At 71.1% G+C, this 55,657-nt stretch carries 51 protein-coding genes; 24 read left to right on the top strand and 27 right to left on the bottom strand.

The annotated features are described in order from the left end of the window. The first annotated feature begins 131 nt into the window (after positions 1-131). Together EYQ95_RS19065 and EYQ95_RS19060 are read left to right on the top strand one after the other, a co-directional pair. Complete coding sequence (locus EYQ95_RS19065; RefSeq protein WP_132329310.1) at positions 132-1,169, top strand: class 1 fructose-bisphosphatase; 1,038 nt, start codon at positions 132-134, stop codon at positions 1,167-1,169. 165 nt (positions 1,170-1,334) lie between these two features. Continuing rightward, positions 1,335-2,777: a sigma-54 dependent transcriptional regulator gene (locus EYQ95_RS19060; RefSeq protein WP_132329307.1), complete on the top strand. Its 1,443-nt coding sequence runs from the start codon at positions 1,335-1,337 to the stop codon at positions 2,775-2,777. A gap of 22 nt (positions 2,778-2,799) precedes the next feature. On the opposite strand, the gene EYQ95_RS19055 is transcribed toward EYQ95_RS19060, so the two are convergent. The 6 genes from EYQ95_RS19055 to EYQ95_RS19030 all read right to left on the bottom strand — a co-directional run bounded on the left by EYQ95_RS19055 (position 2,800) and on the right by EYQ95_RS19030 (position 7,640). Further along, complete coding sequence (locus EYQ95_RS19055) at positions 2,800-4,107, bottom strand: transporter (RefSeq protein WP_207916537.1); 1,308 nt, start codon at positions 4,105-4,107, stop codon at positions 2,800-2,802. A gap of 54 nt (positions 4,108-4,161) precedes the next feature. Next, positions 4,162-4,899: a hypothetical protein gene (locus EYQ95_RS19050; RefSeq protein WP_132329304.1), complete on the bottom strand. Its 738-nt coding sequence runs from the start codon at positions 4,897-4,899 to the stop codon at positions 4,162-4,164. 58 nt (positions 4,900-4,957) lie between these two features. Further along, positions 4,958-5,650, bottom strand: a complete 693-nt coding sequence (locus EYQ95_RS19045; protein WP_132329301.1) for a C39 family peptidase — start codon at positions 5,648-5,650, stop codon at positions 4,958-4,960. A 61-nt stretch (positions 5,651-5,711) separates the two neighbouring features. Further along, positions 5,712-6,533: a hypothetical protein gene (locus EYQ95_RS19040; protein ID WP_132329299.1), complete on the bottom strand. Its 822-nt coding sequence runs from the start codon at positions 6,531-6,533 to the stop codon at positions 5,712-5,714. A gap of 34 nt (positions 6,534-6,567) precedes the next feature. After that, positions 6,568-7,185, bottom strand: a complete 618-nt coding sequence (locus EYQ95_RS19035; protein WP_132329296.1) for a hypothetical protein — start codon at positions 7,183-7,185, stop codon at positions 6,568-6,570. Further along, positions 7,182-7,640, bottom strand: coding sequence for a hypothetical protein (locus EYQ95_RS19030; RefSeq protein ID WP_132329293.1), 459 nt, complete (start codon positions 7,638-7,640; stop codon positions 7,182-7,184). Before EYQ95_RS19030 ends, EYQ95_RS19035 begins: the two co-directional genes overlap by 4 nt. Before the next feature lie 299 nt (positions 7,641-7,939). Here EYQ95_RS19030 and EYQ95_RS19025 point away from each other — a divergent pair, with 299 nt between their 5' ends. Next, a complete protein-coding gene (locus EYQ95_RS19025) occupies positions 7,940-8,662 on the top strand; it encodes a 2OG-Fe(II) oxygenase (protein ID WP_132329290.1) in 723 nt (240 codons plus the stop codon). 48 nt (positions 8,663-8,710) lie between these two features. Here the strand turns inward: EYQ95_RS19025 and EYQ95_RS19020 are convergent, their stop codons facing one another. Then, a complete protein-coding gene (locus tag EYQ95_RS19020; RefSeq protein ID WP_132329287.1) occupies positions 8,711-9,142 on the bottom strand; it encodes a response regulator in 432 nt (143 codons plus the stop codon). Then, on the bottom strand, positions 9,142-10,212 hold the full coding sequence (locus tag EYQ95_RS19015) for an ATP-binding protein (RefSeq protein WP_165924790.1): 1,071 nt from the start codon (positions 10,210-10,212) through the stop codon (positions 9,142-9,144). The genes EYQ95_RS19020 and EYQ95_RS19015 overlap by 1 nt, the downstream gene beginning before the upstream one ends. Here EYQ95_RS19015 and EYQ95_RS19010 point away from each other — a divergent pair. Then, the gene (locus EYQ95_RS19010) at positions 10,211-12,010 is read left to right on the top strand and encodes an SLC13 family permease (protein WP_132329281.1); all 1,800 of its coding nucleotides are present in this window, start codon (positions 10,211-10,213) and stop codon (positions 12,008-12,010) included. The genes EYQ95_RS19015 and EYQ95_RS19010 overlap by 2 nt on opposite strands. 66 nt (positions 12,011-12,076) lie before the next feature. Here the strand turns inward: EYQ95_RS19010 and EYQ95_RS19005 are convergent, their stop codons facing one another. Further along, positions 12,077-13,165, bottom strand: a complete 1,089-nt coding sequence (locus EYQ95_RS19005; RefSeq protein ID WP_132329278.1) for a PA0069 family radical SAM protein — start codon at positions 13,163-13,165, stop codon at positions 12,077-12,079. Between the two features lie 107 nt (positions 13,166-13,272). On the opposite strand from EYQ95_RS19005, the gene cls reads away from it, so the two are divergent. From cls to EYQ95_RS18990, 3 genes are all read left to right on the top strand, one after another. Then, entirely contained in the window at positions 13,273-14,700 is a 1,428-nt protein-coding gene (cls, locus tag EYQ95_RS19000; protein WP_132329275.1) for a cardiolipin synthase, read from the top strand. Between the two features lie 78 nt (positions 14,701-14,778). Next, complete coding sequence (locus EYQ95_RS18995) at positions 14,779-15,066, top strand: hypothetical protein (RefSeq protein ID WP_132329272.1); 288 nt, start codon at positions 14,779-14,781, stop codon at positions 15,064-15,066. Positions 15,067-15,106: 40 nt separating this feature from the next. Further along, complete coding sequence (locus tag EYQ95_RS18990) at positions 15,107-15,892, top strand: pyridoxine 5'-phosphate synthase (protein WP_132329269.1); 786 nt, start codon at positions 15,107-15,109, stop codon at positions 15,890-15,892. Positions 15,893-16,519: 627 nt separating this feature from the next. Here EYQ95_RS18990 and EYQ95_RS18985 read toward each other — a convergent pair. The 10 genes from EYQ95_RS18985 to dnaA all read right to left on the bottom strand — a co-directional run bounded on the left by EYQ95_RS18985 (position 16,520) and on the right by dnaA (position 27,952). After that, positions 16,520-16,942 carry a biopolymer transporter ExbD gene (locus EYQ95_RS18985; RefSeq protein ID WP_132329266.1) on the bottom strand — a complete coding sequence of 141 codons (423 nt, stop codon included), beginning with the start codon at positions 16,940-16,942 and terminating at the stop codon, positions 16,520-16,522. A gap of 13 nt (positions 16,943-16,955) precedes the next feature. Further along, positions 16,956-17,372: a biopolymer transporter ExbD gene (locus EYQ95_RS18980; protein WP_132329263.1), complete on the bottom strand. Its 417-nt coding sequence runs from the start codon at positions 17,370-17,372 to the stop codon at positions 16,956-16,958. A gap of 30 nt (positions 17,373-17,402) precedes the next feature. Further along, positions 17,403-18,179: a MotA/TolQ/ExbB proton channel family protein gene (locus tag EYQ95_RS18975; protein ID WP_132329260.1), complete on the bottom strand. Its 777-nt coding sequence runs from the start codon at positions 18,177-18,179 to the stop codon at positions 17,403-17,405. Between the two features lie 62 nt (positions 18,180-18,241). After that, entirely contained in the window at positions 18,242-18,895 is a 654-nt protein-coding gene (locus EYQ95_RS18970; RefSeq protein WP_132329258.1) for an energy transducer TonB, read from the bottom strand. A 155-nt stretch (positions 18,896-19,050) separates the two neighbouring features. After that, on the bottom strand, positions 19,051-20,310 hold the full coding sequence (locus EYQ95_RS18965; protein WP_132329255.1) for a tetratricopeptide repeat protein: 1,260 nt from the start codon (positions 20,308-20,310) through the stop codon (positions 19,051-19,053). Positions 20,311-20,446: 136 nt separating this feature from the next. Next, positions 20,447-21,250, bottom strand: coding sequence for a M48 family metallopeptidase (locus tag EYQ95_RS18960; protein ID WP_132329252.1), 804 nt, complete (start codon positions 21,248-21,250; stop codon positions 20,447-20,449). A 249-nt stretch (positions 21,251-21,499) separates the two neighbouring features. Then, positions 21,500-23,950, bottom strand: a complete 2,451-nt coding sequence (gene gyrB, locus EYQ95_RS18955) for a DNA topoisomerase (ATP-hydrolyzing) subunit B (RefSeq protein ID WP_132329249.1) — start codon at positions 23,948-23,950, stop codon at positions 21,500-21,502. A 112-nt stretch (positions 23,951-24,062) separates the two neighbouring features. After that, complete coding sequence (gene recF / locus EYQ95_RS18950) at positions 24,063-25,154, bottom strand: DNA replication/repair protein RecF (protein WP_256432844.1); 1,092 nt, start codon at positions 25,152-25,154, stop codon at positions 24,063-24,065. A gap of 104 nt (positions 25,155-25,258) precedes the next feature. Further along, positions 25,259-26,362, bottom strand: a complete 1,104-nt coding sequence (dnaN, locus tag EYQ95_RS18945; protein ID WP_132329243.1) for a DNA polymerase III subunit beta — start codon at positions 26,360-26,362, stop codon at positions 25,259-25,261. Positions 26,363-26,608: 246 nt separating this feature from the next. Next, positions 26,609-27,952, bottom strand: coding sequence for a chromosomal replication initiator protein DnaA (gene dnaA / locus EYQ95_RS18940; RefSeq protein ID WP_370451300.1), 1,344 nt, complete (start codon positions 27,950-27,952; stop codon positions 26,609-26,611). 253 nt (positions 27,953-28,205) lie between these two features. Between dnaA and rpmH the strand changes: the two genes are divergently transcribed. From rpmH to EYQ95_RS18915, 5 genes are all read left to right on the top strand, one after another. Next, positions 28,206-28,346: a 50S ribosomal protein L34 gene (gene rpmH, locus EYQ95_RS18935; RefSeq protein WP_132329237.1), complete on the top strand. Its 141-nt coding sequence runs from the start codon at positions 28,206-28,208 to the stop codon at positions 28,344-28,346. Positions 28,347-28,432: 86 nt separating this feature from the next. Further along, entirely contained in the window at positions 28,433-28,876 is a 444-nt protein-coding gene (rnpA, locus tag EYQ95_RS18930) for a ribonuclease P protein component (protein ID WP_132329234.1), read from the top strand. After that, positions 28,873-30,546, top strand: coding sequence for a membrane protein insertase YidC (gene yidC / locus EYQ95_RS18925; protein WP_132329231.1), 1,674 nt, complete (start codon positions 28,873-28,875; stop codon positions 30,544-30,546). The genes rnpA and yidC overlap by 4 nt, the downstream gene beginning before the upstream one ends. 51 nt (positions 30,547-30,597) lie before the next feature. After that, positions 30,598-31,926: a tRNA uridine-5-carboxymethylaminomethyl(34) synthesis GTPase MnmE gene (mnmE, locus tag EYQ95_RS18920; RefSeq protein WP_132329229.1), complete on the top strand. Its 1,329-nt coding sequence runs from the start codon at positions 30,598-30,600 to the stop codon at positions 31,924-31,926. A 260-nt stretch (positions 31,927-32,186) separates the two neighbouring features. Further along, the gene (locus EYQ95_RS18915; protein WP_132329226.1) at positions 32,187-33,212 is read left to right on the top strand and encodes an energy transducer TonB; all 1,026 of its coding nucleotides are present in this window, start codon (positions 32,187-32,189) and stop codon (positions 33,210-33,212) included. 58 nt (positions 33,213-33,270) lie between these two features. On the opposite strand, the gene EYQ95_RS18910 is transcribed toward EYQ95_RS18915, so the two are convergent. The 5 genes from EYQ95_RS18910 to EYQ95_RS18890 form a co-directional block, all read right to left on the bottom strand. Next, entirely contained in the window at positions 33,271-33,795 is a 525-nt protein-coding gene (locus EYQ95_RS18910) for a hemerythrin domain-containing protein (RefSeq protein WP_132329223.1), read from the bottom strand. A 116-nt stretch (positions 33,796-33,911) separates the two neighbouring features. Next, the gene (locus tag EYQ95_RS18905) at positions 33,912-35,096 is read right to left on the bottom strand and encodes an ABC transporter permease (protein ID WP_132329220.1); all 1,185 of its coding nucleotides are present in this window, start codon (positions 35,094-35,096) and stop codon (positions 33,912-33,914) included. Beyond that, entirely contained in the window at positions 35,093-35,839 is a 747-nt protein-coding gene (locus EYQ95_RS18900) for an ATP-binding cassette domain-containing protein (protein ID WP_132329217.1), read from the bottom strand. Before EYQ95_RS18900 ends, EYQ95_RS18905 begins: the two co-directional genes overlap by 4 nt. 3 nt (positions 35,840-35,842) lie before the next feature. After that, the gene (locus tag EYQ95_RS18895) at positions 35,843-37,339 is read right to left on the bottom strand and encodes an alpha/beta hydrolase (RefSeq protein WP_132329214.1); all 1,497 of its coding nucleotides are present in this window, start codon (positions 37,337-37,339) and stop codon (positions 35,843-35,845) included. Positions 37,340-37,498: 159 nt separating this feature from the next. Next, complete coding sequence (locus EYQ95_RS18890) at positions 37,499-38,266, bottom strand: ferredoxin--NADP reductase (RefSeq protein WP_256432843.1); 768 nt, start codon at positions 38,264-38,266, stop codon at positions 37,499-37,501. A gap of 125 nt (positions 38,267-38,391) precedes the next feature. Between EYQ95_RS18890 and EYQ95_RS18885 the strand changes: the two genes are divergently transcribed. From EYQ95_RS18885 to EYQ95_RS18845, 11 genes are all read left to right on the top strand, one after another. Then, complete coding sequence (locus EYQ95_RS18885) at positions 38,392-39,354, top strand: ABC transporter ATP-binding protein (RefSeq protein ID WP_132329212.1); 963 nt, start codon at positions 38,392-38,394, stop codon at positions 39,352-39,354. Between the two features lie 203 nt (positions 39,355-39,557). Further along, positions 39,558-40,358, top strand: coding sequence for an ABC transporter permease (locus EYQ95_RS18880; protein ID WP_132329210.1), 801 nt, complete (start codon positions 39,558-39,560; stop codon positions 40,356-40,358). Between the two features lie 106 nt (positions 40,359-40,464). After that, positions 40,465-41,331 carry a HEAT repeat domain-containing protein gene (locus EYQ95_RS18875; RefSeq protein WP_165924789.1) on the top strand — a complete coding sequence of 289 codons (867 nt, stop codon included), beginning with the start codon at positions 40,465-40,467 and terminating at the stop codon, positions 41,329-41,331. Continuing rightward, positions 41,328-42,227: a HEAT repeat domain-containing protein gene (locus EYQ95_RS18870; protein ID WP_132329206.1), complete on the top strand. Its 900-nt coding sequence runs from the start codon at positions 41,328-41,330 to the stop codon at positions 42,225-42,227. The genes EYQ95_RS18875 and EYQ95_RS18870 overlap by 4 nt, the downstream gene beginning before the upstream one ends. 62 nt (positions 42,228-42,289) lie before the next feature. Next, positions 42,290-42,412: a hypothetical protein gene (locus tag EYQ95_RS27000; RefSeq protein WP_256432842.1), complete on the top strand. Its 123-nt coding sequence runs from the start codon at positions 42,290-42,292 to the stop codon at positions 42,410-42,412. Positions 42,413-42,468: 56 nt separating this feature from the next. Beyond that, on the top strand, positions 42,469-43,566 hold the full coding sequence (locus tag EYQ95_RS26410; RefSeq protein ID WP_165924788.1) for a hypothetical protein: 1,098 nt from the start codon (positions 42,469-42,471) through the stop codon (positions 43,564-43,566). Beyond that, positions 43,563-44,333 carry an ATP-binding cassette domain-containing protein gene (locus tag EYQ95_RS18865; protein WP_165924787.1) on the top strand — a complete coding sequence of 257 codons (771 nt, stop codon included), beginning with the start codon at positions 43,563-43,565 and terminating at the stop codon, positions 44,331-44,333. The genes EYQ95_RS26410 and EYQ95_RS18865 overlap by 4 nt, the downstream gene beginning before the upstream one ends. Before the next feature lie 78 nt (positions 44,334-44,411). Beyond that, on the top strand, positions 44,412-45,086 hold the full coding sequence (locus EYQ95_RS18860) for a YIP1 family protein (RefSeq protein WP_132329202.1): 675 nt from the start codon (positions 44,412-44,414) through the stop codon (positions 45,084-45,086). Positions 45,087-45,096: 10 nt separating this feature from the next. Next, the gene (locus EYQ95_RS18855) at positions 45,097-46,314 is read left to right on the top strand and encodes an efflux RND transporter periplasmic adaptor subunit (protein WP_132329200.1); all 1,218 of its coding nucleotides are present in this window, start codon (positions 45,097-45,099) and stop codon (positions 46,312-46,314) included. Further along, entirely contained in the window at positions 46,311-47,006 is a 696-nt protein-coding gene (locus EYQ95_RS18850) for an ABC transporter ATP-binding protein (RefSeq protein WP_207916535.1), read from the top strand. The genes EYQ95_RS18855 and EYQ95_RS18850 overlap by 4 nt, the downstream gene beginning before the upstream one ends. Beyond that, complete coding sequence (locus EYQ95_RS18845; protein ID WP_132329198.1) at positions 47,006-48,226, top strand: ABC transporter permease; 1,221 nt, start codon at positions 47,006-47,008, stop codon at positions 48,224-48,226. Before EYQ95_RS18850 ends, EYQ95_RS18845 begins: the two co-directional genes overlap by 1 nt. A gap of 429 nt (positions 48,227-48,655) precedes the next feature. Here EYQ95_RS18845 and EYQ95_RS18840 read toward each other — a convergent pair whose 3' ends face one another. The 3 genes from EYQ95_RS18840 to EYQ95_RS18830 all read right to left on the bottom strand — a co-directional run bounded on the left by EYQ95_RS18840 (position 48,656) and on the right by EYQ95_RS18830 (position 54,062). After that, positions 48,656-51,742 carry an efflux RND transporter permease subunit gene (locus EYQ95_RS18840; RefSeq protein WP_243699986.1) on the bottom strand — a complete coding sequence of 1,029 codons (3,087 nt, stop codon included), beginning with the start codon at positions 51,740-51,742 and terminating at the stop codon, positions 48,656-48,658. Further along, positions 51,739-52,842 carry an efflux RND transporter periplasmic adaptor subunit gene (locus tag EYQ95_RS18835; protein ID WP_132329196.1) on the bottom strand — a complete coding sequence of 368 codons (1,104 nt, stop codon included), beginning with the start codon at positions 52,840-52,842 and terminating at the stop codon, positions 51,739-51,741. Before EYQ95_RS18835 ends, EYQ95_RS18840 begins: the two co-directional genes overlap by 4 nt. 431 nt (positions 52,843-53,273) lie before the next feature. Further along, positions 53,274-54,062: a TatD family hydrolase gene (locus EYQ95_RS18830; protein ID WP_132329194.1), complete on the bottom strand. Its 789-nt coding sequence runs from the start codon at positions 54,060-54,062 to the stop codon at positions 53,274-53,276. Between the two features lie 131 nt (positions 54,063-54,193). Between EYQ95_RS18830 and hrpB the strand changes: the two genes are divergently transcribed. After that, positions 54,194-55,657: ATP-dependent helicase HrpB (hrpB, locus tag EYQ95_RS18825; protein ID WP_243699985.1), on the top strand; the 1,464-nt coding region annotated here is incomplete at its 3' end.

Raw genomic sequence — 55,657 nt, 5'->3', positions numbered from 1 at the left:
CGCGGCGGTCGAGCACGATGTGGTCGATGAAGTCGCGATAGCGCGGGTTGCACTGCGCGGTGCGGTCGCAGGCGGCCTGAGGCCGGCGCATCGGCGACAATGGCGGCCCCTTCGCCGCCCACGCCGACCGCATGAGCCCCACCTCGCCCGTTTCGCTCACCCGTTACCTGATCGAAGAACAGCGCGAGGGCCGCATCGGCCCGAACCTGCGCCTGCTCATCGAGGTCGTCGCACGCGCCTGCAAGTCGATCTCGATCCAGGTCGGCAAGGGTGCGCTCGGCGGCGTGCTGGGCGATGCCGGCACCGGTGGCGAGGCCAGCATCAACGTGCAGGGCGAGGCGCAGAAGAAGCTCGACGTGCTCTCCAACGAGATCCTGCTCGAAGCCAACGCCTGGGGCGGGCACCTGGCGGCGCTTGCCTCGGAGGAAATGGACCACTGCGTGGCCATTCCCGACGAGTACCCGCGCGGCAAGTACCTGCTGCTGTTCGACCCGCTGGACGGCTCGTCCAACATCGACGTCAACATCTCGGTGGGCACGATCTTCTCGGTGCTGCGCTGCCCCGACGACGTGGAAACCGTGGGCGACGAGCATTTCCTGCAGCCCGGCACCGCGCAGGTGGCGGCCGGCTACTGCACCTACGGTCCGAGCACCATGCTGGTGCTGACCATCGGCAACGGCACGCATGCGTTCACGCTGGACCGCGAGATCGGCTCGTTCGTGATGACCACGCGCGGCATGCGCATTCCCGAGGAGACGAAGGAATTCGCGGTGAACATGTCGAACCAGCGCTTCTGGGAGCCGCCGATGCAGGCCTATGTCGGCGATCTGCTCAAGGGCAGGGAAGGCCCGCGCGGCAAGGACTTCAACATGCGCTGGGTGGCCTCGATGGTGGCCGACGTACACCGCATCCTGACCCGTGGCGGCATCTTCAGCTACCCGCTCGATGCCAAGTGCGCGGCCAAGGGCGGCAAGCTGCGCCTGATGTACGAGGCCAACCCGATGGCCTTCCTGGTCGAGCAGGCCGGCGGCGCCGCCAGCACCGGGCGCCAGCGCATGCTCGAGGTGCAGCCCACCGGCCTGCACCAGCGCGTGCCGGTGTTCCTCGGCTCCAAGGCCGAGGTCGAGGCCGCGGTGCGCTACCACGCCAGCCACGACGCCGGCGGCTGAGCCCCCGCCGGCCGCGTCCGGCGGCCGGTGTCACGCCCTCTTCACCTCGCCTCGACCGCCCGTCTGTTGCATTTGTGAAACAGGTCACGAAACGCTTGACCTGTCACCGGGCCCGACTACCTTAAGGGCCCGGCAGGGTCGCCGGGCTTGAGGGGAGTCGAGGGAATGGCCGAAGCAACGCGGGCACGCGACGTCGTCTACGTGACGCGCGCCACCACCGGGCGGCTGCCCGCCCTGTCGCGCCTGCAGGACCTGGGCTGGACGGTGCATCGCGCCTCCGACGCCCGCGCCGTGCTCAAGCTCGTGCAGCGCGAGCCCGACCGGCCCTTCGCCGCGCTGCTCGACCTGCGCCAGGGCTTCGACGAGCACGACATCGCCACCTTCGGCGCCGCGCTCTCGGCCGCCAACGTCGGCTGGGTGGCCGGCATCGAGACCGGCCAGCTGGAGCAGCCCGCCGTGCGCCGCCTGGTGCGCGACTACTGCTACGACTACGTCACCCTGCCCTGCCCGGAAGCGGTGCTCGACACCGTGGTCGGGCATGCCCACGGCATGGCGCGGCTGGCCTGCGAGACCGCGCGGCGCATCGGCGACGCGGGGCTGGACGGCATCATCGGCGAGAGCCCGGCCATGCGCACCTTGGCGCGCACGCTGTGCAAGGCCGCGATGACCGAGGCGCCGGTGTTCATCGCCGGCGAGACCGGCACCGGCAAGGAACTGGCCGCGCAGTCCCTGCACCGCCAGTCGCGCCGCGCGAAGATGCCCTTCGTGGCGATCAACTGCGGTGCCATCCCGCATTCGCTGATCCAGTCCGAGCTGTTCGGCTACGAGCGCGGCGCGTTCACCGGCGCGGCCAGCCGCAAGCTCGGCCGCATCGAGATGGCCCACGGCGGCACCCTGTTCCTGGACGAGATCGGCGACCTGCCGATGGAGAGCCAGGCCTCGCTGCTGCGCTTCCTGCAGCAGGGCTCCTTCGAGCGCCTGGGCGGGCACGACGCGGTGCGCGTGGACGTGCGCATCGTCTCGGCCACCCACCACGACCTGGAGGCGGCGATCCGCGAGGGCCGCTTCCGCGCGGACCTCTACCACCGCCTCTGCGTGCTGCGCCTGTCGCAGCCGCCGCTGCGCGAACGCGGGCACGACATCGACCTGCTCGCCGACCATGCGCTCAAGCTGTATTCGGCCGAGGGCCAGCGCGTGCTCAAGGGCTTTTCGCCCTGCGCGCGCAAGGCCCTGCACCGCTACCCGTGGCCGGGCAACGTGCGCGAACTCATCAACCGCGTGCGGCAGGCCGTGGTGATGGCCGAAGGCCGGCTGATCACCGCGGCCGACCTGGGCCTGGACAGCCTGGTCGCGGCGAATCCTCCGACCCTGGAGGACGTCCGCAATGCGGCGACCCGGCAGGCGCTGGCGGCGGCGCTGGAACGCAACCGCGGGCGCATGGTCGATACCGCGCAGGAGCTGGGTATCTCGCGCGTGACGCTGTACCGCCTGCTGCTGCGCTATGGCCTGCGCGCGGACGAGGAGGCGCCGGCCGCCGGGCAGGCGCACGCCATGCCGCTGCCTGCCGTCATGCGCTCGGGCGCGGGGACCATGCAGCTCGACGCCTGAGCACGGCCGGCCGCGCCGTCGCCTAGAACGAACGCGAGCCGCGCAGGGCGAACACGAAGTTGGGCGAGTCGGGCGTGAGCCCGGCGGCCAGCTGCCCGTTGAACGTCCAGCCCGAGGGCAACACGTAGCTCGCGCCGACGTTGAAGGTCGTGCTGTTGCTGGAGCTGCCGGGCACGCGTGCCCAGGACTGCCCGGGCGCGCGCGTGTGCGTGGCCTGCTGCAGCGCGGAGGCGATGCTGAAGCTCACCGCGGCGCGGTCGTTGAGCGCGATGGCCAGGCCGCCGCTGAGCTGCAGGATGTCGCCCAGTGCGACGCGCGCGGGCGCGAGGGTGTCGACCACCGGCGAGATGTCGTCGAAGTCGCGCGGCCGGTGGTAGGTGTAGCCGAGGTTGCCGAACAGGATCACCGGATCGTAGGTGCGCAGCACCGAGACGTTCGCGGTCGCGCTCCACATACCGCTGCCGGTGGGTAGTTCCTCCGGCACGTTGAGGTTGGAATTCTCGCCGTCGGCCTGGATCAGCTTCAGGCCGAAGGGATCGCGCCCGGTGGGCGCGCGCACGCGCAGGCTGGCGACCACGTCGGGCACGCTCGCGGTCTCCTTCACCAGCTGGTAGAAGGCCGCCACGCTCGCATCGCCCAGGCCCTTGGAGCGCACGCGCGCCTCGCTCAGCGTGCTCGCCGCGCCGCCGGCGCCCCCGCTGATGAAGCGCGTGTCGCGGAAGACGTAGGGCACGTTGCCCTCGATGCTGAAGCGGTCGGTGAGGCCGTAGCGGGCGCTGAAATCGAAGGTGGCCAGGCTGGCCTTGACCTGGTCGAGGTTGATCGTGCCCAGGAAGATGGCATCCAGCGCGAGGAAGCCGCTGAGCGTGAGCTGGCGCCGGTCGTAGTAGCTGTAGGCGACGCCGGACTCGAAGGTGAACTTGCGCTCGAACAGCGGCGCATGCTCGCGCACCACCAGCGCCTTGTCCTGCTCGCGTCGCGCCGCGTCCTCCTGCTGCTGGGCCTGGCCCACGCGCACGGGCTCGTCCGGCGCCGGCGCCGGCCCGGCCTGCGCGGGCGCGGGCCCGGCCTGCGCGGGCGCATCCTGCGAAGGCGCGGCTTGGGGCTCGGCCGGTGCCGCCGCCGCCACGCCGCGGCCGCGCTGCTGCGCAAGCTGCAGTTCCTCGACCTGCGCACGCAGCTCGGCGATCTCCGCCTCCTGCGCGTCGAGCTTGGCATTGAGTTGCTGCAGTAGCCGGGCCATCTCGCCGCCCTGGCCGGGATCGTCGGCCTCGGCCGCGCCGGCAGGCAGCGTGGCCATCGCGCAGCCCGCGGCGACGAGCAGGGCCATGGTGCGCGCAGTGCACGTGTCTCGCATGGTGCATTCCCCCCTTGGTTGGCTGACTCAGTACCGCAGGCCTGACAGCGCGCCGAGCACCTGGTGGATGCCGAGGTGGTGCATGGACGAGGTCGGCATCGACGTCGTCATGAGCTGGAGGTTGAGCGTGTTGCTGGCGACCATGCCGTCGCCCGCGATGCGCCCGACCTGCATCACCCCCCCTGCGCCGTCGACCAGCGCGTGCTGGCCGATGGTAACGCCCGGCGCGGTCAGGCCCAGCTGCACGCCGCCACCGACGAAGCTCACCTGCGCGACGAGGTCGCCGGCGGTGGCCTGCGAGCCCATGGTGCCGTTGTAGCCCTCCGGCCGCCCCGGCATGTCGCCGATGCGGATCAGCGCGAGGTTGGACATGCGGTTGCCGTCGCCGGCGATCTGCGTCACCTGGCCGATGCCCTGCACGAACAGGGTGTCGCCTCCGGTGGCCAGCCGTCCGGGCGCGGTCGCGCCCGTGGCGGCGGGATCCGCTTGCGGGGCGTAGGCATCGACGCGGCTGTCGACCAGCACCTCGAATCCGCCGGACGTGCGCCGCACGTAGAGCGCGCCGGCCGCGGTCGCATGGCTTCCCTGCGGCGTGGCGAGGCTGGAGACCAGCTCGATGCGCACGCCCACGAGCATGCTCGCGCCGAGGTAGCGCCCGCTGATGCCGTCGAGTTCGGCGTCGTCGACGTCGCCCGTGCGCACGTCGGAGGCGAAAGGGGGCAGGGCCGCCGCGGGACCCGCGGCGGCCACTGCCACGAGGGCCATGAGCAGAACGGGGGGGAGTCGTTTCCTGGTCATGAGGCCCTCGATACCGGTGGTGCGGTCAGAACAGGTCGGCGCGGACCAGGCCCAGCTCGACCACCGGGGTGGCGAGCGTGGCGCGGTCGAGCGCGTCGACACGACGACGCAGCGCGGGCGAGCCGCGGCCGTCGACGATGGCGGATGCGATCATGGGGCGGTCGCCGGTCACCGCCAGCACGATGCCGTTCCAGCCCGCGGCGAACTCGGCCTCGGACACCACGCGGTGCCCGAGCGCGGGATCGGCGATGTAGATGCGGCCGGAATCGGCGCCCTTGATCACCACGAAATGCTTGTAGCCCTTGAAGTCGTGCAGCGCGATGACCGGGATCTGCAGGCGGTACAGCGCCTTGCTGTCGACCCGGAAGCCCTGCGCGCGCATGCCGGTGGATTCCACGTAGCGCTTCATGTCCAGCATCGAGAAGCCCTGCTGGACCACGCGCTTGGCGTCCGTGCCCGCGATCATCTGCTTGATCAGTTCCTTCTCGTCGGCCTCGATGCCGTACACGCCTCCCAGCAGCGTGGCCAGCGCGGCCGATCCGCAGCTGAAGTCGTACTGCTGGCGGACGATGTCGCGGTAGCGGAGGTCGCGCATGGAGCGTACCGCCTTGCCCACCGGCGCCGCGCCCAGCAGCCCGGCGTCCACCGGCGACTGCGCAAGTGCAGGCCGTGCGGCGAGTGCTAGCAGGAACAGCAGCAAACACAGCGGCCTGGTCATCGTGGGGTCCGGTGTCGTGCGCGACGGAAAGGCGCCCGGCCGGGGCCGGGCGCCCATTGCTTCAGTCACCGCAGGCGGCGCAGCTGGCCGAAGCGATCGACAGGCCGTTGTGCTGCAGGTTGCCCACGCCGGAGGCCACGTTCACGCCGATGTTGCCGGACGCGTTCTGCAGCGCGCCACCGACCGAAGCGACCAGATCGAGATCGCCGCAGCTGCTGTCGAGGTAGTTCAGCAGCGTGACCTGCTCGCTGTCGGCGCCAGCCTTCACCAGACGCGCGTCATCGGCCACCGCCACCGCCAGGGCATTGGACTGGCCGTTGCCGACGCCGGCCGCGATGTTCAGCCCGATGTTGCCGGAGGCATTGCGCAGCGCGTCGTCGCCCAGGGTGGCGCGATAGTTCGTGCCCCACTCGCGGCTGCTGGCGCTGTTGCCGGCGGTGCCCTGGGTCGAGAACACCATGGCGGTGGCCATGGGACCCGAGTTCCTCGAGGGCTGGTCGGGCTTGCCCTTGTCGGATTGGCCCGGGCCGTCGTCGGTCAGCGAGGAGATCGCCGCGTCGTTGGCCTGCGCGTTGCCGACACCGGCCGACACGTTGACGCCGATGTTGCCGCTCGCCCGGTTCATGGCGCCGTCGCCCACGCGCGCCGTGTGGTCGCCGTCGCCGACGGAACGGTGGCCGCCGGTGACTTGGTCCTGGTCCACGGTCGCCGCGGATTCGCCGTCGATGTCGATCTGGCCCTGGACGCGCACGCCGCCGACGACGGCGATGTGGTTGTGCAGCGTGGTGTAGGAGTTGATGTCCGCATCATCCTCGTCGGCCATGGCCGGAGCGGCGAACGCGGCGGCGAGGGCGAGGGTCAGCAGGGAGAGGGAAGCTTTCATGGCATGGACTCCTGGTTGGTGGTGTTGCACTGCTTCAAGGCGCGCCCCCGGGGATTTGGAGCACGATCGCGTTCGCCGACGCATTGCCGGTGCCCGCTGTCTGGTTGATCTGCAGGACGCCCTGCGGACCCTTGAATGCCGCCCCGCCGATGCGCGCTTCGCGCGTGGCGGGGGCCTCGGTCGCGGCCGCGGTGTCGGGCGCGCTGCCGCTGGCGACGCCCGCCAGCTCGACGTCCACCGCCTGCACCAGGTCGATGCCGGCGCCGACGCCGATCGCGACGAGGTTGGCCTGTGCATTGGCGGCGCCCGCGGCCTGGTTGATGCTGGTGAGGCCGCGTCCGCTGGCGAGCGCGCTGCCGTCGATGTCGGCCACCGCCTCGCGCGCATCGACCAGCGCGCTGGCCTGCTGCGAAGCGCGGCTGGTCGAGTCGCCGGGGCCGACCGCGAGCGTGGCGACGTTGGCCTGGGCGTTGCCGGCGCCGGCGGCGATGTTCAGCGCGGTGCGGCCGTCGACGTGCGCGGCGAAGTCCTCGTCGATGCGGGCCACGTCGCGCGCCAGCCGCTCGGCCGGGCCGGGCTCGGTGGCGCCCGCGGCTGCGGCCGCGAGCAGGCCGGCCAGCAGCACCACGGGCAGGGCGCGGCGCGCCGTCACGGGCCGCCTCCGGTGCCCGCCTGCCCGACCGCGCCGCCGATCAGGCCGGCCAGCCCGGAGGTGGCGCCCGAAACCACGCCCCGCACGCTGGCGCCCGGCCCGATCGGGGCGCGCGAGGTGGCCTCGCGCCCGGATCCGAACATCAGCGGCAGCGCCAGGCCCGGCGCGCCCGGCTCGTGCCGTTCGCCCGCGGCGGGATCAGGCTGGCCGAAGGTGTCGCCCAGCAACTGGTCGCCGATCGCGGAAGTCGCGGTTTCCAGGCTCGCCTGGAAGACACGGGCGGGAAAGGTCGATACCGAGGCCGCGACCGGGTTCTGGTCCGGCGGCAGCGCACGGTAGGCGATCCGCGGCTGCACGGTGCGCGTGAGCACCAGCGTGGGGTCGGCATCGCGTTCGGCAGCCACGGCGGGCATGGCGGCAGCGGTCAGGGCGATGGCGAGGAGCAGGCGATTCACGGCGACGGCACTCCAGGGACATCCCCGCTGGAGCGAATCGCGTGCCAACCACGCAAACCCTTGTTTCCACGGAACTTTCAGATCCTTGACCGTGGCCTGAACGTGCAGCCGCGCGGAAAGCGATTCAGGCCTGAAACGCCCAGCGCCGGTTGGCCAGCGCTCAGGTTTCGGGCCCCGCGCTCATTCCGCCGTCACGGCGGCGTCTGCGGCCGACCTGTGCCCCATGCGCCCCGTGTTGCATGCCTGCAACGCGCCGGCGCGGGCATACTCGCCGGCAGCACAGCCGCAGGACGTCCGTGATGAACCAGCCGCCACCCGCGCAGGCCCCGGCCGACTTCATCGAGGTCTACGAGGACGCGCTGGACCGCGGCTGGTGCGCGTCGGTGCTCGAGCGTTTCAGCGGCAGCGATGCACGCCAGCCGGGGCGCGTGGGCGGCGGCGTCTTCCGCGACATGAAGGACAGCGAGGACATCAGCCTGGCCGGCCGCGCCGAATGGGACGACGTCGCCAACACGCTCAACCAGGCGGTAATCCACGGGCTGCTGCGCTACCTGCGCCGCTATCCGCATGCCCTGGTGGCGCCGCTGATGCTGGAGGTGCCTGGCGAGGGCGGGCGCCGGCACCGGCTGACCGCCGAGCGCCTGGCGGCCATGGACGATGCCGCGCTGCTGCCCATCATCACGCAGATCTTCCGGCCGGGCGTGATCAACCTGCAGCGCTACAGCGCCGGGCGCGGCGGCTATCCCTACTGGCACTGCGAGCTGTTCCCGCGCGATGCCAGTGCGGAAACCCTGCACCGACACCTGCTGTGGACCGTCTACCTCAACGACGGCTTCGCCGAGGGCGAAACCGAGTTCCTCTACCAGCAGCGCCGCATCGCGCCCAAGGCCGGCGCGCTGCTGATCGCGCCGGCCGCGTTCACGCATACGCACCGCGGCAACCGCCCGCAGGGCGGCGACAAGTTCATCGCGACCAGCTGGGTGCTGTTTCAGCGCGCGGAGGCGCTGTTCGGCGCCCGCTGACGCCGCGGCGGCATGCGGGGACGACGCACCCGCCGACGACGGCCCCGCTCAGGGGCGCGCGTGGTTGAGCACCAGCCAGTACAGCCCGACCTGCTTGACCGCCCAGACGAACTGCTCGAAGTCCACCGGCTTCTGGATGTAGCTGTTCACGCCCAGCGCGTACGTGGCCTCGACGTCGAAGGGCTCGGTGCTGGTGGTGAGCACGACGACCGGCAGCGAGCGCGTGGCCTCGTGGGCGCGGATGGCCTGCAGCACCTCGCGGCCGTCGACCTTGGGCAGGTTGAGGTCCAGGAGCACCAGGGAAGGCAGCTCGGCCGGGTCGCGGTCGACGAAGCGACCGCGCGCGAACAGGTAGTCCAAGGCCTCGGCGCCGTCGCCGACCACCGCGAGCTGGTTGGCGATCTTGGCCTCGTCGAAGGCGAGCCGGGTGAGCTCGACGTCGTCGGGATTGTCTTCGACCAGCAGGATCTCTCGGTGCATCAGGCGGTGCCTTCGCCGGCGGGGGCCGGCAGGACGAGGGTGAACACCGCGCCGTCGCCATCGGAGGCGGCCCGCACGTCGCCGCCGTGGCGTCGTGCGATGCGCTGCGCGGTGGCCAGGCCGAGCCCGTGGCCCGCGCCCTGCTCCACGCCGTGCAGGCGCTGGAAGGGTTGGAACAGCTTATGACAGTACTGCATGTCGAAACCGGCGCCGTTGTCGCGGATCTCGACCCGCAGGCGGTCGCCCTCGCGCTGGCCGCGCACCTCGATGCGCGCGCCCTCGCGGCCGCGGGTGAACTTCCAGGCGTTCTCCAGCAGCGCGCGCAGGGCCTGGCGCACCAGGCGCTCGTCGCCCACCGCCACCAGGCCCGGCTGCACCTCGACCTCGACCTGGCGGGAGGGCTCCTCGTCGCTGAGCTCGGCCGCCACCCATTCGGCGAGCACGCTGATGTCGAGCGTGACCGGCACCAGCGGCGCACTGGCCGCGCGCGAGAGCTCGCCCAGCGCCGCCAGCAGGCCGGACATGCGCGTGGCCGCGGCGCGGATGCGCGAGAGGTGCATGCGCTCGCTGGCATCGAGCTTGGGCGCGGCGCGGTCCTCGAGCAGCTTGGCGAAGCTGTCGATGGAGCGCAGCGGCGCGCGCAGGTCGTGGGCCACGGTGTCGGCGAACATCTGCAGCTGGCGCTGCTCGGCGCCGCGGTCGGCGGCCGTGGGCAGCCATTGCGCCCACCAGGTCGCGGCATCCAGCGCGCGCAGGTGCAGATCACCTCCGTCCAGCGGCACCGGCCCGTGTCCGGCGAGGGCGGCGACGGGGCCGTCGAGCGCGGTGGCGAGTTCGCCCAGCCGCAGGGGCCGGCCGAAGTGCCGGGCGAAGGCGTCGTTGGCCTGCAGCACGCGGCCGTCGGCATCGACCGAAGCGGTGGGCGCGGCGCAGGCGGCGAGGGCGGCGGCGAGGTCCGGCGCGGGGGAATGCGGGGGCATCGGCGCGGGGCGGACGACGGAAACGGTCTCCAGTGTACCCGCGGCCCGTGACGCGACGGTACACACGGGCTGCAGCGATACTGCGCGCATGTCGCTCGACCAGATCCTGTTCCTGCTCATCCTCGGCGGCGCGCTCTACCTCTTCGTGAGCGAGCGCCTGCGCGTGGACGTCACCGCCATGATCACGCTGCTCGCGCTCGTAGTCACCGGCGTGCTCGACTCGAAACAGGCGCTGTCGGGCTTTGCGAGCGAGCCGGCGATCATCGTCGCCGCGGTGTTCGTGATCTCCGGCGGGCTGGCCGCCACCGGCATCACCGAGCGCATCGGCCAGTGGGTGGGGCATGCGGCCGGGCGCGGCGAGACGCGCTCGATCGGCGTGATCATGCCGGCGGTGGCGGCGCTGGCCGCGTTCACGCACCACGTGATGGTGACGGCGATGATGCTGCCCATCGTCACGCGCTTCGCGCAGGCACGCGGGCTGTCGGCCTCGCGCCTGCTGATGCCGATGTCGCTGGCGGCGAGCCTGGGCACCACGCTCACCCTCGTCAGCGCGCCGGCCTTCCTGCTCGCGGCCGACCTGCTCGAGCGCACCGGCCACGGCGAGCTGGGCATCTTCGCGATCACCCCGATCGGCATCGCGCTGGTCCTGCTGGGCACGGTCTACATGCTGGTGGCGCGCTGGTTGCTGCCGCGGCGTGCCGGCGCGGCGTCCGACGAGGACTACATGCAGCTGGGCTGCTACCGCACCGAGCTGGTCGTCGTGGAGAACGGCGGCTGGGCGACGCACCCGCTGGCGGACCTGCAGCGCAACCTCGGCGAGCGCTTCAAGCTGCACGGCTGGCTGCGCGGCGGCGAGCTGCGCGGCGACCTCGGCGGGTCCAGCCCGCTGCTGGCGGGCGACGTGCTGCTGGTCGAGGCCTCGGCCGACGCGATCGCCTCGCTGCACGACGACCCCGGCCTGGACCTCAACGCGGTCACGCGCTTCGCGCAGTACGTCGATGGCGAGGGCGAGACGCAGCTGGTGCAGGCGGTGGTCGCGCCCGGCTCGGAGTTCATCGGCCACAGCGTGCGCGAGCTCGACTTCGCCCAGCGCTTCCATGCGGTGGTGGCCGGGCTGTGGCGCCGGCAGGGCCCCTTCGCGCTCCGCCTAGCCGACGAGCGCCTGCGCGAGGGCGACCTGCTCGTGCTCTGGGGCCGCGCGACGCGCTTCTCGCAGCTGGCCACCCACCACGGCTTCCTGCTGCTGATGCCCTTTTCCGGCGAGGCGCAGCGCCGGCGCCGTGCGCCGGTCGCGCTCGCGGTGCTGGCCGCCACCGTGCTGGCCGCGGCCACCGAATGGCTGGATGCCCCGCTGGCCTTCCTTCTGGGCGCGGTCGCCATGGTGGCCACGCGCTGCGTCGACATCGAGCGCGCCTACCGCGAGATCGACGTGCGCATCTTCGTGATGATCGCCGGCGTGATCCCGCTGGGCATCGCGATGGAAACCACCGGAACCGCGCAGCTGCTCGCCGGCGGCCTGCTGCACGTGGTCGAGGACTGGCCCGCGCTGGCGGTGCTGCTGGTGATGTTCGGCGTGGCCGGGCTGCTCACCCAGATCCTCTCCGATGGCGCGACCACCGTGCTGCTGGCGCCGATCGCGGTGAACCTGGCCGAATCGCTGGGCATGCCCGCGGTGCCCTTCGTGGTCTGCACCGCGCTGGGTGCGGTGGCCTCGTTCCTCACGCCGATCGGGCACCACGGCAACCTGCTGATCCTCGGCCCCGGCCAGTACCGCTTCGGCGACTTCCTGCGCATCGGGCTGCCGCTGACCGCGCTGATCGGCCTGGTCAGCGCCTGGATGTCGCGCTGGCTCTGGCTGGACGGGCCGCTGTGGCCGACGGGCTGGTGACCGGTGAGCAGGACGCAGCCCACCGCTCTTGCGAATCCCGAATCCCGAATCCCAAACCCCCCGCCGTCAGAACAACTCCCCCTGCGCCGACGCCTTGCGCGGCGCCACGAAGCGGCTCGCGTCCAGTGGCGCGAACCGCCCGTAGCCGATGCGCGCGCGCGCCTTGCGGAAGCGCTGCGCCAGCAGCTGCGCAAACACGCCGGTGCCGGTCATGCGGGTGCCGAACCCGGCCTGGTAGTCCTTGCCGCCGCGCATCTGCTGCACCAGGCTCATCACGTGCGCGGCGCGGTCGGGATAGTGCAGCTGCAGCCATTCGCGGAACACCTCCTTGAGTTCGTGCGGCAGGCGCAGCAGCGTGTAGCCGGCCTCGCGCGCGCCGGCGTCGAACGCGGCCTCGAGGATCCGTTCCAGCTCCATGTCGGTGATCATCGGAATGACGGGGGCGACCATCACGCCCACCGGCACGCCCGCATCCGCCAGCACCCTCATCGCGCGCAGCCGCGCATGCGGCGCCGCGGCGCGCGGCTCGAGCCTGGCCGAGAGCCGGTTGTCGAGGGAGGTCACGGAGAAATGCACGCTGACCAGGTTCTCGCGCGCCATCGCCGCGAGCAGGTCGACGTCGCGCTCGATCAGCGCGCTCTTGGTGACGAAGCTCACCGGGTGCTTCGTCCCGGCGAACAGCTCCAGCACCTCGCGCGTGATGCGGTAGCGGCGTTCGATGGGCTGGTAGGCATCGGTATTGATGCCCAGCGCCGTCACCTGCGGCACGTAGCCGGGCCGCGCCAGTTCCTCGCGAAGGCGTTCGACCGCGTTGGTCTTGGCGAACAGCCGGGTCTCGAAGTCCAGGCCCGGCGACAGGTCGAGATAGGCATGCGTGGGCCGTGCGAAGCAGTACACGCAGCCGTGCTCGCAGCCCCGGTAGGGGTTGAGCGACTGCGAGAAGCCCAGGTCGGGCGACTGGTTGGTGGTGAGGATGCGCCGCGCGCGTTCCTCGGTCACCGTGGTGGCCGGCTTGGGCGCCTCGGCCAGGTCCTCGTAGACCGAGCCCCAGCCGTCGTCCACCCCTTCCACCGTGGTCGCGTCGAAACGCGAGGCCACGCGCGAGGCGGCCCCGCGGCCCTTGATCGGCGACGTCGGCTTGCGGGCATCGGTCATGGGGGCATTGTCGGCAGGGCGCGTCTCAGCCGCGGTGACGGGCCTCACCGGCCGTGCAAGCGGCCGCTGCCTACAATCGGCCCGACCCGGCCGCCCGCAGGAACCCGATGACCGACGCCTTCCTCGCCCTCTGCGACAGCGTGCAGGCGCAGCCGCACCTGTGGACGCTGCTGGTGGCGGGCTGGCTGGCCTACCTCGTGGGCCTGGGGGTGTGGATCGTGCTGCAGAAGCGCGAGCCGGCCGCCACTCTCGCCTGGCTGATCAGCCTGGCCGCGCTGCCCTACCTGGGCTTCGTCATCTACTACGTGTTCGGGCCGCAGCGCATCCGGCGCCAGCGCCTGCGCCGCGGGCGCGCGCGGGCGCGCATGCCGGCGCGGCCGGAGACGGCCGAGGACAGCGAGGCCGCCGAGCTCGCGCGCCTCGCGCAGGCCACCACGCACCTGCCGCCGACCACCGCCACCGACGTGCGGCTGCTGGTCGACGGAGGCGCCACGTACGACGCGCTGCTGGCGGCGGTCCGCGAGGCGCGCGAGAGCATCCACGTCGCCTACTACATCTTCGAGCCCGACCGCACCGGCACCGCGCTGCGCGATGCGCTGGTCGAGCGGGCGCGGGCCGGGGTCAAGGTGCGCCTGCTGCTGGACGCGGTGGGCTCGGCGAAGCTGCGACGGCGCTTCCTCGCGCCGCTGGTGGAGGCCGGCGGCGAATTCGCCTGGTTCCACCCCATGCGCCTGCCCTGGCGCCGGCCCTGGCTCAACCTGAGGCTGCACCGCAAGATCGTGGTGGTCGACGACCGCATCGCGTTCACCGGCGGCATCAACGTCACCGACGAGCAGGACGAGCGCCTGCGCGAGGACGCCTACCACGACCTGCACCTGCGCCTGGAAGGCGACGTGGCCGCACTGTTGCAGGTGGTCTTCGCCGAGGACTGGGTCTATGCCACGGGCCAGCGCCCGCCCCTGCGCGCACCGCGCGCCTCCACCCCCGGATGCGTGGGCACGCAGGTGCTGGTCTCGGGCCCGGATTCGTCCTGGGAGCCCATCCACCGCCTGCACGTGGCGGCGATCTACGCCGCCAGGCGCCGCGTGTGGCTGGCCACGCCCTATTTCGTGCCCGGCGAGGCGGCGATGATGGCCCTCACCTCGGCCGCGCTCGCCGGCCTGGACGTGCGCCTGCTGGTGCCCAAGCAGGCCGACTCGCGGCTGGTCACCTACGCCACGCGCTCGTCGTTCGACGAACTGCTCGAGGCGGGCGTGCAGGTTCACGAGTATGGCCCTCGCCTGCTCCACACCAAGGCCCTGCTGGTCGACGACGAGACCGCGATCATCGGCAGCGCCAATTTCGACCATCGCAGCTTCCGGCTGAACTTCGAGGTATCCCTGCTGTTCCGCGACGCCGGCGTGGCGGCCTCGCTGGAGGCCGTGCTCGACGCCGACCTGGCGCGCGCGCCGCGCGTGCGCCCCGACCGCCGGCGGCCGTTCTGGCGTCAGCGCCTGCCCGAGGCCCTGGCACGGCTCCTTTCGCCCCTGCTTTGACGCCGCCCGTCGCGCCATCGCCCGGGTGCGCCGCGGCGCGGGGCTACACTCGCCGCGTCCTGCATGGGGAGCGCCGACATGCCTTGGCTGTACCTGCTGCTCGCCGTGGCCGCGCTGGCGGTCGCGTTCCGCACCACCTCGCCCTGGGTGCTGGCGGTGTGCCTGCTCGTCGCGCTGGGGCTGGGGGTCGCCTGGCTGCTCTCGGCACTGGCGCGCCGAATCGAGGACCGCTCGGGCTCGACCGCGCTCTTGGTGGATCCGGCCGAACTGCAGCGCCTGCGCGAGCAGGCCGAAGCGCGCCGCGCCGCGGCGGCCGCCATCCAGGCACCGCCCGCCTCCGGAAGCGATTCCTCGGCGCCACTTTGAGTCCTGTGCGGGCCACGCGCGCAGGCCGTAGCATGCGCGGATGACCCGGCTGAGCGTCAACGTCAACAAGATCGCGGTGCTGCGCAATTCGCGCGGAGGCCGCGAGCCCGATGTCGTGCGCGCGGCGCGCACCTGCCTGGACGCGGGGGCGCATGGGATCACCGTGCACCCGCGCCCGGACGCGCGGCACGTCACCGCCGCCGACGTGCACGCCCTGGCGGCGCTCACGCGCGAGTACGGCGTGGAGTTCAACCTCGAAGGCAACCCGTTCGCCCCGCCGCGCCCCGGCTATCCGGGTTTTCTCGCGCTCTGCGAGGCCGCGCGCCCGGCGCAGGCCACGCTGGTGCCGGACGCCGACGGCCAGGTCACGTCCGACCACGGCTTCGATTTCCGCGGCGACCTCGCGCCGCTGCGTGCCCACGTGGAACGGCTGAAGGCGCTGGGCTGTCGCGTGAGCCTGTTCGTCGATGCCGATGCCCAGGCCGCGGCGCTGGGTGCCGACGAGGGCGTCGAGCGGGCCGCGGGCGTGGGCGCCGATCGCGTCGAGCTCTACACCGGCCCCTATGCCGAGGCCTTCGAGGCCGGCGACGCCGCGCGCGCGCTACCGGCCTTCGCCCGCGTCGCCGCGCGCGCCCAGGCGGCCGGCCTCGGCGTCAACGCCGGCCACGACCTCAGCCAGCGCAACCTGCGCCCGTTCCTCGACGCCGTGCCGGGCGTGCTCGAGGTGTCGATCGGCCATGCGCTGATCGGCGAGGCGCTGTACGACGGCCTGGCGGTGACGGTGGCGCGCTACGTCGCGCTGGTGGAAGGACGCCGACCCGGCTGAGCAGGGCCTGCCCGCCCCGTCGCCGGGCGTTTCCCGCCGGGTGAAACATGGGTGGCGGGCGACGACGCATGCCGGGCCGTCCGGCCCCGTCCATCGCGGCGGTGCACGCGCGGCTCGCCGGGCGGCATGTCCGCGGTTCGACTGCGACCTGCGCACACGGCCCGGCCTCGCGGCGCGGCGCCCGGACGCCGTGCATCGCCCGATCTGCCGCGTCGGGCGGATCGATGTTCGTGATCGCGCCGCCATGCCTGCGGCCTCCCGGAGCAGGCACCGCGCTGCCGGTGCGGAAACGGGCGGCGCGGGCTCGTTGCCGGTGCACCCGGTGCCTTTGGCCCGAGGCGATCGGACGCATTTGCGCAGAGCGGATCCGCGTTCGTCGCCGCGCAGCGGGACGAAGCCGGGCCGGAGATGGTGGAGGATCCGTGCGCGCCAACGACGGATGCATCGCGGGGCAATCCCGGATGCCCGGTTGTACAGGTACGCCCGCACCGGATGCCGGCTCGTCCCATGCCCCGGGGCCGCCGCGCCGAGGCCATGCGGCCAAAAAAAACGCCGCCCGAAGGCGGCGTCATCAACGTGGTAAGCGTAATGCGGTAATACCGTAATGCGTGTCTCGCGCTCCGCCGGTTACTCGGCGTCCTGCACGAAGCCGATCTTGTCCATGCCGGCGTTCTTCGCGTAGGCGAGTACCTTGGCGAGCGTTTCGTACTGCGCGTCGTCGTTGACGTCGATCTCCAGCCGCGGCTGGTTGGTCGGGTCACGCTCGACGGTCTGGCGCATCACCTGCTGCAGCTGGTTCAGCGGCGTGGGCGAGTTGTCCCAGTACACCACGCCCGACTGGTCGATCCGCAGCGAGATCGGCGGCGGAGGCTCGACCGTCTGCGGCGGCGGGTTGAGCGTGCGCTGCGGCAGGTTGATGTCGATCGGATACGAGAGGGTCGGCGCCGTCACCATGAAGATGATCAGCAGCACCAGCATGACGTCGACGAGCGGCGTCACGTTGATGTCGGCCATGGGGGCTCCGCCACCGGAGCCAGTACTGAATGCCATTGCTGCGTGCTCCTCAGCGTTCCTTGGTGGCTACGAAGCCCACCTTGCGCATGCCCTGACGCTGGGCGATGCCCACCACTTCCTCCACCAGCCGGTACTTGGCCGTGCGGTCGCCGCGGACGTTGATCTGCGCCTGCGGGGTCCGCTGCGCCTCGATCGCCAGCCGGCTCTCGAGCAGGTCCTTGGTGACGGGCTCATCGTTCCAGTAGATGTTGCCCGCCTCGGTGACCGCCAGGGTGATCGGCGGCACCGGGGGTGCGACGGACTCGCGGTTGTCGAGGTTCGCCTTGGGCAGTTCCACCTTCACCTTGTGGGACATGAGGGGCGCCGTGATCATGAAGATGATCAGCAGCACCAGCATCACGTCCACGAGGGGCGTGACGTTGATTTCGGCCATCGGGCCGCCGCTGTTACCTGAACTGAAGGCCATGTCCCGGACTCCGGTGATGCCTGGTGCGGATTACTGACGTGCCGGTGCTTCGCCGACGCGGGCGCCGGTCGCGAAGAAGTCGTGCAGGTCGTGGGCGAAGGTGTCGAACTTGGCGTTCGTGACGCGGTTCAGGCGCACGAAGTAGTTGTAGGCCAGCACCGCCGGGATCGCGACGAACAGGCCGAGCGCGGTCATGATCAGCGCCTCGCCCACCGGGCCGGCGACCGCGTCGATCGACGCCTGGCCGGTGGCGCCGATGCGGATCAGCGCGCCGTAGATGCCCCACACGGTGCCGAGCAGGCCGACGAAGGGCGCGGTCGAACCGGTGGTGGCGAGCACGGTGAGGCCGGCCTCGAGGCGCTGGCTCTCGCGGCCCACGGCCTGGCGCAGGGCGCGGTCGACGAACTCGGAGCGGTTCAGCGACTCGACCAGGCGCGAGCCTTCATGGCGCTGGTGGTGCGCGGCGGCCTGCGCGGCGTCGAGCGCGATCTTGGAGAACGGCTCGCTGCGCGGCTGCTCTTCCATGTAGCGGATCGCGTCCTGCGCGTTCGGGGTTTCCCAGAACGTGCTGATCACGCGGTCGCTGGTGGCGCGCAGGCGCATGTTCTTGATGAAGTTCATGACGATCCAGTAGATCGACATGCCCGACATCAGCAGCAGGGTCAGCAGCACGGCCCAGGAGACGGCGAACGCGCCCGGATTGGCGGTCATTTCCTGGAGCAGGTGGCCCACACCCATCTGGGTCAGGGCGGACGCGGCATTACCCCCGGCGGGAGCAGCGGCGGCAGAGAGGGTTTCCAGCAGCATGACGCTTACCTTTGTTGAGTAGTTGAAAGGTGGTGCAAAGGGGTATTGCGTGAAACCGACGATCAGTCCAGGCGCCAGTCGACGTTGACCACGGCCGTGCCCGGGTCACCGGGGCAGACCTTCCAGCGACGAACCGTGCTCACCGCCGCGCGATCGAGGTCGCGGTTGCCGGCGCTGCGGCGCACGCTGGCGTTGGTGATCGTACCGTCGGCGGTCCAGGACACCTGGACGACCGTCGTGCCCTCGGCCTGCTCGCGCAGGGCGGCGGGCGGATAGCTCAGCGGGGTGCGGCTGCAGACGCTGGCCACGCCACCGACGACGTTCGGCGGCGGTGCCGGGGCGGCGGCCGGCGGTGCCGGCGGGGCCGGCGGCGGAGCCGGGGTGTCGACGGGGCTCGGGTCGTCCACGACGACCGGCGGCTCTTCCGGCGGCGGCGGCTGCGGCGTCGGCTGCACGATGGTCTGCTTCGGCGGGTTGAGCACCAGCTTGGGCGGTTCCGGCGGCGGCGGCGGCGGCGGCGGGGGCGGCGGCGGCGGCTTGATCAGATTGACGATGGTGGTCTCTTCCTCTTCGCTCACCGCAGGCGGCGCGCTGATGGGCACGAGAAGAAGGAGGAGGCCGGCGAGGTGCACCGCGATCGCGGCCGTGATACCGGCGATACGTGCCCAGTTCAGACCTTCGGTCAACGAAGAGGTACGGGAGAGGTCTTGCGTCATGCGCCGTTGCTCGGGAGGGATTTCCGGACGCGCAGGGCGCCGCGGGCGATGGCAGTTCCCACGGCGTGAAAACCGTGGGAATTTCCTAGCATATACCAAACAGCAGCGGTCGTTCCAAGCAAACCATCCCTGTTTCGCGGACTACCGCGGCACGATTACTTGCCGGGTAGCGCGAGAATCCGCTTGGCGTCGTCGGGCTTCTTCAGGCCCTTGGCGATGGCCTGCTGGGCGGCCTGCTTGGCTTCGCCGATGCGGTTGGCCGCCCAGAGCGCACGGGCGAGATTGAGATAGGTCTCGCCATCGTCGTCCAGCGGCGCGGCCTTCTGATAGGCGTCGATCGCCTTGTCCATCTGCTCGGAGAAGTAATACGACTGGGCGAGCGCGAGGTAGGTATTGAAGTCGCCCTTGAGCACGCCCTTCTGCAGGCCTTCGTCGATCACGGCGGCGGCTTGGCGTTCCTTGCCCTCGATGTTGAGGTAGACCGAGTAGAGCTGGCGATAATCGCGGTCCTCGGTGAGCTGGCCCGCCGCGCGCAGGCGCTCGAGCACTTCGGCCGCCTTGGCGTAGTTGTTCGACTGCAGATACGTCGCCGACAGGTTGAGCTGCGCGCGCTTGTCGTTGGGCGTCTTGGCTGCGACGGCCTCGGCGAGCTTCACGGCTTCGGCAGCCTGGCCGCTTTCGGCGTAGGCGGCCATGAGCAGCTGCTGCCAGTCGGCGCGGGCCTCGGGGTTGCCGTCGATGGCCTGGCGCAGCACGGTGATGGCCTCCGGGTAGCGCTCGAGCCGGTACAGCGCGTTGCCCTTGAGCACGAGGTGCTCGGGCTTGGCGCTCCTGGTCTCGCTGAAGAAGCGGTCGAAGGTGGCGAGCGCCTCGGTGTACTTCTCGTTCTGCAGCTGAAGCTGGGCCAGCATCAGCATCGCGCCGTAGTGGCCGTTGTTGTCCAGGCCGTCGAAGGCCAGCGCCTGGTTGAGGTAGCCGATCGCCGCATTGGCATCGTCGGCCTCGTAGGCGACCTGTGCGGCGATCTGCGCGGCGAACGCGCGCTCGTAGGCATTGGCCTTGTCGTCGCCGATGATCTCGTCGGCGATCGCGCGCGCTTCGGGGCCCTTGGCTCCGTCGTAGGCCTTCATCATCTTCTGCAGCCGTGCAGCGCCCTTGGCACTGGCACGGGCCTCCGGAGCCTTGCGGGTGGCCTCCGGGTAATTCTCGACCTTCTTGGTCTGCTCGCGGTTCGAGCGTGCGCTGCGCTGCTCGCGCGCCTCCCGGGCGGCGGAGGCGCCGCGGCTGGAGCGCGCGCTGCTGCCCTCACCGGTTTCGTCGCTCTGTGCAAAGGCCGCCGGCACGGCGACGCTGGTGGAGACGAAGGCGACCAGGGCGGCCGCGAGCGCGCGGCGACGGAGCAGGGGGGCGTTCATTGGAAATCCTCGATCAACCGCGTCGCTGCGCGGGCAGTGCACGGCCGAAACGCCGCTGGGCCGGCCACGCTAGCAGAAAGGCCACCGCCGCGGGAACGGCGGTGGCGGCCTGACTTTCGGTCAATTGACAGACGGTTTAGCCGCAGTTCGGGCTGCGGCCGCTGGCGCGGGCCTGCTGGTAGGTCGGCACCAGGTTGCCGGCCCGGGCCCCCAGCTCGGCCAGGCGCGAGCGCGGATCGGGGTGGGTCGACAGGAATTCCGGGGCACGGCTGCCGCTGGCGGCGGCCATGTTCTCCCACAGGCTCACCGCCTGGCGCGGGTCGAAGCCGGCGCGTGCCATGAGCTGCTGGCCGACGACGTCGGCCTCGGTTTCCTGCGTGCGGTTGTTGGGCAGCAGGATGAGCCCCTGGGCCGCGGCACCGCCGACCTGGTTGACCGTGTTGGCCGCTCCGCTGCCGTAGCGCGAGCCGATCAGCGCGCCCAGGATGCCCAGGCCGGTCTGCGCGCCGAGCTGGCGGGTGATGCGCTCGTCATGGTGGCGCGAGATGACGTGGCCGATCTCGTGCGCGATCACGGCGGCGAGCTGGTCCTGGTTCTTGGCGACGCTGAAGATGCCGGTATGCACGCCCACCTTGCCGCCGGGCAGTGCGAAGGCGTTGGGCGAGGGATCGTTGAACAGCGCCACTTCCCAGCCGCCCTGGGCTTCGGCGGGCAGCTCGCGCACGACCGCGTTGACCACGCAGCGCACGTAGGCGGTCTGCTGGGCGTTGCTGCTCTGCGGCTTGGTGGCCTTGGCCTGGGCGAAGGCCTCGGCCCCCAGCTGGTTGAGCTGCTGCTGCGAAACGGCGCCGACGCGCTGCGTGCGTCCGGTGGGCGACGTGGTGGTCGCGCAGGCGGCGACGAGGGCGGTGGTGGCGAGGGCCAGCAGGAGCGGCTTCATGGCGCGTCCGGTCGTTGTGCGGGCCTCCGGTTGTAGGAGCGTTGCGATCAATGGGTCGTCAACAGCCGGCTCCGCGGGTGAATCGCGGCTGCACGAACAGGCGGGCGATCGGGATGCCTGGCGTGCACCGCAGGCACGGCATGCACGACACCCGGCAGGCGTCCGGGCCAGCGACGCAGGCGCCGGATGCACGCAGGCCACCGGGGCGATGCTCGCGCCCGATGGCCTGCGGACCTGCCACGACGCGGCTCAGACGTCGAGGTTGGCGACCTTCAGCGCGTTCTCCTCGATGAACTCGCGGCGCGGTTCGACCACGTCGCCCATCAGCGTGGAGAAGATCTGGTCCGCGGCGACCGCGTCCTCGATGCGCACCTGAAGCAGGCGGCGCGTCTCGGGATTGACCGTGGTTTCCCACAGCTGCTCGGGGTTCATCTCGCCCAGGCCCTTGAAACGCTGGATCTGGCGGCCCTTCTTGGCCTCGTCCATGAGCCAGGCATAGGCTTCGGCGAAGCGCGTGATCGGCTGCGCGCGGTTGCCGCGCAGGATCTGCGCCCCCTCGCGGACCAGGCCGTGCAGCAGCACGGAGGCTTCACGGATCGCGCGCAGCTCGCCGCCCTCGAAGGCGGCCATGGGCAGCACCTGGAGGGTCTCCTCGCCCATGTGCGCGCGACGCACCACCAGCGCGGCCGGGCGCGTGTCCTGGGCGGCGGCCCATTCCAGGCGGTAGGTGGGCCTGCCGAGCTGGCCGTCGTTGATGCGCGATTCCAGCGCACGCAGCGTCGGCTCGTCGAGGCCGTTCACCGCGGTGCCGGCGTCCAGCGGCGCGGCATCGAGCAGCGCCTCCAGCACCTGCGCATCGTAGCGGTGCGCATGGCGCTCGATCGCCTCGCGCGCGTTCGCATAGGCCAGCAGCAGCTTCTCCAGGCCTTCGCCGGTGATCGCCGGTTCGCCGTCGGCGGGAACCAGCGAGGCGCCGTCGACCGCGTTGCTGGCGAGGTAGGCATCCAGCGCGTGGTCGTCCTTGAGGTAGAGCTCGGTCTTGCCCTGCTTGATCTTGTACAGCGGCGGCAGGCCGATGTAGACGTGGCCGCGCTCGATCAGCTCGGGCATCTGGCGATAGAAGAACGTCAGCAGCAGAGTACGGATGTGCGAGCCGTCCACGTCCGCGTCGGTCATCAGGATGATGCGGTGGTAGCGCAGCTTGTCGGGGTTGTACTCGTCCTTGCCGATGCCGGTGCCGAGTGCGGTGATCAGCGTGCCGACCTCGGCCGAGCTGAGCATGCGGTCGAAGCGCGCGCGTTCGACGTTGAGGATCTTGCCCTTGAGCGGGAGGATCGCCTGCGTCTTGCGGTTGCGGCCCTGCTTGGCCGAACCGCCGGCCGAGTCGCCCTCGACGATGAACAGCTCCGACAGCGCGGGATCCTTCTCCTGGCAGTCGGCGAGCTTGCCGGGCAGCCCCGCGATGTCGAGCGCGCCCTTGCGGCGGGTCAGGTCGCGCGCCTTGCGGGCGGCCTCGCGGGCGCGGGCGGCCTCGACGATCTTGCCGGCGATGGCGCGGGCCTCATGCGGGTTTTCCTGGAGGAACTCCTCCAAACGTGCGCCGAACGTGCTCTCAACGACCGGGCGCACCTCGGAGCTGACCAGCTTTTCCTTGGTCTGCGAGGAGAACGAGGGATCGGGCACCTTGACGCTCAGCACCGCGATCAGGCCCTCGCGCATGTCGTCGCCGCTGAGCGCGACCTTGGCCTGCTTGGCGATGCCGGCCTGCTCGATGTAGTTGGTCAGCGTGCGCGTGAGCGCGGCGCGGAAACCCTGCAGGTGCGTGCCGCCGTCCTTCTGCGGGATGTTGTTGGTGAAGCAGAACATCGTCTCCTGGTAGGCGTCGGTCCACTGCAGGGCGACGTCCACGGTGATGCCGTTCTGCTCGCCCGTCACCGAGATGACGTTGGGGTGCAGCGGGTTCTTGAGCTGCGCCAAGTGCTCGACGAAGGAACGGATGCCGCCCTCGTACTCGAACACGTCGCGCTTGCCGTCGCCGCGTTCGTCGGCAAGGACGATGCGCACGCCGGAGTTGAGGAAGCTCAGTTCGCGCAGGCGGCGGGCGAGGATGTCGTAGTGGAACTCGACGTCGGTGAAGATCTCCGCCGCGGGCTTGAAGCGCAGCAGCGTGCCGCGCCGCTCCGACGGCTCCAGGCGCTCGAGCGGGTACTGCGGCTCGCCGAGGGCGTATTCCTGGCGCCAGTGGTAGCCGTCGCGCCAGACCTCCAGCCAGAGCTTCTCGGAGAGCGCGTTCACCACCGATACGCCCACGCCGTGCAGGCCGCCGGAGACCTTGTAGGAGTTGTCGTCGAACTTGCCGCCGGCATGCAGCACGGTGAGGATCACCTCGGCGGCCGACACGCCCTCCTCCTTGTGGATGTCCACCGGGATGCCGCGGCCGTTGTCGGAGACCGAGCAGGAGCCGTCGGCATGCAGGGTGACCAGCACCTCGGTGGCGTGGCCGGCGAGCGCCTCGTCGATGGAGTTGTCGACGACCTCGAAGACCATGTGGTGCAGGCCGGTGCCGTCGTGCACGTCGCCGATGTACATGCCCGGCCGCTTGCGCACGGCCTCCAGGCCGCGCAGCACGGTGATCTTGGACGAATCGTAGGAATCGGACGGCGCCGGGGTCGACGCGGCGTTCTGGGGCAACTCGGACATCGGGCAGGAGCCTCCGGCGACGCGGATTCCACGCGGGTGGACGGCGTCGCAATACATTAGCTATACGTGCGCGAAGTATAGCAGCGCGTCTCACGGAGCCGGCGGACGCCAGCTAAACAGGGTGCACGGCCCCGTGTTCCACGTGGAACATGCGGTGGGACAGGCCGAGTTCGGCCACGGCGGCCGGAACGTCGGTGCCGGAGACGAAGACCTGACTGTCGGTCCCGGCCAGCCGCTCGAGGGTGCGGCGCTGGTGGCCGCGATCGAGCTCGGAGGCCAGGTCGTCCAGGCAGAAGACCGGCGACTGTCCGGTCACGGCGCGGTGCAGCTCGGCCTGCGCCAGCAGGGCCGACAGCGCGGCGAGCTTGGCCTGGCCGCGCGAGAGGGCGTCCCGCCCGGGGATCGCGGCGAAGGCCAGGCGCCAGTCGGCACGGTGCGGGCCGACGCTGGTATGCCCGGCGAGCAGATCGCGCTCGCGCGCGAGCAGCAGGGCATCGGCCAGCGGCAGTTCGTCGCGTCGCCAGCCCGGGAGGTACTGCAGGCTCGCCACGCCCAGGGCGGGGCCGAGATCGGCCGCGACACCGGCGACGTGCGGCGCCAGCTGTTCCAGGTACGCGCGGCGCTGTTCGGTGAGGATCTCGCCGGTCTGGGCGAGTTCCTGGTCCCAAGCGTCGAGCTGGTCGTCCTGGATGCGCTGCTTGAGCAGGGCGTTACGCTGCTTGAGGGCGCGGGCATAGCGGCGCCAAGGCGCCATGAAACCTGGTTCCACGTGGAACAAGCCCCAGTCGACGAAGCGCCGGCGCGTCTCGCTGGCGCCGTGGATCAGGTCATGGCTGCCCGGTTCGAACGTCACCACCGCCAGTGCAGCGCACAGCTCGCCGAGCTGCGTCACCGATTCGCCGTCCAGGCGCCCGGCCCAGTCGCTGCCGCTGTGACGAAGGCCCGCACGACGCGGGCGTTCCCCGGAGGGCAGCGTCTCGGTCCACTGCACGAAGACCTCCAGCCCGGCGGCGCCGCTGCGGACCAAGCCGTCGCGGACACGCCCGCGGAAGCTGCGGCCATAGGCCATCAGGTGCAGGGCCTCGATGACCGAGGTCTTGCCCGCGCCATTGTCGCCGACCAGCAGGTTGAGGCCGGGGCCGGGCGCCAAGCTCACCTCGCCGAAGCGGCGGAAGTCGCGGATGTCGAGACGGGTGACCTGCACGGGAGTTCGCTGCGAACCGGAGGGCGCCATTGTCGCCCGGGAGCCGTAAACGACGACGCCCGGCAGGAGCCGGGCGTCGGGATGGTTCCACGTGGAACGTCGCTTCAGAGGCGTAGCGGCATGATCACGTGGCGCGAGCGCTCGTTGGCCGCCTCGCGAAGCAGCGCCGAGGAGTTGGCATCGCGCAGCTGCAGGACCACCACGTCGTCCTTGAGCGCATTGAGCGCGTCCAGCACATACCCCACGTTGAAGCCGACCGCGAGGTCGTCCACGCGGGTCTCGGCCTCGACCTCTTCCTGCGCCTCTTCCTGCTCGGGGTTGTGCGCCGAGATCTTCAGCTGGCCCGGGGACACTTCGATGCGCACGCCGCGGTACTTCTCGTTGGAGAGGATGGCGGCGCGCTGCAGCGCCGCGCGCAGCACGTCGCGGTCGATGCGCACTTCCTTGTCGGCGCCGATCGGCACCACGGCCTCGTAATCCGGGAAGCGGCCGTCGATGAGCTTGCTGGTGAAGGTCACGTCGTCCCGCTTGACGCGCAGGTGGCCGCGGCCCATCTCCAGTTCCAGCAGACGGTCACCGCCTTCCAGCAGGCGCTGCAGCTCGATCACGCCCTTGCGCGGCACGATCAGCTGGCGCTTGGTCAGCGCGCCGGTGCCCTCCAGGCCCGACTCGCAGAGCGCGAGGCGATGCCCGTCGGTGGCGACGCAGCGCAGCGAGCTCTCGCGCAGGTCGAACAGCAGGCCGTTGAGGTAGTAGCGCACGTCCTGCTGGGCCATGGCGAAGGCGGTGCGCTCGATCAGCTCCTTCAGCGCAGCCTCCGGCACCTGCACGCGCTCGGTGGCGTCGACGTCGTCCAGCGAAGGGAAATCGCCGGCCGGCAGCGTGGCCAGGGTGAAGCGCGAGCGGCCGGCCTGCACCGTGACCTTCTCGCCCGACTGGCTGACCGTCACGCGGCTGCCATCGGGCAGCGCACGCACGATCTCGAACAGCTTGCGCGCCGGGATGGTGGTTTCGCCGTCCTGTCCGTCCTCGACGGCGACACGGCTGACCATCTCGACCTCAAGGTCGGTGCCGGTCAGGGAGAGCAGGCCGCCCTGCACCTGGACGAACAGGTTGGCGAGCACTGGCAGGGTCTGGCGCCGCTCGACGACGTTCACGACCTGAGCGAGCGGCTTCAAAAAGACTTCGCGTTGAAGGGAAAAGCGCATCTGGACCCCGATCCCCGTACCGTTTCAAAGGAGTGGATTAAATCAAAAGCATGGAGGCGGTGGAGGGCGCCAAAATGCGGGAAAACCCTCTCAAGCCTTTGAATATAAAAGAATTTATCGACTGCCAGACCCTGTTGGAAACTCCCCCGGGCCTGGTGACCATCCTGTGGACAACCTGCCGTGCCCGATGCGGCCGCCAGATTGTCCACAGCTTGCCCCCGGGGCGCACAGCGCCCGTGCACAACCTTACTCGCTCAGCTTGCGGATGAGCTTGTCCCAGTCCTCCCGCAGCTTGCCGTCGGTCTCCATGAGCGTGCGGATCTGGCGGCAGGCGTGCAGGACGGTGGTGTGGTCGCGCCCGGCGAAGGCGTCGCCGATTTCGGGGAGCGAGTGCTCGGTCAGCTCCTTGGCCAGTGCCATGGCCACCTGCCGCGGCCGCGCCAGCGAGCGGGTGCGGCGCTTGGACAGCAGGTCCTTCATCTGCAGGCCGTAGTAGTCGGCCACGGTCTTCTGGATGTTGGGAATGCCGATGGCCTGCTGCTGGGCGCGCAACAGGTCGCGCAGGGTCTCCTGGGCGAATTCCACGGTGATCGCCCGGCCGGTGAAGTTGGCGCGCGCGGCCAGCGTGTTGAGCGCGCCTTCCAGGTCGCGCACGTTGCTGCGCATCTTCTTGGCCAGCAGGAAGGCCACGTCCTCGGGGATCTGCGCGCCGCGCTCGCGCGCCTTCGACAGCACGATCTGCGCGCGGGTCTCGAAGTCCGGCGGCTCGATCGCCACGCTCAGGCCCCAGGCCAGGCGCGATTTCAGCCGCGGCTCCAGGCCTTCGACCTCGCGCGGGTAGCGGTCGCAGGTCAGGATGATCTGCTGGCGGCCGTCGAAGAGCGCGTTGAAGGTGTGGAAGAACTCCTCCTGCGTGCGGTCCTTGCCGGCGAAGAACTGGATGTCGTCGATCAGCAGCGCGTCGACCTGCTGGAACTGCCGCTTGAAGGCGTCCATGGTCTTGTCCTGCAGCGACTTCATCATCGCGGAGAAGAACTGCTCGCTGCGCAGGTAGAGCACGCGGAAGCCGGGATTGTTGGTCCGCATGAGGTTGCCGGCCGCGAACATCAGGTGGGTCTTGCCCAGGCCCGTGCCGCCGTAGAGCAGCAGCGGGTTGTGCGCGCGGTCGCCCGGCTTGAGCGCGGCCTGCATGGCGGCAGCGCGTCCCAGCTGGTTGCTGCGGCCTTCGACGAAGTTCTCGAACGTGTAGTGGTTGTCGAGGTTGCCGCCGAAGGGCATGGGCGCCGGCGCGGCGGCCGGGCGCGGGACGCCGGCGGGCGCGGGCTCGCGGGCCGGCTCGGCGCGGGCGCGCGGCAGCGAGCCGACCTCGAGCACCACGTCCTCCGCGCCGGCGAAGTAGTCCAGCAGCTCGCGGATGCGCGGCAGGTAGCGCTCGCGCACCTGGTCGACCACGAAGGCGTTGGGGGCGTACAGCACGGTGCGCCCACCGACCTCGGCCGCCTGCAGCGGGCGAAGCCAGGTATGCACGTCCTCGCTCGGGAATTCGGCTTCAAGGCGCTCGAGGCAGCGCGGCCAGGCGTCCGGGGTCAGGCTCAAGGCGGGGTCCAGCGGAAAAGACGGGGGGAAAACGGCGAATACCGGCCCGTCGCGGCACGAGGATTTCGGGCAGCGCGGTGGGTTCGGGGGTGGCCCAGACTACCATTTATCCACAGGTCCGGCGCAGGGTCGTCCACAGGCCGGGCACCGGCCGTCGGGCGGTCGCCCTCACGCCGGCTTGACCCGGTTTCGCATGGACCGCTAGACTCGCCGGTTCACTACGCCCGTTACGTATCGAGTCGCCGCCATGGCCACCAAGCGCACCTACCAGCCCAGCAACCTCAAGCGCAAGCGCGACCACGGCTTCCGTGCCCGCATGGCGACTGCCGACGGCCGCAAGATCCTGGCCCGTCGCCGCGCCAAGGGCCGCAAGCGCCTCGCCGTCTGACGTCGCCGACCCGCGACGCTGCGCCCGCGCCGCCCGGCGCGGGCCCGTCCGCCGGCCGCGCCGCGGACGCCCGTGACATTTCCGCCATGACGTCCCACCGCTTCCCGCGCAGCGCGCGGGTCCGTGCGCGGTGCGACTTCGATCGCGTGTTCAAGGCCGGCCGCCGCGCCGGCCTGCCGATCCTCGCCCTGCACTGGCACCGCGCCGACGACGCCGGCGGGCCCCGCCTGGGCCTGGCCGTGTCGCGCAAGGTCGACCCGCACGCGGTCGGCCGCAACCGCATCAAGCGCACGCTGCGCGAGGCCTTCCGGCACCTGCGCGGCGAACTCGCGCCCGGCGACTACGTGATCGTGGCACGCCCCGGCGCCGCGGCGGCCGATCGCGCCGCCCTCGTCGCGGCCTTCCACGACCTGCTGCGCCGCGCCCGCGCATTGCCGGGGGCCGCCCCCGCCGGCACACTAGCGCCCGCTTCCCCGCCCCCACCCGCCGACGCGTCTGACACGCCGCCGGCCGAGCCTGCCTGCCCATGAACCAGACCCGCGTCTTCCTCGTCTTCGCCTGGCTGATGGTGGCGACCCTGCTGTGGATGGAATGGGGCAAGGAGCGCGCCGCGCCGCCGGCTCCTCCCGCCGCCAGCCGGGCCGTGCCCGCCGTGGACGCGGGCGCGGTGCCTTCGACCCCGGTCGCCGGGGCCGTCCCGGGCGCGCCGCAGTCCGCCGCCCGCCCGGCCCCCGCCGCCGCCGGCGTGGTCACGGTGCAGACCGACGTGCTGCGGGTGGTGCTCGACGGCGGCGAAGTGCGCCAGGCCGACCTGCTCGCCTATCCGGGTGCGGAGGCCGCCGGCCCGGTGCGCCTGCTCGATGCGGACGCGAGCCGCTACTTCGTCGCGCAGAGCGGCTGGATCAGCAGCACGAACCCCGCGCCGACCCACCAGGCCGGCTTCGTCCCGGCGGGCGCCTCGCGCAGCGTCGCGCTGGCCGACGGTGCCGAACGCGTCGACGTGCCTTTCGTCTGGACCGGCGCCAACGGCGTGACCATCCGCCGCACCTACTCCTTCGCGCGCGGCCAGTACACCGTGCAGGTGCGCGACGAGGTCATCAATGCCGGCAGCGCGCCCTGGCAGGGCTTCGTCTACCGCCAGCTCGGCCGCGTGCCGCGCGCGCCGGCCAACTCGGGCCCGATGAGCGCCGAGTCCTACAGCTTCCAGGGCGCGGCCTGGTTCACGGGCAGCGACTACGAGCGTCGCGACTACGAGGACTACGCCGACGAGCCTCCGCTGTCGCAGCCGGTCACCGGCGGCTGGATCGCGATGCTGCAGCACCATTTCTTCGCCGCCTGGATCCCCGAGGCGCGCGATGCCACCACCGTGCAGACGGCGCTGGCGCCCATCCCGGGCGGGCAGGCGTCGATCATCCGCGAGGTCGGCCCCGCGGTGGCGGTGGCGCCGGGCCAGCGCGCCGAGACGCGCGCGCGCCTGTGGATCGGCCCCAAGCTCGTCGCGCAGATCCAGGCGCAGAAGGTGCCGGGCCTGGAGCGCGCCATCGACTACAGCGGCATTTCCGTCTTCGCGACGCTGGCCGGCTGGCTGTATGCGGTGCTGAGCTGGCTGCACGGCCTGACCGGCAACTGGGGCTGGGCCATCGTCGGCCTGGTCGTGCTGATCAAGCTGGCGCTGATCCCGCTGGCCAACGCGCAGTATCGCTCGATGGCCAAGATGCGCCGGCTGCAGCCCAAGCTGGCGCAGCTCAAGGAGCGCCACGGCGAGGACCGCCAGGCCTTCGGCATGGCGCAGATGGAGCTGTTCCGCAAGGAGAAGGTGAACCCGCTCGGCGGCTGCCTGCCCATCCTCGTGCAGATGCCGATTTTCCTCGCGCTGTACTGGATGCTGAGCGAGTCGGTGGAGCTGCGCCATGCGCCGTGGATCGGCTGGATCACCGACCTGACCGCGCGCGACCCCTACTTCGTGCTGCCGGCGGTGAACCTGGCGGTGATGTACCTGACGCAGAAGCTCACGCCCATGGCCGGCGTGGACCCGATGCAGCAGAAGATGATGCAGTTCATGCCGCTGGTGTTCGGCGTGATGTTCGCCTTCTTCCCGGCCGGCCTGGTGCTGTACTGGGTGACCAACGGCCTGCTCTCGCTGGCCCAGCAGGCCTACTTCCTGCGCAAGTACGGCGATCCCAAGGCCAAGGCGGCCTGAGGACGACGAGCCCGCCGCCCGGCGGGCTTTTCGTTGGAGGACACTGCAGCCATGCATGCCCGCGACACCATCGCCGCCATCGCCACCGCCGCCGGGCACGGCGGCGTGGGCATCGTGCGGCTGTCGGGGCCGCGGGCGCGGGCCATCGGCGAGCGCATCGCCGGCCGCGCGCTGCGCCCGCGCCATGCCCATCACGCGCGTTTCGTCGACGCCGCGGGCGACGTGCTGGACGACGGCATCGCGATCTGGTTCGCCGCCCCGGCCAGCTACACCGGCGAGGACGTGGTCGAGCTGCAGGCGCACGGCAGCCCGGCCGTGCTCGCGCAGCTGCTCGACGCCGCCTGCGCCCACGGCGCGCGCCTGGCGCGGCCCGGCGAGTTCAGCGAGCGCGCCTTCCTCGAAGGTCGGATCGACCTCGCGCAGGCCGAGGCCGTGGCCGACCTAATCGCCGCCGGTGACGCACGTGCCGCACGCGCCGCGCGCCGCGCGCTGGACGGCGAGTTCTCGCGCCGGGTCGAGGCCATCGCCGCCGACCTGCTGCACGTGCGCGTGCACTGCGAGGCGGCGATCGACTTCGCCGACGAGCCGCTCGACACCCTCGGCGGCGCGCAGATCCGCGCGCGGCTGGACGCGATCGCCGACGCCCTCGACGCGCTGCTCGCGCAGGCCGAGCAGGGCCGCCGCCTGCGCGACGGGCTGCACGCGGTGATCGTGGGCGCGCCCAACGCCGGCAAGAGCTCGCTGCTCAACGCGCTGGCCGGCGTCGACCGTGCGATCGTGACCGACGTCGCCGGCACCACCCGCGACGTGCTGCAGGAGGTGGTGCGGGTGGACGGCGTCGAGCTCACGCTGGTCGATACCGCCGGCCTGCGCGAGAGCGGCGATGCCATCGAACGCGAAGGCATACGCCGTGCGCGCATGGAACTGCAGCGTGCCGACCTCGCGCTGGCGGTGGTCGATGCCCGCGAACTCGACGGCGCCCGCCAGGCCCTGGCGGCCGACGTGGCCGGCGTGCCGCAGGTGCTGTGGATCGCCAGCAAGCTCGATCTCGCGCCGGACGCCCGCCTGGACGGCGACTGGGTCGGCCTTTCGGCGCGCACAGGCGCCGGGCTGGATGCGCTGCGTGCCAGGATCCGCGCACTCGCCGGCAGCGACGCGTCCACCGACGGCGCGTTCACCGCGCGTGCCCGCCACGTGCAGGCACTGGCACAGGCCCGCGGCGCGCTGGCCGAGGCGCGCGGACAGCTCGCGCATGAGCATCTCGACCTCGCGGCCGAATCCCTGCGGCAGGCGCACGACGCCCTCGGGGAGATCACCGGCCGCGTGCGCGCCGACGACCTGCTCGGCCACGTGTTCGCCAGCTTCTGCATCGGGAAGTAGCGTCGCGGCCGGCGTGCCGTGCCGCCCGCGGGCCGCACCGACGCCCGCCGCCCGTGCCAGCGGCCATGGCGACGGCGGGGCTGCCCCCGCGCGTCCATTTCCGCCCCTCGGCGACCGCCGCGTCCGGCCTGCGTCAGGCGCGGCGTGCGCCTGTCCGCACTCTGCGGGGAGACCACGCGCTCCCGCTTGACAAACCCGCGGGCGCAAGGCGATCTAGGCGCGTGCGCGCCCGACGCGTACTCCTGGGGGAGTGCTTTTCAATGAACCATGCATCCAACGCAGGCGCCCTGCGCGCCACGCGCCTGGGTCTCGTCCTCGTGCTCGGCCTGGGCCTGGTGGCCTGCGGCGGCGGCGACGAGCCGGCTACCACCACCGCCACGGAGGCCGGAGCCGCCAAGCCCGCGGCCACGCCGGCGACGGTAATCTCGGGGAAAGTCACGTCGATGACACCCGAGCAGCTGCGCGAGGCCGCGTCCAAGGCCTACAACGAGAACCGCCTCTATGCTCCGGCCGGCGACAACGCGATGGAGTACTACCTCGCACTGCGCGACAAGGCGCCCGGCGACGCCGCGGTATCGAGCGCGCTGGTCGATCTGCTGCCGATGACGGTCATCGCCACCGAGCAGAGCGTGGCCCGCGACGACTTCGCCGAAGCCCAGCGCCTGTCGGCGCTGATCGAAAAGGCCGACGCGCAGCACCCGGCACTCTCGCGCCTGAAGGGTGCGATCGTGGCGCAGCAGCAGGCCGCGTCGCAGCGCGCGGTGCAGGAACAGTTGAGTGCCGAGGAGGAGGCCAAGCGCCAGGCCGAGCTCGAGAAGCAGCGCCTGGCCGACCAGCAGAAGCAGCAGCAGGAGGCGGCGCGCCTGCTGGCAGAGCGCCAGGCAGCCGAGCGTCAGGCAGCCGAGCGCCAGGCAGCCGAGCGCCAGGCAGCCGAGCGGCAGGCCGCGGAGCGCCAGGCGGCCGAACGCCAGGCTGCGGAGCGCCAGACCGCGCAGACCGCTGCCGCCCCGGCCCGCCCGGCCGCGGCCAACACCGAGCTGCGCGCACTGTCCACGCCGGCCCCGGCGTTCCCCGCCGAGGCGCTGCGCGCCGCGCAGTCCGGCGAGGTGCAGGTCGAGTTCACCGTGGCGCCCGACGGCTCGGTCACCGCCGCGCGCGTGGTCCGCTCCAACCCGGCCCGCGTTTTCGACCGCGCCGCGGTCAACGCGGTCAAGCGCTGGCGCTTTGCGCCCGTGGACGCCCCGGTGACCACGCGCCGGACGATCACGTTCAACTCCGGCACCTGACGGCGGCGCATGCGTGATGCGGAAAAGCCCGGCTCCGGCCGGGCTTTTTCTTAGGGCGTCAGCCCGGCGCGCCCGGCACGCGGAAGATCGAGGCCACGCCCGTCTTGATCTTCGCGTGCAGCGTCATGCCCGCGCCCATGCCCGAGTCCTTCCACTGTTCGTACTGCTCGTCGAGCTCGGCCAGCTCCTCGGCCGAGAACAGCTGGCGCGTCGCGGCGAACATCTCGTTCTCCTCCTCCGTGGCGTGGTGGTCGATCTGCTCGCCCATCACCTTGGCGCTGCCGGCGAACTGGCGGCTGGTCGGGTCGCAGGCCTTGAGGTCGGGCAGCACGCTCTGCTCGACCGCCCGGTGCTCCTGCATCGCCGCGGTGTAGAGCAGCTGCTGCTCGTGGCTGGCGCGCTCGGCGAACGCCGGATAGAAGACGGTCTCCTCCCACTTGGCATGCGGCACCAGCGCGGCCTCGATCTTCTCGAGAAGGGCAAGGCGCGTCTTCTCCGCGCGGTCGGTGGTGGCGTTGATCTGTTCGAACAGCGAGCGCAGCTCGTCGTGTTCGGCCTTGAGCGTGGCGAGGATGTTGCGCATGGCGGGATTCCCGGTGGCCTGCCGCCATGCTTGGCCCGCGCCATTCGCCGCCATGTGAAAAGGCCGGGCGCGCCGGCCTTTCCGTTCATCGCGACGCCAGCGGCGTATCCGCCGCGTCAACCCGCGATGGCGAGCCGCTCCTGGTGATAGCGACGCACCGCGGCGAACCACAGCAGCGCCGCCAGACCGAAGCTCGCCGCGAGGTAGATGCCCCAGGTCTGCGCACCGATCCATTCGCCGCGCACGATCTTCATCAGCAGCTGGTTCTGCGACAGGAACGGCACGGTGAACTGCCAAGGCTGCGACTTAATCGGGTTCACCATCAGCATGATGGTGGGGATCATCGGCAGCAGCATCAGCCAGTTCATGTGGCTCTGCGCTTCCTTCACGCTTTTGGCCGACGCTGCGAGGTAGGTGAGCAGCGAGGTGCCGATCAGCAGCATCGGCAGCAGCACGAACAGCATCTTCGCGATCGCCAGCGTGCTGACGTCGAGCATGCGCGCGCTCTCGGCCAGTTGCGCGCTGAGCTTGAATGCCAGCAGTGTAAGCAGCAGAGTGAGCAGGCCCAGCGCGCACGCGGCGGCGATCTTGCCGGATACGATCGCGCCGCGCGCGGCAGGCGTGGCAAGTAAAGGCTCGAGCGACTGGCGTTCGCGCTCGCCTGCGGTGGCGTCTAGGATGAGATAGGCACCCCCCAGAAACGAGGTCAGGATCAAGAAGTAGGGCAGCAGCGCAGCCAGCAGCTGTCCGCGCTTGGCGTCCTCGCTGGCCACGTCGCGATCGCCCACCGCCAGCGCACGCGTCACCGAGGGATCGATGCCGCGCGCGAGCAGGCGCAGCGCGCCCATCTGCTGTCCGTAACCGTCGAGTGCGCTGCGCACGCGCGCGATCGGGATCTCGGCGTTGCGGCGGGTGCTGTCGGCCACGATCTCCACCACCGCGGGCCGGCCGGCGCGCCAGTCCTCGGCGAAGCCTGCGCCGATGCGCAGGCCCACGTCCTCGTGCTGCGCGGCGACCGCGGCGTCGAGGTCGGCCGGCGCCTTCTTCGCGGTGATGCCCTGTGTTGCGAGGAACGCCACGAGGTTGGGCGCGCGCTCGATGCCTTCGACCGGAATCTCCAGCACGCGGTCGAGCTCGGTGCGCGCGCGCTTCTCGGCCATCGAGCCGACACCGACCATCAGCAGAGGGAAGAGCAGCGGACCCAGCAGCAGCGCGAGCGCGAGTGTGCGGCGGTCGCGGCCGATGTCGCGCAGTTCCTTCTTCATCACCGACCAGACGGTGGCGAGGATCCCGGTCTTCATGCGTGCAGTCCTTCTTCCGAGCCGATCGCCTTGACGAAGGCGTCCTCGAGGTTGGGTTCGTCGAACCGCGCGCGCAGCTCGTCCGCGGTACCGGCGGCGACGACCTGGCCCTTGGCGATGATGACGATGCGGTCACACAGCGCGGCCACCTCCTGCATGATGTGGCTGGAGAAGATCACGCAGCGGCCCTCGGCCTTGAGCTGCTGCAGGAAGCCGCGCATGGCGCGCGTGGTCATCACGTCCAGGCCGTTGGTGGGCTCGTCGAGGATCACGTTCTTCGGGTCGTGCACCAGCGCGCGCGCGATCGCGGTCTTGGTGCGCTGGCCCTGGCTGAAGCCTTCGGTCTGGCGGTCGAGGATGTCCTCCATCTGCAGCGCCGAAGCGAGCACCTTCGTGCGCGCCTCGATCCGCGAGGCCGACATGCCGTGCAGTTCGCCGAAGTAGGCGATGTTCTCGCGCGCGGTCAGGCGCTTGTACACGCCGCGCGCGTCGGGCAGCACGCCCAGCGCGCGGCGCACGGCCTCGGGCGCCTTCGCCGCGTCGACGCCGTCGACCAGCACCTGCCCGCGGTCGGGCCGCATCAGCGTGTAGAGCATGCGCAGCGTGGTGGTCTTGCCCGCGCCGTTGGGGCCGAGCAGGCCGGTGATCTGGCCGTCGAAGGCTTCGAAGTCGACGCCGCCGACCGCCTGCACGGTGCCGGTCTTGGTCTTGAACGCCTTGTGCAGTTCGCGTGCGGTGATCACGGCTTACGGCTCCCATCCGTTGAAGCTGGTGAACGGCGGCACGGGGCCGATGCTGTCGAGGCACTTGGTGTCGAGCGACTTCGCGTCGGCGCGCTCGACGAACTGGCCCACGAGCTTGGGCATGCAGCCGGTGGCGAAGACGTTGTGGCCCTGGCCCCTGAGCGCGACGTGGCGCGCGTTGGGCAGGGCCTTTGCGACGCGCTCGCCGTACTCGGGCGGGGTGACCGGGTCGAGCTCGCCCGACATCAGCAGCGCCGGCACCTTCGTCGCCAGCGGCTTCTCGAAGCCCGCCGGACGCGCCCCGCGCGGCCAGTGGGTGCAGGCCGAGAAGAACAGGCGCGACATGTCGGCGCCGAGCACCGTCTGCGCATCGGCCGGATCGGCCACGTAGCGCGGCGCGTCCTCGGCGCAGATCACCGACCACTGCATCGGCCGGTTCATCGCGCCCTGTGCCGACGAGCCGCCGAACGCGGCCAGCGCCATCAGGGGGCCGTAGCGGCCCTTCGCCGCCTCGTCCACCACCACCGGGAGCATCGACGCCGCCTGCGGCAGGTAGGAGAACAGGAAGGCCAGCCCGCTCACGGTTTGCCCGGTAAGCCGTTCCCGCCTGGCTTCGCCGGTCGACGGGTCGCGGTACTCGACTTCCACCGGCGCCGCGTCGAGCTTCTGCCTGAGCGTGGCCACCTGCGTGCGCAGGTCGACCGGATAGCGCCTGGCGCAGGCCGGATCGGCGGTGCAGGCCCGGGAGCGTAGGCTCAGCGAACGCTCGAACATGCGTGCGAACTCGCCGCCGGCCACCACGTCGTTGGGCAGCACCCCGTCGAGCACCAGCGTGCGCGTGGCCTGCGGATGCGCGGCGGCGTACTGTTGCGCCACGCGCGTGCCATAGGACACGCCGACCAGGTTCACCTGCGAAACCTCCAGCGCGCGACGCACGGCATCCAGGTCGGCCACCGCCTGCGTCGTCGTGTAGAAGCGCGCGTCGACCTCCAGGCCCTCGGCGCACAGGCGCGCGTAGTCGACGATGTCGTTCGGGTCGGTCGACGCGCTGAAGCGCTCGTCCACCGGCTTCGGGCAGCCCAGCGCCGCGGACTTGCCGGTGCCGCGCTGGTCGATCAGGAAGACGTGGCGCTGCTTGCGCACCTCGCGCAGCGCGTTCGACACCGTGCCGGCGTGGTCGCTGGCCGCCTGTCCCGGGCCGCCGGCCAGGAAGAACACCGGGTCCGGCGCCGGCTCGCTCTTGTCGCCGGCGGGAAGCCAGGCGATGTGCAGGTCGATCATCCGCCCCTGCGGCGCCGACGGGTTCTCCGGCACGCGGAACGTTCCGCAGCGCGCATCGACCGACTGGCCACCGAGCATGCCCGGCAGCGCACACGGTTCGAAGTCGATGCGGCCCAGGCGCCGCACGGCGGAATCGGCCTCCGGCCCGGGCGCGGGTTCGGCGTCGCACCCGGCGAGCGCGAAGGCGATCGCCAGAACGGTCCATCGGTGCAGCGGCATGCTCGTTTCCCCTGGGGCAGCGTGCCGGCGAGGATGCCAGAGCGCAGGCGCGACGGCATAGGCCGGACGTCCTGCAGGTCGCGGCAGCGGCCAGTCACGAAGCGGTGGCGGACCTGCCACTGCATGCGAGCGCTGCGCGGTGCATGCGGCCGCGCCGGCTCACTTGCTGCTGACGTACTTCTCGCGACGGATCCGCGCCGGCGGCAGGCCGGCCTCCTTCAGCGCCTCGAAGCAGGCATCCACCATGTTCGGATTGCCGCAGAGGTAGGCGATGTCGCCTTCCGGGTCCGGCGCGAACTCGGCGAGGAACTGCTGCACGTAGCCCTGGCGCACGTCGGCATGCGCATGCGGCGACCCGCTTTCGGGCAGCTCGCGCGAGAAGCAGGGCACGAAGCGGAAGTTCGACGGATGCCTGTCGGCGAAGGCGCGGAACTCGTCGCCGTAGAGCAGCTCGGCGGGCGTGCGCGCGCCCAGCAGCAGCACCACCTGCAGCCCGCGCTCGCCGATCAGGCGCTCGAGCTCGGGCAGCATCGAGCGGTAGGGCGTGACGCCCGTCCCGGTGGCGATGAGCAGGTAGCGGCGGTTGGCGTCCTGCGGCATCAGGCAGAAGCGCCCGTACGGGCCGCTCGCGTTCACGCGGTCGCCGATGTCCAGGCCCTCGAACAGCGCGGTGGCCGCGCCGCCGGGCACGAAGCTCACCGCGATCTCCACCGCCTCGCCCGGGCCCAGCGCGTGGTCGTGGATCGTCGCCAGCGAGTAGCTGCGCTTGGTCGGCGTGCCGTCGGCGTAGTCGAAGTGGACCTGGATGAACTGGCCGGGGATGAAATCCAGCGGCGCGCCGTCCTCGCGCACGAAGGCGTAATGGCCGACGGCGGGCGCGAGCATGCGGCGCGAGACGAGACGGAGCGGGAACTGGACGATGGCCAACGCGGGGATTTCCGAAGGGCGGCACGCGGGCCGTTGACCGGCCGCTGGAACGCTGCATGGCGCAGGCGCGCGCACGGGGCTGCCTATACTACCGGCAACCACGCCCGTCCCTGCGGCACCTTCCCATGACCTCTCCCGCTGCGACGAGCGCCGGCGTGCCGGCCCTGTCCGTGCGCGGCCTGCGCAAGACCTACGACGGCCGCATCGAGGCGCTGCGCGGCGTCTCGCTCGACGTCATGCCCGGCGACTTCTTCGCCCTGCTCGGCCCCAACGGCGCGGGCAAGTCCACGCTGATCGGCATCGTGAGCTCGCTGGTGAACCTCACCTCGGGCAGCGTGTCGGTCCACGGCATCGACCTGCAGGCCGACCGCGCCAGCGCCATGCGCCAGATCGGGCTGGTGCCGCAGGAGATCAACTTCAACATGTTCGAAAAGCCCGTGGACATCCTGGTGAACTACGCCGGGTTCTACGGGGTTCCGCGCAGGGAGGCGCTGGCGCGCGCGGAAGTGGAACTGCGCCGCGCGCAGCTGTGGGAGAAGGCGAACGTCATGAGCCGCACGCTCTCGGGCGGCATGAAGCGAAGGCTGATGATCGCCCGCGCGATGATGACCGCCCCGCGCCTGCTGATCCTCGACGAGCCGACCGCCGGCGTAGACATCGAGATCCGCCGCGGCATGTGGAAGACGCTGCGCGAGATCAACGCGCAGGGCACCACGATCATCCTCACCACGCATTATCTCGAGGAGGCCGAAAGCCTCTGCCGCAACGTGGCGATCATCGACCGCGGCCGCATCGTCGAGCAGGGCTCGATGAAGGCGCTGCTGGCCAAGCTCGACGTGGAAGGCTTCGTCTTCGACATCGACGGCGTGCTCCCGGCGGTGCTGCCGCAGATCGAGGGCATGACCATCGCCGCCACCGACGACCACACCCTCGACATCGACATGCCACGCGCGATGGACCTCAACCGCGTCTTCGCCGCACTGGGCGCAGCGAACATCCGCGTGCGCTCGATGCGCACCAAGTCCAACCGCCTCGAGGAGCTGTTCGTGCGGCTCACGGGCGAGAACGCCGGGACGGCCGCGGTCTAGCGCGTGCTGAACGCAGGTGCCGCCATCGCGTCCCATGCCGTCATTCCCGCGAACGCGGGAACCCGTGGACGCAGCGCCCGTCGCAGCGGGCCCGGCCGCTACGCACTTCATGGCCACGGCGCCCGCGCCTGCGTCATCCACTGAACCCAACGTCCATGGATTCCCGCGTTCGCGGGAATGACGGCGAGAAAACCGAAAGCGCCATGAACGACATCGACCGTACCGTTCCCACCACCTCCTCCCACCACCTCGTCGCCCTCGGCACCATCGTGCGCCGCGAGGTGAACCGCATCCTGCGCATCTGGGGCCAGACCCTGGTGCCGCCGGCGATCACGATGACGCTGTACTTCCTGATCTTCGGCGGCCTGATCGGCTCGCGCGTCGGCGAGATGGACGGCATCCGCTACATGGACTTCATCGTGCCCGGGCTGGTGATGATGAGCGTCATCCAGAACAGCTACGGCAACATCTCCTCCAGCTTCTTCGGCGCCAAGTTCGGCCGCCACGTGGAGGAGCTGCTGGTGAGCCCGATGCCCAACTGGGTGATCCTGTTCGGCTACGTGGCCGGCGCGGTGCTGCGCGGGCTGATGGTCGGCGCGATCGTGCTGGCGATCGCCATGCTGTTCACCGACGTGCGCGTGCCGCATCCGGTCGTCACCTTCACCACCGTGCTGCTGGGCGCGACGATCTTCGCGCTCGCCGGCTTCGTCAACGCGGTGTACGCGAAGAAGTTCGACGACATCGCCATCGTCCCCACCTTCATCCTCACCCCGCTCACGTACCTGGGCGGCGTGTTCTATTCGGTGAAGCTGCTGCCGGACTGGGCCGAGGCCGCCACCCACCTCAACCCGATCTTCTACATGGTCAACGCCTTCCGCTACGGCCTGCTGGGCGTGAGCGACGTGCCGCTGGCCACCGCGTACGGCCTGATGCTGGCCTTCGTTGTGGCCCTGGGCGCGCTCGGGCTGTGGCTGCTGCGGCGGGGGGTTGGGCTGCGCAGCTGAGCGCGGCTGGCCTCTTGGGACGACGGCCTCTATACTCGATCAGCTACCACCGCGCCGTCGCGCGGCGTGCAAAGGAACTGCTTTTTCTCAGGGCATGGAGGCGCTGATGACACCGTCCCGTTCTACCGCTGCGCTCGGGCGCGGCGATGCCGCGCTGCACGAATTTTCCGTCGAAGCGTCGCGGCGCCTTCGCGCTGATGGCCGCTGCGGCTTCTTCGCGCTGCAGGATGCCTTCAAGCACCTGGTCTTTGGCACCGATTTCCTGCATTCGACTGCTCTCGCCGAACTCGGGCGCATTGCAGAGAACACCCGGCATGAGTCCGCTCGCTGGGAGCCGGACCACATACTGATCGCCGGGGATCTCGCCTGGCAACTGCGTATCGGTCTGTATGCGCGCGCGTCGGACTTCGTCTACACGTTGCCGTTCGACCTGATGGTCGCGGTGATCGACCCGCGCGGCCTGCGCGTGGCCCGACCTTCGCTTCCCGAAGGGATGGTCAATGAGGTCTTCGACCCCGCGATCCGGTTGCCGACGCTGCGCTACGAAACCGTTCCGGGCGGTGAGGTGTTCGTCGTGGACGGCAGCCGCGAGCTGCTCGACATCCAGGTCGAACGCCCGGTGCTCGTGGTCAAGTTGAATACCTCGGTCCGCGATGCGTTGCAGTGGGCGTTCGACCGGCAAACCGGGTCTGCCGTACAGGCGATCGCAGCCGATCCGCTGGATTCGGAGCTGGTCTCGACGCTGCGTGCGCTGGCCAGCATGCAGCGCGGGGCCTCGGTGGAGCCGGTGCGCGCGTTGACCTGCCATCGACGGCACTTCGTCCGCTGGGCCGCGATCCAGTGCCTCGCGCGGCTTGCGCCCGAACTCGCGGTGGACGCGCTCCGCGCCGCTGCCGTCGATTCCCATCCGCACATCGCGCAGGCGGCCGCACACACGCTGTCGCGGCTCGGCCAGAAGGCAATGGCTGCATGACCATCAACATCGACCTGCCAAGTGCACCGGCGATGGGTCTCGACGAGTTCGTCGCGCTCGCCGACGCCGCCGCCCTCGATGGTCCCGACTCGCTGGTCGAGATCGCGCCGCACTTCCGCGCCCTCGCGGGCGATCCGGACCTGCTCGCGATCCGCCTCAACGAATCGCTCAAGCGGTACGTCGAAGGCGCATCCATGCTGACCTACACGCCGCAGTCCATCGTGCTGGCAAGCGGGCGCAACTTCTACGTGCGCGCCAACATCTGGACCCCGCTGCAGCTGCAAGGCGACTTTCGATCGCACGAAGAGCGTGTCTTCAGCTACCGCAACACGCACGACCACAACTTCGACTTCATGACGATCGGCTACCACGGGCCAGGGTACGAGACCGACCTGTACCAGTACGACCCGGCCACCGTCGAAGGACACGTGGGCGAGCGCGTGGAGCTCGAACCCCTCGGCCGCGAGACCCTGTACGCGGGACGGATCATGGTCTACCGCGCCAAGCGCGACGTGCACACCCAGCTGCCCCCGCCCAGCCTGTCGATCTCGCTCAACGTGATGCTGATCGACCCGGAGTGGAGCCGCCGCGACCAGTACTTCTTCGATGCAGAGACCGGCTGTATCACTGGGCTGCCGGACATCGCGGCCGTGCACAAGCGGGCCTCGGTCGTGGCGATGCTGGGACACCTGGCCAACGGCGATAGCCTGGAGCTGCTGCACGCGTTGCTGCGGGACGCGGACTGCCAGCGCATCCGCGAGGCGGCTGCACGTGCGCTCGCCGTCGCCCCCGGCCTCGGCCCCGGCGATCGCATCGCCGCGATCGGACGCGCACTCGACGACCGCTCGCCCGTGGTCCGTCGCACCGCGGCTGAATTGCTCGCGGAAGTCCGCTAGATTCCGCGCGCAGCAGCCCCCTGCGCGCGGATCATCCTTCCGGGGCAGACAAGGAGTAGTTGATGGATACGTTCGAACTCGATGACCTGGCGATCGCCATCGCGCCCACGGGTGCGTCCGACGCCGTTGCGGGCCCGCCCTGCATTGCGGTCTTCATCATCCTGATGACGATCCCCGCCAACTGAGGCACCGGGATGCGGGAGCCTCCCGCATCCCACCGATCTGCCGAGCCGCCCGTTCGATGCAGAACCGATTACCCGCACTCCATGCCGACCTGGTCGAAGCCAAGGCGGCGCTGTGGGATCGACCCGGTGCGAAGGTCGAGTTCGCCCTCGCGCTCGTGGGTGCCACCGCGCTGCTCGCGCTCGCGGCGGCGGTCGCCATGCGTCCGCTCGCTGCCGTGGAGCGCGCGGCGCCGGGGCACGTGGGCGTGGGGCTCATCGGTCTGGCGGTCGCGGCCTGCGCCTACCTGGCCATGGCTCGTGCGCGCCGCGACGTGGAGGCGCGCCTGGCCCGCCACTGGCTGCGGCCCGTGCTCTCCACCGCCGGCCTGCGACTCGAGAAGCGCGTTCGTCTGGCGCTGCGCGCGGCATGGACGGCGTCGTTGCTCATGGCGATGCTGCAGTTCGCGGCCCTGCGCGGCATGCTCGAGGCCGGGCATGTCACGTGGATCGCGGCCAGCGCAGGTGTCGCGCTGCTGCTGGCATGCCGCGTCCCGCCGCGCGAGGAATCCAGCGGTGCCGTCATCGGCACGACGCAGGCGCGCATCGCATCCGGTCGCGCACTGCAGGCGCTCACCGTCGCATGGCCGTTCGGCTTCCGGGCCTGGGCCATGGTCGCGATCACGGCCGGCCTTGGCGTCCCCGTCGCGGCGCTCGTCGCGGGACAAGGTCTGTGGCTCGGCGCGTCGCTCTGGATGGCCGTGGCCCTGCTGGTGCTGCTCGCGCTGCTGACGCGACCCGGCGCGAGCGAGGCGCATGCGCTGCTGTCGCGGCGGCGCCTGCCTGCCTGGCGATGCCTGCGACCGCTCATTGTCGCGCCCGTTGCCGTTGGCGCTGCGCTGCTCCTCCCGACGGGGGCCGCTGCAGTGGCGATGCGGGCGTGGGGACATGCCGCGCTGGCCGTCGCGCTGGCAGTCGCCTGGGGCGTCGTGGTCGCGCTACGCCTGGCCTGCGACCTCGCGCGGGCGACCGGGCGCCGCCCCGAGCCTTACGTCGCCGCAAATGCGATGGGTTTCGCTGTCGCCGCGCTGTTCCCTCCGCTCCTCGTCCTCAGCGTGCCGGCGCACGTGCTGGGTTATGCGCGTTACGTGCGTCACCAGTGGGGGCGCGTCTCGTGATCCTCGACATCCGCGGTGCCAGCGTGGATATCGGGCGCGTCCGCGCGTTGGAATCGATCGACCTCTCGGTCGCCGCCGGCGAGCTGGTCCTGCTCATCGGTGCCAACGCCTCCGGCAAGACCTCGCTGCTGCGCGCCGTGGCCGGACACCTCGATCCACGGCAGGGATCGATCCATCGCGCCGTCGGCAGCCGGCGCGTCGCGGACGCGATCGCGCCCGATCGGCTTCCGCGGATGCTCAGCGGACAGCAGGCACTCGAGTTCACCGCCGACGCGCTCGGGCAGGCAACGCTGGATGCCGCGTTGGCTTATGCGGACGCCGTATCGCTACGCAGCTGGTTGCACCAGCCGATCGGCCGGTATTCGCTCGGCACGCGGCAGAAGCTGTGCATCGCACTGAGCCTCGTTGGCGAACCGGGGCTCTACCTCTGGGACGAGATCGCCAATGGCCTGGACCTGCTCAGCGAAAGCCGCACGATGGCCTTCCTGCGCCGCCGACTTGACGACACCGGCGCGGCCGCGCTGCTCGCGACGCACAACCTCGATGTCGCGCAGGCCTACGCAGATCGCGTCGTGTTGCTGCACGAGGGGCGGCAGGTCGGCCATTGGGGTCCCGGGGCCGTGGCCGGCCTGCGCGAAGCGGGCATTCCCCTCTCCGCCACGGTACTGGCACGCATGGCGGACCTCGGTGCCGGCGTTTGCCCCGCGCCGCTGCAGCAGCGCGCAGGCGCCGGAGCCGTCCCGCGCGGCCTTGATCCCGGAGCATGACCGGTGCGGTGACCACCGACCCGTGCACGCCGCGTTAACATCGACGACACTCGCCGCCCCCGTTACGGATGACGCATCATGTCCAAGCTCGTCGACCTCTTTCTGCAGCCTTCGCGCGTCTTCGAAGCCGAACGCGAGCGCCCCACGTTCCTGGTGCCGCTGGCCATCGTGGTGCTGCTCACCGCCGCGTTCACCCTGGCGTATTTCATGCGCGTGGACCCGGCGTGGTACAGCGAGCACGTGCTCGCCAGCCTGGGACGCGAGCTCAGCGCCGCCGAGGCCGCCAAGGTCAAGGCGAGCATGCCGGGCACGCGCACCCAGGGCGTGATCGCCACGGTCACGGGCGCCGTGGCCGTCGTGCTGGCCAGCATGCTGGTTGCGTTGTATGTCTGGCTCGCGGCGAAGGTCACCGGCCGTACGCTGGGCTTCCGCCACGGCATGAGTCTCTCGACCTGGTCGGGCCTGCCGATGGCGCTGGGCCTGCTGGTCGCGCTGGCCGGCGCGCTCACCATGGCGCCGCAGACCGCGCTGGAATCGCTGATGCTCACCAATGTCGACCCGCTGCTGGTCGATCTGCCCGCCGACCATCGCTGGAATCGCCTTGCCCAGGCCTTCAACCTGCTCACGCTGTGGACGCTGTGGCTGTTCGCGCTGGGCTGGAAGACCTGGACGCGCAGCAGCTGGGGCCAGGCCATCGTGGTCGCGCTGCTGCCCACGCTGCTGGTGTTCGCAGTGATCGCGCTCATTCCCTGATGTCGAACCCATGACTCCCAAGACCAAGAAGTGGCTGGCCGGCGGGCTGGTGCTGGCCGTGCTCGTACTGCCCTTCGGCATCCGCGCCATGCGCGGCGAGAGCGCCACGGGCGTGGACATCGCCACCGTCGCCGCGCAGCCGGTGCGCCCCACCATCCTCGCCTCCGGCGCGCTGGCCTACGGCACCGAGGTCAACCTCACCGCCGAGGTGGTGGCCAAGGTCGAGCGCATCCTGGTGGCCGAGGGCGATACGGTGAAGCCGGGCCAGCTGCTGCTCACGCTGGATCCGGAGAGCTATCGCAATGCCATCGAGCGCGAATCGGCCGGCCGCCGGCAGAGCGCGATCGGCATCGACCGCCTGCGCGCGAACCTGCGCCTTCGCGAGGCGCAGTACAAGCGATCGCAGGCGCTTGCGGCGCAGCAGCTGATCGACCGCAACCGCCTGGAGGAAGACCGCCTGGCGCTGGAGACCGCGCGCGCCGAGCTCGCCAGCCAGAGCGAATCCCTGCGCCGTTCGCAGGCGGTACTGGGCGATGCCTACGAGCAGTTGGCCAAGACCGAGATCCGCGCGCCCATCGCCGGGCGCGTGGTCGAGCTGCCGATCAAGGTGGGCGAAACGGCGATCCCGTCGACCAATGCCCTGGCCGGCGCCAAGCTCATGAAGATCGCCGACACCTCCGCGCTGCTGGCCGAGCTCAAGGTGGACGAGGCCGACATCGCCAAGGTCGAGATCGGCCAGCAGGTGGACGTCTACCCGGCCGCCTACCCCGACACCGCGCTGCGCGGCGCGGTGGAGAAGATCGCGCTGGCGCCCACGCTGGAGAACCAGTCGCGCGCCTACAAGGTGACGGTGCGCCTGGGCGATGCCAGGGCCATGAAGCTGCGTTCGGGCATGAGCGCGCGCGCCGATCTCTACCTGGGCAATGGCGCGAAGCAGATCGCCGTGCCGGTGGAGGCGGTGGTCACCGAGAGCGACGAGAAGGATGGCGAGAAGACTTTCGTCTGGGCGGTGCGCGACGGCCGCGCGCGCAAGCTGCCGGTGAAGACGGGGCTGTCGGACGATCGCTGGCAGGCCATCGCCAGCGGCCTGAAGGCGGGCGATCGCGTCATCACCGGCCCGGCCAAGACCCTGCGCCGCCTCGCCGAAGGCGAGGCCGTGGAGCAGCGCAAGGCCAGCACCGCGGGCGCCGGCGAGGACGAGCGCCGCGACGAGGAGTCGGAGGCGTGATCGAACTCGCCGGCATCGTGAAGACCTACACGATGGGCGAGGAGACCGTGCGCGCGCTGGCCGGCGTGGACCTGTCCATCGCGCGCAACGAATACGTCGCGCTTACCGGGCCCTCCGGTTCCGGCAAGTCCACGCTGATGAACCTGCTGGGCTGCCTGGACACCCCCACTGAAGGCCGCTACCTGCTCAACGGGAGCGACGTGGCGACCATGGACGACGACGCGCTCGCGCGCGTGCGCAACCGCGAGATCGGCTTCGTCTTCCAGAGCTTCCACCTGTTGCCGCGCCAGACCGTGCTGCAGAACGTGATGCAGCCGCTGGTCTACCGCGGCATGCCACACCGCGAGCGCGTGCAGCGCGCCAGCGAGGCCCTGGCCAAGGTGGGCCTCGGCGACCGGCTCGCGCACCGCCCCAACCAGCTCTCCGGCGGCCAGCGCCAGCGCGTGGCGGTGGCGCGGGCGCTGGTGGGCGAGCCCTCGCTGCTGTTGGCCGACGAGCCCACCGGCAACCTCGATTCGGCCACCTCGCGCGACATCATGGCGCTGTTCGATGCCCTGCATGCGCAGGGGCAGACGGTGGTGATCGTCACCCACGAACCCGACATCGCCGCGCACTGCCACCGCGTGCTGCGCGTGTCGGACGGGCGCATCGTCAGCGACGTGCAGCAGCCGCGCACGGCGGAGGTGCACTGATGCAGGCCTATGTCGAAGCCCTCCGCGCCGCCCTGGCCAGCCTGGCCGCGCATCGCCTGCGCAGCTTCCTCACCACGCTGGGCATCCTCATCGGCACCGCGAGCGTGATCGCGGTGGTCTCGCTGGTGCAGGGCATGAGCGAGTCGATCAAGGGCCAGTTCGCCGACATCGGCGGCAGCACGCTCACGCTGCGCGCCGAGAACGACAACGACAACTACCGCACCGGCAAGCTCAACAACATCAGCGTAGCCGACATCGAGGTGCTGCGCCATCGCGTGGCGGGCGTGGGACAGGTCGCGCCCATGCTGCAGGTACCGGCCGCGCGCGCCAGCTACAAGGGCCGCAGCACCATGCCCGAGGTCTATGGCACCACGTCCGAGTTCCAGGCCGTGCGCGCGCGTTATCCGCAGATCGGGCGCTTCATCGTGGCCGGCGACGATGCCAGCCGCCGCCGCGTGGCGGTGATCGGCACCAAGCTGCGCGACGACCTGAAGATGCCGAAGAACCCCATCGGCGAGTACTTCATGCTCGGCGGCGAGTGGTTCAAGGTGGTGGGCGTGATGGAGCCGCAGGGCGAGATCTTCGGCTTCAGCCAGGACAACTATGCGGCGATTCCCTTCGACGTGGCACGCGGCATGAGCGGCTATGCCAACGAGCCCATGCTGATGGCGTCGTTCACCGTGCAGCGCATGGAGGAGATCGACGCCGTGCGCGAGCGCGTACGCCGCGCCCTGCGCGCCAGCCGCCGCGTCAAGGCCGACGCCGAGGACACCTTCACCGTCGAGGCGGCCGATTCCTTCGTCAAGCAGTTCGAGAAGGTCACCGGCACGATCACCGCGGTGGTGGCCGGCATCGTCGGCATCTCGCTGCTGGTGGGCGGCATCGGCATCATGAACATCATGCTGGTGAGCGTCACCGAGCGCACCCGCGAGATCGGCATCCTGAAAGCGCTGGGCGCCACGCGCCGCGACATCCTGGTGCAGTTCCTGCTCGAGGCCGCGCTGCTGGCACTGCTGGGCGGCGTGATCGGCATCGTGCTCGGCTACGCGGCCGGCGCCGGCATCGCAGCGCTGATCCCGGACTTCCCGCCGGCGAGCGTGCCGGTCTGGGTGGTGCTGGTGGCGGCGGGGTTCTCGGCGCTGGTGGGGGTGGTGTTCGGGCTGATGCCGGCGTCGAAGGCGGCGGGGTTGGACCCGATCGAGGCGTTGCGGTACGAGTGAGCCCTTGATCTGCTTTGGCCTTGCGTCGCTGGGATGCGCGTAGCTGCGCAGGCACCTCTGCCAGTGCTGTGGCCGCTGTTGCTCGTCATCCCCGCGAAAGCGGGGATCCAGAAACCTTCGTTCTTGTAGCCGCCGCCGACGTAGCTCGCTAGCTCTTGTTGTTGCGTCTCGGCTCCACGAACCGGCGACAGCAGCGACTAATGATGAAGACCCCGAAGGGGCGGCGCACAGGACGTGCGTCGCCCCTTCCGGGTCGTCGCGATTGTTTGCGGCTGTTGGCGATTCGCGTCTAAGGCAGTAGCTGTATAGCGTGGCGCCGTCATGTGTGACCGCGTCACCTTCCGCTTTTCGAAGCACCGCGAGCCTCTACCGGCAGATTCGATCAGGCCACGCCGCACCGACCGCACAGCTGCGAGCAGCACTACAGGATCACGACATCCGCACATCCGTAACCGCAGTCCCGGCCTTGCCTCGCCGCAGCTTCCGCCGCAGCCACCCGCCCAGGTCGTCGACCACCGTGTACGCGGCCGGGATCACCACGAGGCTCAGCGCCGTCGACGTGATCAGGCCGCCGATCACCGCCACCGCCATCGGCGCGCGGAAGCTGGAATCGCCCGACAGGCCCAGCGCGACCGGCAGCATGCCGGCACCCATCGCCAGCGTGGTCATGATCACCGGACGCGCGCGCTTGCGGCAGGCGTCGACCAGCGCATCGTGCTGGCTCATGCCCTGCCCGTCCTCGGCCATCACCGCGTAGTCCACCAGCAGGATGGAGTTCTTGGTGGCGATGCCGATCAGCATCAGCAGGCCGATCAGCGCCGGCAGCGAGAGCATGTGCTGGGTGATCAGCAGCGCGCCGAACGCGCCACCGGCGCACAGCGGCACGGCGGTGAGGATGGTGAGCGGTTGCAGCGCGTGGTTGAACAGCAGCAGCAGCACCATGTAGATGCAGATGATGCCGGCGGCCATCGCGAGCAGGAATCCGACGAAGAGCTCGACGAAGACTTCCGCGTCGCCCGCGTTGAGGAAGCTCACGCCCGGCGGCGGGTTCTTCACCGTCGGGAGCTGGTTCACCTCGTTCATGACCTCGCCCAGCGGGCGGCCGTTGAGCTCGGCGGTGAAGGTGACGTTGCGCTGGCGCTGGTAGCGCGAGATCACCGAGGGGCCGCTCGCGGGGCGGATGTCGGCCACCGCGGCGAGCGGAACCGGGCCGTTCGCGCCCGGCACGCGCAACTGGCCGATGAGCGCGGGGTTTTCCAGCACGTCCTCGGAGAAGCCGACGCGGATGGGGATCTGCCGCTCGGGCAGGTTGAGCTTGGCCAGGCGCTGGGTGTAGTCGCCGCTGGTGGCGATGCGCGCGGCCTCGGCGATCGCGGTGGTCGACACGCCGGCCTCCGCCGCGCGCGCCGGGTCGGGCACGATGACGAGTTCGGGGCGCAGCAGCGAGGCCGACGAGGAGATGCTGCCCAGGCCCTTGATGGTGCGCAGCTCGCGGGCGAGCGCGTCGGCGGCCTCCTGCAGGCGCTGCGGATCGTCGCCCGCGAGCACCAGCTGCATCACCTCGCCCGGCTCGGTGGACAGGTAGCTGATGCGCACGCCGGGCAGGTCGAGCAGGCGCGCGCGCGCCTCGCGCTCGAGCTGCTGCTGGCTGCGGCTGCGATCCTCGGCATGGCCCCAGTCCAGCACCAGCGTGGCGGTGCGGGCATCGCCCGAGCCGGTCTTGCTCGGGTCTCCCAGGTCCAGCGCCGAGCCGACCACCGTGTAGACCTGCGCGAGCTCCTCGATGCCCGCAAGCCGCGCGCGCGCGGCCTCGGCCACGCGCACCGTCTCCTCGATCGGCGTGCCCGGCGGCAGCTCGATGGAGAGATTGCTGCGGCCCAGGTCGGAGATCGGGATGAACGTGGTGGGGATGAACGCCACCAGCCCCATCGACGCGACGAAGAACGCCAGCGCCGCCATCAGCGTGATCCAGCGGTGGCGCAGCGCGGCATCGACCAGCCGCAGGTAGCGGCGCATCAGCGGGCCTTCGGCTTCCTCGTGGCCGTGCGGCCGGAGCTGGTAGGCCGCGATCATCGGCGTGAGCAGGCGCGCCACCAGCAGCGAGAACAGCACCGCGGCGGCGGCCGTCCAGCCGAACTCGCGGAAGAACTTGCCGGGAATGCCCGGCATGAAGGCCACCGGCACGAACACCGCCGCCAGCGTGAGCGAGGTGGCGATGACCGCCACGCCGATCTCGTCGGCCGCCTCGCGCGCGGCCTCCAGCGGCGTCTTGCCCATGCGCAGGTGGCGCACGATGTTCTCGATCTCGACGATCGCATCGTCCACCAGGATGCCCACCACCACCGCCAGCGCCAGCAGCGTGATGAGGTTGAGGGTGAAGCCGAAGAAGTACATCACCGCGAAGGTCGGGATGATGGACAGTGGCAGCGCGACCGCCGAGATCCAGGTCGCGCGCCAGTCGCGCAGGAAGGCCCAGACCACCACCAGCGCCAGCAGCGCGCCTTCCCACAGCATCGTCATCGACGACTCGTAGGAGCGCTCGGCCTCCTCCACCTGCGAGGTCACCAGCCGGAACGTCGTGCCCGGGTGCGCCTTCTCCAGCGCGGCGATGGCGGCGCGCACGCCCTCGGCCACCTCGAGCTCGGAGGAGCCGCGCGTGCGCGAGATGGCGAAGGACACCACGGGCCGGCCGTCGAGCAGCGCCACCTGCGTGGTGTCGGCCGCCGCGTCGGTGATGCGCGCCAGCGTGCCCAGCCGCACCGCGCGGCCGTCCTGCAGCGCGATGGAGAACCTGCGCAGCTGCTCGGCGCTGGCCACCGTGCCCACGGTGCGGATGACCTGCTGCGCATCATTCAGCTCGGCGCGGCCACCCGGGCGCTCGGCCTGGCTGGCTGCGATCTGCTGGCTGATCTCGCCGGCGGTGACGCCCCAGGCCTGCAGCGCATTGGGATCGAGGTCCACGCGGATCTGCCGTTCCACGCCGCCGGCGCGCGCCACCTTGGCCACGCCGGGCACGCCGAACATCGCGCGCGTGACTTCGCGGTCGACGAACCACGAGAGTTCGTCCACGCCCATGCGGTCGGAGGCCACCGCATAGGTCAGCAGCGAGCCGCCGATGTCGACCTTGTTGACGATGGGCTCCTGGATGTCCTGCGGCAGGTCGCTGCGGATGCGGCTGACGGCGGCGCGCGTGTCGTCGAGCGCGGTGGCCAGGTCCGTTTCCAGCTGGAACTCGATCGCGGTGGTGCTGCTGCCCTCAGTCACCGTGGAGGTGACGCGCTTGACGCCGTTGAGCGTGGCCACCTGGTCCTCGATGCGCCGGGTGACCTCCGTTTCCAGCTGGCTGGGCGAGGCGCCGGGCTGCGGCACCGTCACCGTCACCATCGGGAAGGAGACGTCGGGAAAGCGCGCCACCGGCAGCTTCCAGAAGCCCCAGAGCCCGGCCACGCACAGCACGAAGAAGATCATCAGCGCCGGCAGCGGCCGGCGGATGGCCCAGGCGGAGACGTTCATCATGGCGCGGCGACCTGCGGCGCCGAGGCCTCGCCCGCGGCGACCACGCGCACCGGATCGCCGTCGCCCACGAAGCCCGCGCCGCGGTCGATCACGCGCGTGCCGGCGGCCACGCCGTCGAGGATCTCCACGAAGCCGCCCGCGCGGTTGCCGGTGCGCACGCGCACGCGGCGCGCCACGTTCTTCGCATCGACGGTGAACACGTAGCTGTTGCCGTCGCGGGTGACGATGGCCGAGGCCGGCAGCACCAGCGCCTTCTGCGCGCCGACGAGGATGCGCCCTTCCACGTACGCGCCCACCTGCACGCCCTCGGGCTCGGGCAGGTCGGCGTAGACGGTGCCGGTGCGCGTGGTCGCATCCACGCCGGGCGAGACCGCGCGCACCTGGCCTTCCACGCTGCCGCCGCGCGCGGCGATCACCACCGGATCGCCCACGTTGACCTGCGCGAGCTCGGCTTCGGCGAGTTCGGCGCGCCATTCCAGGCGGCCGTCGCGGATCAGGCGCAGCAGCTCGGTGCCGGCGGCGACAACCTGCCCGGGCTGCACCAGGCGCCGGGAGACGATGCCGTCGGCCGGTGCACGCAGCGTGGCGAAATCGCGGCGAAGCTGCGCCGCATCGAGCGATGCGCGCGCCGTGGCCACGCGGGCGTTGGCCTGGTCGCGCGCGGCGCGCAGCTCGTCGAGCTGCCCGGCGGAGATGTAGCGCCCGGCGGCCAGCGGCTCGGCGCGGCGCAGGTTCGCCTGCGCGAGCGCGGCGGCGGCCTGGGCCTCGCGGAACGCGGCGCGCGACTGCGCGAGCTCGCTCTCCAGCGTGCGGGCGTCGAGCTCGAGCAGCACCTGTCCCCGGCGCACGAACTCGCCCACGTCGACGTACAGCCCGGTCACGCGCAGCCCGCTGACCTCCACGCCCAGCTGCATCTCCTCCACCGCGGCCACCGGCGCGGACACGGTGATCGCGCGCTCGATCTCGCGCACCTGCGCCGGCACGGCGGTGACCGCCATCGCCGGCGCCGCGGCGGGCGCGGCCTCCTCGTCGGCCTGGCCGCATGCGGCCAGCGCCACGCACAGCATTCCCAGTCCTGCCCAGCGGCGGATCGTCGACATCGCGCAAGTTCCGGCAGGCCCGCGCCCGCGAGGCCGCCAAGGATACGGGGGCGCAGGTTCGCGGCGCAGTGCCGGGTGTCATCGGCGGGCGCGTCCGGGTCGAAGGGCCACCGCAGATGCAGGCCCGGGATGCAGCCACGGATGGGCACGGATGGACACGGACCGGGCCGCTTCATCGCGGTGTGCCGCGCGCGCATTGCGGTGCGAATGCGGGCACGGGGCGACGCGTGCTGGAACACCGAACCCGTAGCCCGGGTAAGGCCGCAGGCCGCACCCGGGGGCGACGTCGTTCAACCTGGCGCGGTGCGCAGCGAATCATTGACGCCCGCTGTCCGCCGGACGACACACGCGCGGCAGCGCCGCGTCGCGACGTTGGGGTGGACGGCGGCTTCGATCCCGGGTGCGCTGCGCTTACCCAGCTGCTGCGCGGGCTAGGGGAGGCGGAAGAAGGTGCGGGCGGTCGCCGTGGCGGCGGCCGCGGTGGTCGCCACGTCCTCGCCGCGGTCGCGTGCGAGTTCCTCGACGATATGCGGCAGGAAGGACGGCTCGTTGCGGCGGTCCTTCGGCGTGGGTCTCAGCGTGCGCGGCAGCAGGTAGGGCGCGTCGGTCTCCACCATCAGCCGGTTCGCGGGCAGGTGCGGCACGATCTCGCGCAGGTGCTGGCCACGGCGCTCGTCGCAGAGCCAGCCGGTGATGCCGATGTGCCAGTCGCGGTCCAGATACGCAAAGGCCTCCTGGCGCGTGCCGGTGAAGCAGTGCACGACGCAGGAACCGAGGCGGCCCTCGAAGTTCTTCATGATTGCCACGAAGTCCTCGTGGGCGTCGCGCTGGTGGAGGAACAGGGGCTTGCCGGTGTCGGCCGCGATCTGTAGCTGCATCTCGAAGGCGCGGCGTTGCGCGGGGCGCGGGGAGAAGTCGCGGAAGTAGTCGAGCCCGCACTCACCGACCGCCACCACCTCGTCATGCGCCAGCAGCGCGCGCATCTCGGCATCGCATTCGGCGGTGTATTCCACCGCGTGGTGTGGGTGCACGCCGGCGGTGGCATACAGCAGGCCCGGATGCGCCTGCGCGAGCGCCAGCGCCTTGGGCGAATGCTCGCGGCTGGCGCCGGTGACCACCATCCGCACGACGCCTGCCGCCTGCGCGCGCGCCAGCACGGCGTCGCGGTCGCGATCGAAGGATTCGTGGGTGAGGTTGGCGCCGATGTCGATGAGCTGCACGGGATGCGGGATTCGGTGTTCGGGATCCGGGAAAGCATAGCGGCGGCCACGCGCCCGCCGCGCAACGCCGGGCTGCATGCGCCTGCAGCCGGCGTGTCCTGCGACAATCCGTCGCCAACCGGGTGCCCGCCGTGACGAATCCCGAATCCCGAATCCCGAATCCCGGCTTTACGAATCCCGGCTTCCCGATCGACCCCCTGCTCCCGCGCATCCGCGACTCGCTCGCCGCGCATCCGCGGCTGGTGCTCGAGGCACCGCCCGGCGCGGGCAAGACCACGCAGGTGCCGCCGGCGCTGCTGGACGCGCCCTGGCTGGGCGACGGGAAGATCCTGATGCTCGAGCCGCGACGGGTCGCCGCGCGCGCCGCGGCCTCGTTCATGGCGCAGCGTCGCGGCGAGGAGGTCGGCGACACGGTCGGCTATCGCATCCGCTTCGAGAGCCGCGTTTCCGACGCCACCCGGATCGAAGTGGTCACCGAGGGCATCCTCACCCGGATGATCCAGGACGACCCGATGCTCGACGGCATCGGCGCGATCGTCTTCGACGAGTTCCACGAACGGCACATGGCCGCCGATCTGGGCCTCGCGCTCGCGCTCGACGTGCAGGCGCAGGTGCGCGAGGACCTGCGCATCCTGGTGATGAGCGCCACGCTCGACGGCGAGCGGCTGGCCGCGTTCCTCGACGCGCCGCGGCTGTCCAGCGAGGGCCGAAGCTTTCCCGTGCGCATCGCGCATTTCCCGGCGCGCCGCGAGGAGAAGACCGAACACCACATGCGTCGCGCGGTCGAGCACGCGCTGGCCACGCATCCCGGCGACGTGCTCGTGTTCCTGCCCGGCCAGCGCGAGATCGCGCGCGTGCAGGCGCTGCTCGCGCACATCGAGGCCGACGTGCTGCCCCTGCATGGCGAGCTCTCCGTCGAGGAGCAGTCGCGCGTGCTGCGTCCCGCACCCGATGGCCGCCGGCGCGTCGTGCTGGCCACCAACGTCGCCGAGTCCAGCGTGACGCTGCCCGGCGTGCGCGTGGTGATTGACAGCGGCCTGGCCCGCGAGCCGCGCTTCGACCCCGTCAGCGGCTTTTCGCGGCTGGACGTGGTGCCCATCGCACAGGCCTCCGCCGACCAGCGTGCCGGCCGCGCGGGGCGCGTCGCGGATGGCTGGGCATATCGCCTGTGGCCGGAGTCGCAGCGGCTCGAACCGCAGCGCCGGCCCGAGATCGCGCAGGTGGACCTGTCCGCCCTCGCGCTCGAGCTCGCGCTCTGGGGCGGCGCCGACCTGCGCTTCCCCGATGCGCCGCCTCCCGGCGCGCTCGGCGCCGCGCGCGACCTGCTGCGCCGCCTCGGCGCGCTCGACGGCGACGCGGTGACGCCGCTCGGCCGCCGGATGCTGACGCTCGGCACGCACCCGCGGCTGGCCGCCATGCTGCTGGCACCCATCGACGCCGGCGAACGCGCACTGGCCTGCGACCTCGCCGCGCTGGTCGAGGCGCGCGATCCGCTGCGCGCTCCGCCGGGCCTGCCGCGCAGCGACGCGCTGGCCGAGCGCTGGCAGGCGCTGGCCGCGTTCCGCGCCGGGCGCACGCCGCCCGAGGCCTCGCGC

The organism is Lysobacter sp. N42, assembly GCF_004344885.1.
The sequence above is the reverse complement of the archived record's forward strand: the minus strand, read 5'-3'. Positions and strand labels throughout refer to the sequence as shown.

What these genes read in the sequence shown, in the direction of transcription:
- EYQ95_RS19005 (WP_132329278.1), bottom strand. Translation starts at nt 13,165, where the DNA reads ATGACCGATGCCCGCAAGCCGACGTCGCCGATCAAGGGCCGCGGGGCC.
- EYQ95_RS18970 (WP_132329258.1), bottom strand. Translation starts at nt 18,895, where the DNA reads ATGACGCAAGACCTCTCCCGTACCTCTTCGTTGACCGAAGGTCTGAAC.
- EYQ95_RS18835 (WP_132329196.1), bottom strand. Translation starts at nt 52,842, where the DNA reads ATGTCGACGATCCGCCGCTGGGCAGGACTGGGAATGCTGTGCGTGGCG.
- EYQ95_RS18975 (WP_132329260.1), bottom strand. Translation starts at nt 18,179, where the DNA reads ATGCTGCTGGAAACCCTCTCTGCCGCCGCTGCTCCCGCCGGGGGTAAT.
- EYQ95_RS18895 (WP_132329214.1), bottom strand. Translation starts at nt 37,339, where the DNA reads ATGCCGCTGCACCGATGGACCGTTCTGGCGATCGCCTTCGCGCTCGCC.
- EYQ95_RS18860 (WP_132329202.1), top strand. Translation starts at nt 44,412, where the DNA reads ATGTCCAAGCTCGTCGACCTCTTTCTGCAGCCTTCGCGCGTCTTCGAA.
- EYQ95_RS18855 (WP_132329200.1), top strand. Translation starts at nt 45,097, where the DNA reads ATGACTCCCAAGACCAAGAAGTGGCTGGCCGGCGGGCTGGTGCTGGCC.
- yidC (WP_132329231.1), top strand. Translation starts at nt 28,873, where the DNA reads ATGAACCAGACCCGCGTCTTCCTCGTCTTCGCCTGGCTGATGGTGGCG.
- EYQ95_RS18870 (WP_132329206.1), top strand. Translation starts at nt 41,328, where the DNA reads ATGACCATCAACATCGACCTGCCAAGTGCACCGGCGATGGGTCTCGAC.
- rpmH (WP_132329237.1), top strand. Translation starts at nt 28,206, where the DNA reads ATGGCCACCAAGCGCACCTACCAGCCCAGCAACCTCAAGCGCAAGCGC.
- EYQ95_RS18880 (WP_132329210.1), top strand. Translation starts at nt 39,558, where the DNA reads ATGAACGACATCGACCGTACCGTTCCCACCACCTCCTCCCACCACCTC.
- EYQ95_RS19020 (WP_132329287.1), bottom strand. Translation starts at nt 9,142, where the DNA reads ATGCACCGAGAGATCCTGCTGGTCGAAGACAATCCCGACGACGTCGAG.
- EYQ95_RS18910 (WP_132329223.1), bottom strand. Translation starts at nt 33,795, where the DNA reads ATGCGCAACATCCTCGCCACGCTCAAGGCCGAACACGACGAGCTGCGC.
- EYQ95_RS19025 (WP_132329290.1), top strand. Translation starts at nt 7,940, where the DNA reads ATGAACCAGCCGCCACCCGCGCAGGCCCCGGCCGACTTCATCGAGGTC.
- dnaN (WP_132329243.1), bottom strand. Translation starts at nt 26,362, where the DNA reads ATGCGCTTTTCCCTTCAACGCGAAGTCTTTTTGAAGCCGCTCGCTCAG.
- EYQ95_RS19065 (WP_132329310.1), top strand. Translation starts at nt 132, where the DNA reads ATGAGCCCCACCTCGCCCGTTTCGCTCACCCGTTACCTGATCGAAGAA.
- EYQ95_RS19015 (WP_165924790.1), bottom strand. Translation starts at nt 10,212, where the DNA reads ATGCGCGCAGTATCGCTGCAGCCCGTGTGTACCGTCGCGTCACGGGCC.
- EYQ95_RS18965 (WP_132329255.1), bottom strand. Translation starts at nt 20,310, where the DNA reads ATGAACGCCCCCCTGCTCCGTCGCCGCGCGCTCGCGGCCGCCCTGGTC.
- EYQ95_RS18985 (WP_132329266.1), bottom strand. Translation starts at nt 16,942, where the DNA reads ATGGCATTCAGTACTGGCTCCGGTGGCGGAGCCCCCATGGCCGACATC.
- EYQ95_RS19060 (WP_132329307.1), top strand. Translation starts at nt 1,335, where the DNA reads ATGGCCGAAGCAACGCGGGCACGCGACGTCGTCTACGTGACGCGCGCC.
- EYQ95_RS18980 (WP_132329263.1), bottom strand. Translation starts at nt 17,372, where the DNA reads ATGGCCTTCAGTTCAGGTAACAGCGGCGGCCCGATGGCCGAAATCAAC.
- EYQ95_RS18995 (WP_132329272.1), top strand. Translation starts at nt 14,779, where the DNA reads ATGCCTTGGCTGTACCTGCTGCTCGCCGTGGCCGCGCTGGCGGTCGCG.
- EYQ95_RS19045 (WP_132329301.1), bottom strand. Translation starts at nt 5,650, where the DNA reads ATGACCAGGCCGCTGTGTTTGCTGCTGTTCCTGCTAGCACTCGCCGCA.
- EYQ95_RS26410 (WP_165924788.1), top strand. Translation starts at nt 42,469, where the DNA reads ATGCAGAACCGATTACCCGCACTCCATGCCGACCTGGTCGAAGCCAAG.
- EYQ95_RS19040 (WP_132329299.1), bottom strand. Translation starts at nt 6,533, where the DNA reads ATGAAAGCTTCCCTCTCCCTGCTGACCCTCGCCCTCGCCGCCGCGTTC.
- rnpA (WP_132329234.1), top strand. Translation starts at nt 28,433, where the DNA reads ATGACGTCCCACCGCTTCCCGCGCAGCGCGCGGGTCCGTGCGCGGTGC.
- EYQ95_RS27000 (WP_256432842.1), top strand. Translation starts at nt 42,290, where the DNA reads ATGGATACGTTCGAACTCGATGACCTGGCGATCGCCATCGCGCCCACG.
- EYQ95_RS18915 (WP_132329226.1), top strand. Translation starts at nt 32,187, where the DNA reads ATGAACCATGCATCCAACGCAGGCGCCCTGCGCGCCACGCGCCTGGGT.
- gyrB (WP_132329249.1), bottom strand. Translation starts at nt 23,950, where the DNA reads ATGTCCGAGTTGCCCCAGAACGCCGCGTCGACCCCGGCGCCGTCCGAT.
- EYQ95_RS19055 (WP_207916537.1), bottom strand. Translation starts at nt 4,107, where the DNA reads ATGGCCCTGCTCGTCGCCGCGGGCTGCGCGATGGCCACGCTGCCTGCC.
- EYQ95_RS18905 (WP_132329220.1), bottom strand. Translation starts at nt 35,096, where the DNA reads ATGAAGACCGGGATCCTCGCCACCGTCTGGTCGGTGATGAAGAAGGAA.
- EYQ95_RS19010 (WP_132329281.1), top strand. Translation starts at nt 10,211, where the DNA reads ATGTCGCTCGACCAGATCCTGTTCCTGCTCATCCTCGGCGGCGCGCTC.
- mnmE (WP_132329229.1), top strand. Translation starts at nt 30,598, where the DNA reads ATGCATGCCCGCGACACCATCGCCGCCATCGCCACCGCCGCCGGGCAC.
- EYQ95_RS18845 (WP_132329198.1), top strand. Translation starts at nt 47,006, where the DNA reads ATGCAGGCCTATGTCGAAGCCCTCCGCGCCGCCCTGGCCAGCCTGGCC.
- EYQ95_RS18875 (WP_165924789.1), top strand. Translation starts at nt 40,465, where the DNA reads ATGACACCGTCCCGTTCTACCGCTGCGCTCGGGCGCGGCGATGCCGCG.
- EYQ95_RS18990 (WP_132329269.1), top strand. Translation starts at nt 15,107, where the DNA reads ATGACCCGGCTGAGCGTCAACGTCAACAAGATCGCGGTGCTGCGCAAT.
- cls (WP_132329275.1), top strand. Translation starts at nt 13,273, where the DNA reads ATGACCGACGCCTTCCTCGCCCTCTGCGACAGCGTGCAGGCGCAGCCG.
- EYQ95_RS18960 (WP_132329252.1), bottom strand. Translation starts at nt 21,250, where the DNA reads ATGAAGCCGCTCCTGCTGGCCCTCGCCACCACCGCCCTCGTCGCCGCC.
- EYQ95_RS18840 (WP_243699986.1), bottom strand. Translation starts at nt 51,742, where the DNA reads ATGATGAACGTCTCCGCCTGGGCCATCCGCCGGCCGCTGCCGGCGCTG.
- EYQ95_RS19050 (WP_132329304.1), bottom strand. Translation starts at nt 4,899, where the DNA reads ATGGCCCTCGTGGCAGTGGCCGCCGCGGGTCCCGCGGCGGCCCTGCCC.
- EYQ95_RS18885 (WP_132329212.1), top strand. Translation starts at nt 38,392, where the DNA reads ATGACCTCTCCCGCTGCGACGAGCGCCGGCGTGCCGGCCCTGTCCGTG.